Source organism: Micromonospora sp. NPDC049799, from assembly GCF_040656655.1.
GTDB lineage: Bacteria > Actinomycetota > Actinomycetes > Mycobacteriales > Micromonosporaceae > Micromonospora.
Genome location: NZ_JBFAMU010000002.1, coordinates 1 through 57,137, shown reverse-complemented (window position 1 = coordinate 57,137; position 57,137 = coordinate 1). Strand labels below are relative to the sequence as shown.

The 57,137-nt window shown below is 70.1% G+C and carries 50 protein-coding genes and 2 pseudogenes (1 of these 52 running past the window's edge); 22 read left to right on the top strand and 30 right to left on the bottom strand.

Annotated elements, in window-relative coordinates; translation table 11 throughout:
- The 3 genes from AB0I76_RS00630 to AB0I76_RS00620 form a co-directional block, all read left to right on the top strand.
- Nucleotides 1-191, top strand: partial view of a D-alanine--D-alanine ligase family protein gene (locus tag AB0I76_RS00630; protein WP_357027763.1) — the 3' end only. It extends 856 nt beyond the left edge of the window; 191 of the gene's 1,047 nt are visible here — the last part of the coding sequence; the start codon falls outside the window, past its left edge; it ends in the stop codon at nt 189-191.
- Nucleotides 191-1,366: a UDP-N-acetylglucosamine--N-acetylmuramyl-(pentapeptide) pyrophosphoryl-undecaprenol N-acetylglucosamine transferase gene (locus tag AB0I76_RS00625; RefSeq protein ID WP_357027760.1), complete on the top strand. Its 1,176-nt coding sequence runs from the start codon at nt 191-193 to the stop codon at nt 1,364-1,366. Before AB0I76_RS00630 ends, AB0I76_RS00625 begins: the two co-directional genes overlap by 1 nt.
- A gap of 263 nt (nt 1,367-1,629) precedes the next feature.
- On the top strand, nt 1,630-2,340 hold the full coding sequence (locus tag AB0I76_RS00620) for an OBAP family protein (protein WP_357027757.1): 711 nt from the start codon (nt 1,630-1,632) through the stop codon (nt 2,338-2,340).
- 167 nt (nt 2,341-2,507) lie between these two features.
- On the opposite strand, the gene AB0I76_RS00615 is transcribed toward AB0I76_RS00620, so the two are convergent.
- Both AB0I76_RS00615 and AB0I76_RS00610 read right to left on the bottom strand, forming a co-directional pair.
- Nucleotides 2,508-2,843: a class I SAM-dependent methyltransferase gene (locus tag AB0I76_RS00615; RefSeq protein ID WP_357027754.1), complete on the bottom strand. Its 336-nt coding sequence runs from the start codon at nt 2,841-2,843 to the stop codon at nt 2,508-2,510.
- 421 nt (nt 2,844-3,264) lie between these two features.
- Entirely contained in the window at nt 3,265-3,534 is a 270-nt protein-coding gene (locus tag AB0I76_RS00610; RefSeq protein WP_101409340.1) for a metal-sensitive transcriptional regulator, read from the bottom strand.
- A gap of 154 nt (nt 3,535-3,688) precedes the next feature.
- On the opposite strand from AB0I76_RS00610, the gene AB0I76_RS00605 reads away from it, so the two are divergent.
- Nucleotides 3,689-4,891, top strand: coding sequence for an FAD/NAD(P)-binding oxidoreductase (locus AB0I76_RS00605; protein WP_357027749.1), 1,203 nt, complete (start codon nt 3,689-3,691; stop codon nt 4,889-4,891).
- Between the two features lie 70 nt (nt 4,892-4,961).
- Nucleotides 4,962-5,354 (top strand): DUF302 domain-containing protein, encoded by a 393-nt coding sequence (locus AB0I76_RS00600; protein ID WP_357027746.1) that lies wholly within the window; start codon nt 4,962-4,964, stop codon nt 5,352-5,354.
- A gap of 46 nt (nt 5,355-5,400) precedes the next feature.
- Here the strand turns inward: AB0I76_RS00600 and trxA are convergent, their stop codons facing one another.
- Nucleotides 5,401-5,769: a thioredoxin gene (gene trxA, locus AB0I76_RS00595; RefSeq protein ID WP_357027743.1), complete on the bottom strand. Its 369-nt coding sequence runs from the start codon at nt 5,767-5,769 to the stop codon at nt 5,401-5,403.
- Between the two features lie 177 nt (nt 5,770-5,946).
- Between trxA and AB0I76_RS00590 the strand changes: the two genes are divergently transcribed.
- From AB0I76_RS00590 to AB0I76_RS00570, 5 genes and pseudogenes are all read left to right on the top strand, one after another.
- On the top strand, nt 5,947-6,261 hold the full coding sequence (locus AB0I76_RS00590; protein ID WP_357027740.1) for a rhodanese-like domain-containing protein: 315 nt from the start codon (nt 5,947-5,949) through the stop codon (nt 6,259-6,261).
- 47 nt (nt 6,262-6,308) lie between these two features.
- Complete coding sequence (locus AB0I76_RS00585) at nt 6,309-6,629, top strand: rhodanese-like domain-containing protein (RefSeq protein ID WP_357027737.1); 321 nt, start codon at nt 6,309-6,311, stop codon at nt 6,627-6,629.
- A gap of 120 nt (nt 6,630-6,749) precedes the next feature.
- On the top strand, nt 6,750-8,129 hold the full coding sequence (locus AB0I76_RS00580; protein WP_357027734.1) for a rhodanese-like domain-containing protein: 1,380 nt from the start codon (nt 6,750-6,752) through the stop codon (nt 8,127-8,129).
- 95 nt (nt 8,130-8,224) lie between these two features.
- Nucleotides 8,225-9,547 carry an MFS transporter gene (locus AB0I76_RS00575; protein ID WP_357027731.1) on the top strand — a complete coding sequence of 441 codons (1,323 nt, stop codon included), beginning with the start codon at nt 8,225-8,227 and terminating at the stop codon, nt 9,545-9,547.
- Nucleotides 9,548-9,559: 12 nt separating this feature from the next.
- Nucleotides 9,560-9,616, top strand: a pseudogene (locus AB0I76_RS00570) (DUF664 domain-containing protein); the annotation flags it as partial.
- Between the two features lie 66 nt (nt 9,617-9,682).
- Here the strand turns inward: AB0I76_RS00570 and AB0I76_RS00565 are convergent.
- The 10 genes from AB0I76_RS00565 to araB form a co-directional block, all read right to left on the bottom strand.
- Nucleotides 9,683-10,672: a LacI family DNA-binding transcriptional regulator gene (locus AB0I76_RS00565; protein WP_357027728.1), complete on the bottom strand. Its 990-nt coding sequence runs from the start codon at nt 10,670-10,672 to the stop codon at nt 9,683-9,685.
- 399 nt (nt 10,673-11,071) lie between these two features.
- Nucleotides 11,072-13,159, bottom strand: a complete 2,088-nt coding sequence (locus AB0I76_RS00560) for a family 43 glycosylhydrolase (RefSeq protein WP_357027725.1) — start codon at nt 13,157-13,159, stop codon at nt 11,072-11,074.
- A 91-nt stretch (nt 13,160-13,250) separates the two neighbouring features.
- Complete coding sequence (locus AB0I76_RS00555; RefSeq protein ID WP_357027722.1) at nt 13,251-14,807, bottom strand: non-reducing end alpha-L-arabinofuranosidase family hydrolase; 1,557 nt, start codon at nt 14,805-14,807, stop codon at nt 13,251-13,253.
- 372 nt (nt 14,808-15,179) lie between these two features.
- Nucleotides 15,180-16,682, bottom strand: coding sequence for an L-arabinose isomerase (gene araA / locus AB0I76_RS00550; RefSeq protein ID WP_357027719.1), 1,503 nt, complete (start codon nt 16,680-16,682; stop codon nt 15,180-15,182).
- Between the two features lie 28 nt (nt 16,683-16,710).
- Nucleotides 16,711-17,703 (bottom strand): galactofuranose ABC transporter, permease protein YjfF, encoded by a 993-nt coding sequence (gene yjfF, locus AB0I76_RS00545; protein WP_357027715.1) that lies wholly within the window; start codon nt 17,701-17,703, stop codon nt 16,711-16,713.
- A complete protein-coding gene (locus AB0I76_RS00540) occupies nt 17,700-18,770 on the bottom strand; it encodes an ABC transporter permease (protein ID WP_357027712.1) in 1,071 nt (356 codons plus the stop codon). Before AB0I76_RS00540 ends, yjfF begins: the two co-directional genes overlap by 4 nt.
- The gene (locus AB0I76_RS00535; RefSeq protein ID WP_357027709.1) at nt 18,767-20,308 is read right to left on the bottom strand and encodes a sugar ABC transporter ATP-binding protein; all 1,542 of its coding nucleotides are present in this window, start codon (nt 20,306-20,308) and stop codon (nt 18,767-18,769) included. The genes AB0I76_RS00540 and AB0I76_RS00535 overlap by 4 nt, the downstream gene beginning before the upstream one ends.
- Nucleotides 20,309-20,395: 87 nt before the next feature.
- Complete coding sequence (locus AB0I76_RS00530) at nt 20,396-21,385, bottom strand: ABC transporter substrate-binding protein (protein ID WP_357027707.1); 990 nt, start codon at nt 21,383-21,385, stop codon at nt 20,396-20,398.
- Between the two features lie 115 nt (nt 21,386-21,500).
- Entirely contained in the window at nt 21,501-22,184 is a 684-nt protein-coding gene (locus AB0I76_RS00525; RefSeq protein WP_357027704.1) for an L-ribulose-5-phosphate 4-epimerase, read from the bottom strand.
- Complete coding sequence (araB, locus tag AB0I76_RS00520; protein ID WP_357027701.1) at nt 22,181-23,866, bottom strand: ribulokinase; 1,686 nt, start codon at nt 23,864-23,866, stop codon at nt 22,181-22,183. The genes AB0I76_RS00525 and araB overlap by 4 nt, the downstream gene beginning before the upstream one ends.
- 318 nt (nt 23,867-24,184) lie before the next feature.
- On the opposite strand from araB, the gene AB0I76_RS00515 reads away from it, so the two are divergent.
- The 3 genes from AB0I76_RS00515 (at nt 24,185) to AB0I76_RS00505 (ending at nt 29,803) form a co-directional block, all read left to right on the top strand.
- Nucleotides 24,185-25,837 (top strand): ricin-type beta-trefoil lectin domain protein, encoded by a 1,653-nt coding sequence (locus AB0I76_RS00515; RefSeq protein ID WP_357027698.1) that lies wholly within the window; start codon nt 24,185-24,187, stop codon nt 25,835-25,837.
- A gap of 288 nt (nt 25,838-26,125) precedes the next feature.
- A complete protein-coding gene (locus AB0I76_RS00510; RefSeq protein ID WP_357027770.1) occupies nt 26,126-27,541 on the top strand; it encodes an endo-1,4-beta-xylanase in 1,416 nt (471 codons plus the stop codon).
- An 822-nt stretch (nt 27,542-28,363) separates the two neighbouring features.
- Complete coding sequence (locus AB0I76_RS00505; protein WP_357027695.1) at nt 28,364-29,803, top strand: hypothetical protein; 1,440 nt, start codon at nt 28,364-28,366, stop codon at nt 29,801-29,803.
- Between the two features lie 41 nt (nt 29,804-29,844).
- Here the strand turns inward: AB0I76_RS00505 and AB0I76_RS00500 are convergent, their stop codons facing one another.
- From AB0I76_RS00500 to AB0I76_RS00465, 8 genes are read right to left on the bottom strand one after another with little or no spacing between them, the layout of a single operon-like run.
- Nucleotides 29,845-31,080, bottom strand: a complete 1,236-nt coding sequence (locus tag AB0I76_RS00500) for an acyl-CoA dehydrogenase family protein (protein ID WP_357027692.1) — start codon at nt 31,078-31,080, stop codon at nt 29,845-29,847.
- On the bottom strand, nt 31,080-32,108 hold the full coding sequence (locus tag AB0I76_RS00495; RefSeq protein ID WP_357027689.1) for a phosphotransferase family protein: 1,029 nt from the start codon (nt 32,106-32,108) through the stop codon (nt 31,080-31,082). The genes AB0I76_RS00500 and AB0I76_RS00495 overlap by 1 nt, the downstream gene beginning before the upstream one ends.
- Nucleotides 32,105-32,557, bottom strand: a complete 453-nt coding sequence (locus tag AB0I76_RS00490) for a MaoC family dehydratase (RefSeq protein WP_357027686.1) — start codon at nt 32,555-32,557, stop codon at nt 32,105-32,107. Before AB0I76_RS00490 ends, AB0I76_RS00495 begins: the two co-directional genes overlap by 4 nt.
- Nucleotides 32,558-32,574: 17 nt before the next feature.
- Nucleotides 32,575-33,330, bottom strand: coding sequence for a 3-oxoacyl-ACP reductase FabG (gene fabG / locus AB0I76_RS00485; protein WP_357027683.1), 756 nt, complete (start codon nt 33,328-33,330; stop codon nt 32,575-32,577).
- Nucleotides 33,327-34,040: an HAD family phosphatase gene (locus AB0I76_RS00480; protein ID WP_357027680.1), complete on the bottom strand. Its 714-nt coding sequence runs from the start codon at nt 34,038-34,040 to the stop codon at nt 33,327-33,329. Before AB0I76_RS00480 ends, fabG begins: the two co-directional genes overlap by 4 nt.
- Nucleotides 34,037-35,020, bottom strand: coding sequence for an NADPH:quinone oxidoreductase family protein (locus AB0I76_RS00475; protein ID WP_357027677.1), 984 nt, complete (start codon nt 35,018-35,020; stop codon nt 34,037-34,039). The genes AB0I76_RS00480 and AB0I76_RS00475 overlap by 4 nt, the downstream gene beginning before the upstream one ends.
- Entirely contained in the window at nt 35,017-35,799 is a 783-nt protein-coding gene (locus tag AB0I76_RS00470; protein WP_357027674.1) for an SDR family oxidoreductase, read from the bottom strand. Before AB0I76_RS00470 ends, AB0I76_RS00475 begins: the two co-directional genes overlap by 4 nt.
- Entirely contained in the window at nt 35,799-36,551 is a 753-nt protein-coding gene (locus AB0I76_RS00465; protein WP_357027671.1) for an SDR family oxidoreductase, read from the bottom strand. The genes AB0I76_RS00470 and AB0I76_RS00465 overlap by 1 nt, the downstream gene beginning before the upstream one ends.
- Before the next feature lie 194 nt (nt 36,552-36,745).
- Between AB0I76_RS00465 and AB0I76_RS00460 the strand changes: the two genes are divergently transcribed.
- Both AB0I76_RS00460 and AB0I76_RS00455 read left to right on the top strand, forming a co-directional pair.
- On the top strand, nt 36,746-37,351 hold the full coding sequence (locus AB0I76_RS00460; protein ID WP_357027668.1) for a TetR/AcrR family transcriptional regulator: 606 nt from the start codon (nt 36,746-36,748) through the stop codon (nt 37,349-37,351).
- Nucleotides 37,275-37,469, top strand: a pseudogene (locus AB0I76_RS00455) (LysR family transcriptional regulator); the annotation flags it as partial. The gene AB0I76_RS00460 and the pseudogene AB0I76_RS00455, both read left to right, overlap by 77 nt.
- A gap of 73 nt (nt 37,470-37,542) precedes the next feature.
- Here AB0I76_RS00455 and AB0I76_RS00450 read toward each other — a convergent pair.
- Nucleotides 37,543-38,106 (bottom strand): PadR family transcriptional regulator, encoded by a 564-nt coding sequence (locus tag AB0I76_RS00450; protein WP_357027666.1) that lies wholly within the window; start codon nt 38,104-38,106, stop codon nt 37,543-37,545.
- Between the two features lie 76 nt (nt 38,107-38,182).
- Here AB0I76_RS00450 and AB0I76_RS00445 point away from each other — a divergent pair, with 76 nt between their 5' ends.
- From AB0I76_RS00445 to lepB, 5 genes are all read left to right on the top strand, one after another.
- On the top strand, nt 38,183-38,599 hold the full coding sequence (locus tag AB0I76_RS00445; protein ID WP_357027663.1) for a nuclear transport factor 2 family protein: 417 nt from the start codon (nt 38,183-38,185) through the stop codon (nt 38,597-38,599).
- Nucleotides 38,600-38,615: 16 nt separating this feature from the next.
- Nucleotides 38,616-39,641 (top strand): LLM class F420-dependent oxidoreductase, encoded by a 1,026-nt coding sequence (locus AB0I76_RS00440; protein ID WP_357027660.1) that lies wholly within the window; start codon nt 38,616-38,618, stop codon nt 39,639-39,641.
- 117 nt (nt 39,642-39,758) lie between these two features.
- Entirely contained in the window at nt 39,759-39,911 is a 153-nt protein-coding gene (locus AB0I76_RS00435; protein ID WP_357027657.1) for a hypothetical protein, read from the top strand.
- Complete coding sequence (locus tag AB0I76_RS00430; protein WP_357027654.1) at nt 39,908-41,374, top strand: carboxyl transferase domain-containing protein; 1,467 nt, start codon at nt 39,908-39,910, stop codon at nt 41,372-41,374. Before AB0I76_RS00435 ends, AB0I76_RS00430 begins: the two co-directional genes overlap by 4 nt.
- An 858-nt stretch (nt 41,375-42,232) precedes the next feature.
- On the top strand, nt 42,233-42,754 hold the full coding sequence (gene lepB / locus AB0I76_RS00425; protein WP_357027652.1) for a signal peptidase I: 522 nt from the start codon (nt 42,233-42,235) through the stop codon (nt 42,752-42,754).
- Nucleotides 42,755-42,831: 77 nt separating this feature from the next.
- On the opposite strand, the gene AB0I76_RS00420 is transcribed toward lepB, so the two are convergent.
- Entirely contained in the window at nt 42,832-43,494 is a 663-nt protein-coding gene (locus AB0I76_RS00420) for an AAA family ATPase (RefSeq protein ID WP_357027650.1), read from the bottom strand.
- A gap of 477 nt (nt 43,495-43,971) precedes the next feature.
- A complete protein-coding gene (locus AB0I76_RS00415; protein ID WP_357027647.1) occupies nt 43,972-45,582 on the bottom strand; it encodes an FAD-binding oxidoreductase in 1,611 nt (536 codons plus the stop codon).
- Between the two features lie 514 nt (nt 45,583-46,096).
- Between AB0I76_RS00415 and AB0I76_RS00410 the strand changes: the two genes are divergently transcribed.
- Nucleotides 46,097-46,999 (top strand): LPXTG cell wall anchor domain-containing protein, encoded by a 903-nt coding sequence (locus AB0I76_RS00410; RefSeq protein ID WP_357027644.1) that lies wholly within the window; start codon nt 46,097-46,099, stop codon nt 46,997-46,999.
- Nucleotides 47,000-47,250: 251 nt separating this feature from the next.
- Here the strand turns inward: AB0I76_RS00410 and AB0I76_RS00405 are convergent, their stop codons facing one another.
- From AB0I76_RS00405 to AB0I76_RS00380, 6 genes are all read right to left on the bottom strand, one after another.
- Nucleotides 47,251-47,727 carry a hypothetical protein gene (locus AB0I76_RS00405; protein ID WP_357027641.1) on the bottom strand — a complete coding sequence of 159 codons (477 nt, stop codon included), beginning with the start codon at nt 47,725-47,727 and terminating at the stop codon, nt 47,251-47,253.
- A 516-nt stretch (nt 47,728-48,243) separates the two neighbouring features.
- The gene (locus AB0I76_RS00400; protein ID WP_357027638.1) at nt 48,244-50,049 is read right to left on the bottom strand and encodes a choline/carnitine O-acyltransferase; all 1,806 of its coding nucleotides are present in this window, start codon (nt 50,047-50,049) and stop codon (nt 48,244-48,246) included.
- Nucleotides 50,050-50,071: 22 nt separating this feature from the next.
- Entirely contained in the window at nt 50,072-50,923 is an 852-nt protein-coding gene (locus AB0I76_RS00395) for a hypothetical protein (RefSeq protein WP_357027635.1), read from the bottom strand.
- A gap of 21 nt (nt 50,924-50,944) precedes the next feature.
- A complete protein-coding gene (locus AB0I76_RS00390; RefSeq protein WP_357027632.1) occupies nt 50,945-51,787 on the bottom strand; it encodes an arpA protein in 843 nt (280 codons plus the stop codon).
- A 622-nt stretch (nt 51,788-52,409) separates the two neighbouring features.
- Entirely contained in the window at nt 52,410-53,900 is a 1,491-nt protein-coding gene (locus AB0I76_RS00385) for a CoA-acylating methylmalonate-semialdehyde dehydrogenase (RefSeq protein ID WP_357027629.1), read from the bottom strand.
- Nucleotides 53,897-55,186: an aspartate aminotransferase family protein gene (locus AB0I76_RS00380; RefSeq protein WP_357027626.1), complete on the bottom strand. Its 1,290-nt coding sequence runs from the start codon at nt 55,184-55,186 to the stop codon at nt 53,897-53,899. Before AB0I76_RS00380 ends, AB0I76_RS00385 begins: the two co-directional genes overlap by 4 nt.
- A gap of 125 nt (nt 55,187-55,311) precedes the next feature.
- Here AB0I76_RS00380 and AB0I76_RS00375 point away from each other — a divergent pair, with 125 nt between their 5' ends.
- Nucleotides 55,312-56,916, top strand: a complete 1,605-nt coding sequence (locus AB0I76_RS00375; protein WP_357027623.1) for a PucR family transcriptional regulator — start codon at nt 55,312-55,314, stop codon at nt 56,914-56,916.
- Nucleotides 56,917-57,137 lie beyond the last annotated feature (221 nt).

Below are 57,137 nucleotides of genomic sequence, written 5' to 3'. Positions count from 1 at the left end.
CGGCGTGGACCGGAGACGGCCGGGAGCCGGTGATCAACGAGGTCAACACCTTCCCCGGATTCACCGCCGCATCGCAGTACCCGCAGATCTGGCAGCGGGCCGGAATCGACTTCCCGGCGCTGCTCGACATCCTCATCCAGGGCGCACTGCACCGAGACGTCGCCGTCTCCGCCTGCCCGAGGTCCTGCTGATGGCCATCTACACCGCCGGACATCTCCGCAGCATCCGCGTGATCGTCACCGGCGGAGGAACGGGCGGACACACCTACCCCGCGCTCACCACGATCCGTACGCTCCGCGCCCGACTGGCGGCGGCCGGCACCGCGCCGGACATCCTCTGGGTGGGCGTCGCCCACGGACTGGAGGCCGGAGTCGCCCGGCAGGAGGGCATCCCCTTCACGGCGATCACCACCGGCAAACTCCGCCGCTCGCCGAACCTGCACGAGTGGGGCCGCAACCTCGCCGACGCCTTCCGGGTGCCGCTCGGCATCGTCCAGGCCGTCATGGTCCTCGTGCGCGCCCGGCCCGACGTGGTCTTCTCCACCGGCGGGTACGTCTGCGTCCCGATCGGGATCGCCGCCTGGGTGACCGGCACCCCGCTGGTCATGCACGAGCAGACCCTCATGGTCGGGCTGGCGAACCGGGTCCTCGCCCGCCTGGCCGACCGGGTCCTGCTGAGCCACGAATCCTCCGTCGCCCATCTGCCCGCCCGGGCGAAACTCCGCGCGGTGGTCACCGGCAACCCGATCCGGCCCGAGATCCTCGCCGGTGACCGCGACCGGGCGCTCGCCGCGTACCACCTGGATCCGCGCCTGCCGCTGGTGTACGTCACCGGCGGCGCCCAGGGCGCCGTCCAGGTCAACGACCTGATCGCCGACATCCTCCCCGGCCTCCTGCCGAGATGTCAGGTTCTGCACCAGTGCGGCGACCACTCCTTCCACCGGATGCGGCAGGTCTCGGCCGCCCTCCCGGAACACCTGCGCAGCAGGTACCGGGTCGTCGACTACGTCCACGGCGAGCTGCCCGACGTCCTGAGCGCCGCGGACATCGTCGTCGCGCGCAGCGGCGCCGGTACCGTCGCCGAACTCACCGCCCTGGGCAAGGCGTGCGTCTTCATCCCACTCATCCCCACGGGGGGTGACGAACAGCGGCGGACCGCCCGGCACCTCGCCGACGCCGGCGCCTCCCGAATGCTCGCCGGCTCGGACGCGTCCGCCGACCGCCTCTACCAGGAGATCATGGCGCTGCTCGGCCGCCCGGAGCGACGCCGGGAGCTGGCCGACGCCGCCCGTCGACACGGCCGCCCCCACGCGTCCACGGCCGTGGCCGGCGCGATCATCGACGCCGCCGGCCGGTACCGATCGTGACCCCTGCGTCTGACGGGAGCGTCGCTCTCGGGGTCTCGCTCGGTGAGGGCACCCGCGGGGCTGGCGCTGCTCGCGGGCCATCTGGAGGGCTACATGTTCCCGGTCAGCGTTGCAGGGGAAGCCCAGGCAACAGCGATACCAGAATGCTGCCCTGTCCGTCCGACCGGCCATCCGGAGGAGAAATCGTCCGTGCGGCCCTGCCGGTGCCGAGAATGAGACCGGTGGCGAACAGTGACGGGACGACGACGAGTGAGGGAGCAACCATGGATCGACGACCCAGCCCGGTACAGCCCTCCAGTGAGTCGACGAGCCTCTGGCACCAGGGCCTGTCGCTCGGATCCAAGGCCTTGCAGGACACCGCGCCGCTGAAGGGATTCGACGCCTACGTCGTCGGGTTCCACCCAGCCAAGGACGAGCCGTCCATGCAGATGGAGGCGCACCATTACTGCCGCCAGGTCAACGACGACTTCCTGCAGTGCGTGCTGTTCGACGGCAACACCGCTGAGGCGAACCTCATCGGCGTCGAGTACATCGTCTCCGAACGCCTCTACGACACCCTGCCCGAGGCGGAACGCCGCTACTGGCACCCGCACAACTACGAGGTGCTCGGCGGCTCACTCATAGCGCCAGGGCTACCGGAGCCGGCCGAGCGGGCGCTGATGGCGATGCTGATGAACAGCTACGGCAAGACCTGGCACACCTGGCACACCGGCCGCCTCGACACCGGCCCCGGTGACGCTCTGCCGCTGGGCGACCCGATGCTGATGTGGTCCTTCAACCGCGACGGTCAGTGCGACCCCGCCCTCGAAGAGCACCGCAACCAGGCGATGGGCGTAGACCGGGCCGACAAGCGGGAGTCCCGGTCCGGCCTGCTCGACCGCGCCCACCCGCAGGACGGAGTCGCCCTACTCGACGACGCCTTCCCGCACAGCACGCCGGTTCCTGGGGCGGTGGACCGGCGCACCGGGCGATAGCCGCGGACACCGACGGACATGTTCGCCGTTCCGCGGTCGTGCACGCCGGAATGGTCAGGAACGTTCGGCGACCACGACCGTGTCCAGGGCGTCCACAGCTCGGCCCTCCACCGTCACGGGCCGGCGAGCATTCTCAGCTCGGCGGATCCGCAGCCCCGGCAACTCTTTCACCACCGCCTCGGGGTGAGCAGGATATCGGGGTCCTGCGGGCCACCCGTGCCGCCGGAGAGGTTCCCGAGGTCGTGGCCGACCACGAGGACCCGCCCGTCGGCACGTACCGCGGGGCGGGCGGTGGCCAGCACGGCGGCGATCTCGGCGGCAGGCAGGTGCAGGTACGCGATCAGCACCAGGTTGAAGCCGTCGGCGGGCGGCTTGTACTCGGTGCCGTCGGCCACCTGCCAGTCGACGCTGACGTCTCGCTGGCGGGCCAGCTCCCGGCCCCGCTCGATGGCCACCGCGGAGAAGTCGACTGCGCTGACCTCCCAGCCTGCTGTGCCAGCCACACCGCGTTGCGTCCCTCACCGGCGGCGAGGTCGATCGCCCTGCCGGGGGACAGACCGGCGACCTCTTCCACCTTGCCGAAGTCGGCGGCGGACGGGGTCGAGGCCGTCAGCTGCCTGCCAGGTGGGCGGGACTCCCGGCCGGGGGTGGCGAGTTGGTCGGACAGGTGGCGAGTTGGTCGGACAGGTGGCGAGTTGGTCGGACAGGTGGCGTCTTGGAGGGCCAGGCCGGCGGAGGCGACCGCCACGGCCGGCGGTCCGGCCAGGAGCAGTCCGATAGCGCTGGCGGCGACGAGGCGATGGAGGATTCGGGGTCGGGCCGGCGGGGCGAGCATCAGGAGACAGACTTCCGCGCCCACTCGGACGCGAGATGACTACCCGCCTACGCCGTGGTCACGGCTGCCTGCGGGTAGTCATCTGCTGTTCAGGCCAGAGCGAGGAAGAGCTTCTCCAGCTCCTCTTCGGTCATCTCCGGTGCCTCGCCCCTGTCCCGAGCGGCGTTGCAGTGCCGCATCCCCGAGGCAATGATCTTGTAGCCCGCGCGGTCGATCGCCTTCGACACCGCAGCCAACTGGGTCAGCGCCTCACGGCAGTCCTGCCCGCTCTCCATCATTTCGATGACCGCGTTGAGCTGCCCTCGTGCCCGCTTGAGCCGGGTCAGCGCCTCGCTGGTCATGTCAGGCCGAAGCTTCACCGCACTACCTCCCGCGCCTAAAGATACCCCAGGGGGTACAGCCTCACCTGCCGATACCCCCACGGGTATCCTCAACCGCATGGGTCGCCCGGGCATTCCCGGCCCATCCGGAGGACGCACCCCGGCGACCGCCCTTCTCACCCCAGGAGGTTCCATGGCTTCGGTACGGCACCACCAGGTGGTCATCGTCGGCGGTGGTACGGCGGGGATCAGCGTCGCGGCGCGGCTGCGCCGGGGGAACGTTCACGACATCGCTCTGATCGAGCCCGCCGAGCAGCACTACTACCAGCCGCTCTGGACGCTCGTGGGCGGCGGACTGGCCACCGCGGCGGAAACGGCAAGGCCGGAACGAAAGCTCATCCCGAAGGGGGTGACCTGGATCCGGGACCGGGCAACCGGGGTCGACCCGGACAATCGCACCGTCTCGCTCGCCGGCGGCGAGACCGTGGCATACGACCAGCTCGTCATGGCACCAGGGCTCCAGCTCGACTTCGACGCGGTACCCGGCCTGGCCGAGTCGGTGGGCCAACGCGGGGTGTCCAGCAACTACCGACCCGACCTGGCCCCGCTCACCTGGGACTTCATCCGGGCCGTACGCGGCGGCACGGCGATCTTCACCATGCCGGCCGGACCGATCAAGTGCGGCGGCGCCCCACAGAAGATCGCCTACCTGGCGGCCGACTGGTGGCGGCGGCAGGGCCTGCTGGACGGCATCCGGACAATCCTGGTGCTGCCCACGCCGGCGATCTTCAGCCAGCCGGACTGGGCGAAGGTCCTCACCGGCATCGCCGCGAACTACGGCATCGAGGTGCGCTGCGACTCCCAGCTCGTCGAGGTGGGCGGCGAGAGCCGGCGGGCAGTGATCCTGGACAACGCCTCGGGCACCAAGGAGACGATCGACTACGAGCTGCTGCACGCGGTGCCGCCGCAGAGCGCGCCGGACTGGCTCAAGGGCGGCCCACTGGCCGATCCGGCCAGCCCGTTCGGCTACCTGGCGGTCGACCAGTACACCCTGCAGAGCACCGGCTGGCCCGACGTGTTCGCGCTCGGGGACGTGGCCAACCTGCCCACCTCCAAGACCGGGGCGGCCATCCGCAAGCAGGCGCCGGTCGTGGTGACCAACCTGCTCGCGGCCCGCCGGGGCGAGCCGTTGCCGGCGCGCTACGACGGCTACACGTCCTGCCCACTGGTGACGGCACACAACCGCATGCTGCTGGCCGAGTTCGACTACGAGCTCAAGCCGAAGCCGAGCTTCCCGTTGATCGACACGATGAAGCCGCGCTACGACATGTGGCTGCTCAAGCGGTACGGCCTGCCGGCGATGTACTGGCACGGGATGCTCCGGGGACTGGCCTGAGCGGGCATCTCCAAACAGCCGGAGCCGACCCGTCGGGGTCGGCATCATGTCAACTGAGGGGAGCAAACGCATGAGCTACGCGATGACCGTCCGCCTGTCCACCGGGTTCGGCCCGACCGTCGAGCGCGTCCGGGCGGCACTGAAGGACCAGGGCTTCGGGGTGCTGACCGAGATCGACATGCGGTCGACGCTCCGCGAGAAGCTGGGTGCCGACGTCGAGGACTACGTCATCCTCGGTGCCTGCAACCCGCCCCTGGCGCACCGCGCCATGCAGGCGGACCCGGCCATCGGCCTGCTCCTGCCGTGCAACGTGGTGGTCCGCGCCGAGGGGGCGGACAGCACGGTGGTGCAGGCCATGGACCCACAGGTGATGGTGCAGCTCAGCGACGCGCCCGAGCTGCGAGGGGTGGCCGACGAGGCCGCCGCTCGGCTGCGGGCCGCGCTTGACGTCCTGTCGGCCTGACGCGCGGCAGGGGTGCGGGATGTGCCCGCACCCCTGCGCCGTCGCGTCAGCGGCCGGCCGTACTTTCGGCCACCTTCGCCCGCACCTCGTCCATGTCCAGGTCGCGAACGGCCTGGATAACCTGCTCCAACGCGGCGGCCGGCAGCGCGCCGGGCTGGGCGAAGACCAGGATGCCGTCGCGGAAGGCCATCAGCGTCGGGATGGACCGGATCTGGGCGGCCGCAGCGAGGTTCTGCTCCGCCTCGGTGTCGACCTTGCCGAACACGATGTCGGCGTGCTTCTCGCTGGCCTTCTCGAAGACCGGCGCGAAGCTGCGGCAGGGGCCGCACCAACTGGCCCAGAAGTCGACCAGGACAATGCCGTCCCGGGTGACGGTCTCCTCGAAGCTGGCTGCAGTCAGCGCCACGCTCGCCATGTTCCACCTCCGTGCGTCGACGGCGTTCTACGGTGACAACAACATACCCTAGGGGGTATATCTTCCCAGCGACCCCCGCTCACACCCACCGAACCGGGTGGACGGAATGCGAGGCGACCTGACCGGGTTACGCTCGTCGTTGATACCCCCGGGGGTATAGACGTCCGAGGAGAAAAAATGCGAGAGGTGAACCTGACGGACTTCGCCGCCGCGCACGCCGATGGCGCCACGGTGGTCGATGTCCGGGAGCCGTTCGAGTACGTCGAGGGCCACGTGGCCGGCGCACGCCTGGTGCCGCTGGCCCAACTGCCCACCGCGGTGAGGGATCTTCCCCGTAGCCGACCCGTCTACGTCATCTGCGCCAGCGGCAACCGCAGCCTCACCGCCGCGCAGTTCCTGGCCCGCGCCGGCATCGACGCCCGCTCGGTCAGCGGCGGCATCGGCGGATGGGTCCGCAGCGGTCGGCCCGTCGTGGCGGGGCCGGACGCATGAAACTCGGCGGGATCCTGAAAAAGGTCTTCGGAAAGTCCTACACGTCCGTGGGACCCGAGCAGGCGGCTGACCTGATGGCCAGCGGTGGGGTGCTGCTGGACGTCCGGGAGCCGGCCGAGTGGCGGGCTGGGCACGCACCACGGGCCCGGCACATCCCGCTCGGCCAGTTGGCGGAGCGACTCAGGGACATCCCGGCCGACCGGCCGGTCGTCACCGTGTGCCGCTCCGGAGCACGTTCCCGGCAGGCGGCCGCGCTGCTCGCCCGGGACCACGGCCAGGTCCACAACCTGGCCGGCGGCATGCGGGCCTGGGTCGACGCCGGGTTGCCGCTGCAGGCGAAGGGCGGCCGGCCGGGCCGGCTGATCTGACCACCCGGCCCGCAGGCCGAGGGTCCCGGAAGGGCGGGACCTTGGGCCCGGAGCATACCCCCGGGGGTATGCGCTATCGTGTTTACATCGCCGGTCATCACTACGAAGGAGTTCAGCGCCATGTTGTTCACCCAGTACTACCTGGACTGCCTGTCCCAGGCCTCGTACCTCATCGGTGACGAGACCACCGGTCGGGCGGTGCTCGTCGACCCGCGCCGGGACATCGACGAGTACCTGACCGACGCGCGGGCGCACGGCCTGACGATCGAAGGGGTGATCAACACCCACTTCCACGCCGACTTCCTCGCCGGCCACCTGGAGGTGGCCGCGGCGACCGGGGCGTGGATCGGCTACGGCCACCGGGCCGAGACCGAGTACCCGAGCCGCAAGCTGCGCGACGGGGAGCGGATCAGCCTTGGCGACGTGACCCTGGAGATCATGGAGACCCCGGGCCACACGCCGGAGTCCGTCAGCGTCCTGGTCTACGAGCGCGCCGACGACGCGGTGCCGTACGGGGTGATGACCGGCGACGCGCTGTTCATCGGTGACGTCGGCCGCCCCGACCTGCTCGCCTCCCTCGGTGTGACCGCCGGCGAGCTGGGCAGCATGCTCTACGACAGCGTGCAGCGCAAGCTCATGGGCCTGCCGGACGAGGTGCGGGTCTTCCCGGCCCACGGCGCGGGCTCGGCCTGCGGCAAGAACCTGTCCACCGAGCGGCAGTCCACCATCGGCGAGCAGCGCCGCACCAACTACGCCTGCGCCCCGATGAGCGAGGAGCAGTTCGTCGCCCTGGTCACCGGCGGCCAGCCGTCGGCGCCCGGCTACTTCGCCTTCGACGCCGTGCTCAACCGCAAGGCGCGGGAGCTGTTCGACCACAGCAAGGCCTCCCGTCCGCTGGGCGCCGCCGAGTTCGCCCAGGCCCGGGCCGAGGGCGCGGTGGTGATCGACGCCCGCGACCCACAGGAGTTCGCCGCGGGTCACGTGCGGGGTGCGATCAACATCCCGGCCGACGGCCGGTTCGCCGAGACCGCCGGCAGCGTGGTCGCCCCGGACCGTAAGGTGCTCGTGGTCGCCCCACAGGACCGGGAAGAGGAGATCGTCGTACGCCTCGCCCGGATTGGCTTCGACCAGGTGATCGGGTACCTGCGGGAGCCCGAGGGGGCCTTCCTGGAGATGGTCGCCGACATGACCCGGGCCAGCCGGGTGACCGCCACGGAACTGCGCGGGGCGCTGGACGGGCCCGAGGCGCCTGTGGTGCTGGACGTGCGCAACGCCGGTGAGCGGGAGCAGGGCGCCGTCGACGGCTCGCTGCACATCCCGCTGGCCGAGCTGACCCGACGGGTCGACGAGGTGCCGACCGACCGGCCGGTCGTGGTGCACTGCGCCGGCGGCTACCGCTCCTCCGTGGCGGCCAGCCTGCTCCGCAACGCTGGTCGGGCGGACGTCTCCGACCTGCTTGGCGGGTACGGCGCGTGGCAGACGCTGCACGCAGCGGTCTGATTCCACCATTACGAGGCGGGCAGGTGACCGAGGGCGCCTCGGTCACCTGCCCGTCTGTGGGGCGAAGGTGAGGGATGAAAGAGAAGGGTGTGGACATGACCGCGAGCCCCGTCGGGCCCAGGCTCGGCCTACGGGCGAACGCCGCCCAGTTCCTCCTCCTCGTCGTGGTCAACGCGTTGGTGGGTGGCGTGCTCGGCACCGAGCGCACCGTCCTGCCGCTGCTGGGGCAGCAGGAGTTCCACCTGACCGCCTACACCGCCGCCCTCACCTACATCCTCGCCTTCGGCGCCACCAAGGCGGTCACCAACTTCTTCGCCGGCACCCTCTCCGACCGGTACGGCCGCAAGCCGGTGCTGCTGGCCGGCTGGCTGGTGGCGATCCCCGTCCCGCTGATCCTCATCTGGGCGCCGAGCTGGGGCTGGGTGGTGGCGGCCAACGTCCTGCTTGGCCTGAACCAGGGGCTGGCCTGGTCCACCACGGTGATCATGAAGATCGACCTGGTCGGCCCGCGTCGGCGCGGTCTCGCAATGGGGCTGAACGAGGCGGCCGGATATCTCGCAGTGGCCGCGACGGCGCTGGCGACCGGAGCGTTGGCCGATCATTACGGCCTGCGGCCCGCGCCGTTCCTGCTGGGCGCGGCCTACGTGGCGGTGGGCCTCGGCCTGGCGTCGCTCCTGGTGCGGGAGACGCGCGGGCACGCCCACCACGAAGCGGCCACCCACCAGGTTGCCGAGGGCGCTCACCGGGGCGATCTCACCACCCGCCAGGTCTTCGGCATGGTCAGCTGGCGCGAACCGGCACTCAGCTCGGCCAGCCAGGCCGGCCTGGTGAACAACCTGAACGACGGCCTCGCCTGGGGCCTGTTTCCCGTGCTGTTCGCCGCCGCCGGCCTCTCCCTACCAAGGATCGGGGTGCTGGCGGCCCTCTATCCCGCGATCTGGGGCCTGGGCCAGATCATCACCGGTCCTCTCTCGGACCGGTTCGGACGCAAACCATTCATCGTGGTCGGGATGCTGACCCAGGCCGGCGCCCTCGGGCTGATCGCCGGCGCGCGCAGCTTCGGCTGGTGGGCGACTGCCGCGATCCTGCTCGGTGCTGGCACCGCCATGGTCTATCCCACCCTGCTCGCGGCGATCGGCGACGTCGCGCATCCGGTGTGGCGGGCCCGCGCGGTCGGCATCTACCGACTCTGGCGCGACGGTGGCTTCGCGGTCGGCGCACTACTGGCCGGCTTCCTGGCGGACGTCGTCGGTATCCGGGGCGCCACCTGGGTGGTGGCGGCCCTCACCGCCGCGTCCGGCCTGATCGTCGCCGGGCGGATGTACGAGACGCATCGGGGCACCCGCCGCCCTGCGGTTGACCGAGAAGATCTTCATCTCCCCCGGTCCACCGGTCGGGCAGGGCTGACATCAGGCTGAGAGCTCCCCCTTCACATGCTGCGCGAGCTCGCTCAGCATTGCGGGCACGCGGACATCCTGCGTGAGCAGTTACTGAGCCAGTACCAGCTCACGCAGCGGACCGCGCACCGGAGGAAGGTCCAGCATCCCGCCGCCTCAGCCGTGCGATGGAGCCCCGACGCTGCGGCGGGCGACCAGGGTCGGCGCGATGGTCCGCCGCAGCGCGCCGCCGGTGGCCGACTCGATCTGCGTCAGCAGCATCTCCAGGCTCGCCTGGGCGACGGCGGCGAAGTCCGGCCGGATCGTGGTCAGCGGCGGGATGAAGTAGGCGGCCTCCGGCACATCGTCGAAGCCCACCACGCTGATGTCGTCCGGCACCCGGCGGCCGTGCTCGTGCAGGGCACGCAGCACACCGAGGGCCAGGTGGTCGTTGGCGGTGAAGACCGCGGTGACCTCCGGCATCCGGGCCAGCATCTGCCCGCACCGGTAGCCGGCTGCGGCGGACCAGTCCGCCGGCACCAGCGGCGGCACCTCCGCTCCCGCCGCCTGCAACGCCTCCCGCCACCCCTCGATCCGGCCGGCACTGTCGAACCAGTCCGGTGGCCCGGACACGTGCCACACCGTCCGGTGCCCGGCCTCGAGCAGGTGCGCGGTGGCGGCCCGGGCGCCGGCCACCTGGTCCACGGTCACCAGCGGCACCGGCCGGCGCGGATCGCCGTCGACCGTGACCAGCGGAACGTCCTTGGGTAGCCGCTCGAGGGCCTCGCCGGCCGACTCGACCGGCGCGATCACCACGATGCCGGCGACCCGGTGCGCCAGGTGCCGCTCCACCGCCGCCGAGATCGAGCGGTGGTCCAGGTCGCGCACACTGCCGACGCTGACAGCGAAACCCGCCTCGGCAGCGGCCTGTTCGAGGGCGGCCAGCAGGGACGCCGGGCCGTAGAGGGTGGTGTTCTGCGCGACGACGCCGATCACCTGGGAACGGCCGGTCACCAGCGCGCGGGCCGCCCGATTGGGCCGGTAGCCGAGTTCGGTGATCGCCGCCTGCACCCGGAGCCGGGTCTGCTCCCGCACGTTCGGATGCCCGTTCAGCACCCGGGACACCGTCTGGTGGGACACGCCAGCGAGGCGAGCCACGTCCGTCATCGCAGGACTGCGCACGGCCACCTCACTCTCCTGCCTGCCTGCGGCGACCGCGTCCGGTCGATGTCGACTGAACCGGCGGTGGTACTAATCCCTCACGCAGGCCACGACGTGTTTCGAGTGGCCCACGGATCGCCGACAGTCTACGCCAGTTGTCGTGGCGGCCACGGCGTGGCCATAGTCACCGATCGAGTCTTCCATCGAGATACCGACAAAATTGGCGGGCGTCCTTCTTCCCTTCGCACCCGGAGTTGCGAAAGGCCCCTTGTCCAGCGGTGCTGGAGGAGACAACAGAACCTCGACGGGTACGCGTGCCCGGGGTGGGGACGCGGTTCTCGCGACCCCACCCCGGGCCATTTCCCAGCCCATCAGGGGACCGAGGGCAATCAATCATGATCGACGTCAGGGCGTTGTCAGGGAGAACCGGCGCACCGTCACCGCACCGCCTACGGACCGGGTGGCGTAATTGAAAATGCCGAACCGATATCCCATGAAGAACTGCCAGGCGTTGTTGAGGGTCAGCGCGTTGCCCAGCGGAACGAAGGTGACCCCGTCGGTGCTGTACGAGAACCGCGCCTGCCGGCCCGAGCCGGGTCGGATATCGGCGTTGGCCCGCAACCAGATTCGCCCGCCGGACACCGGGGCGCTGGCGATCTCGGTTCCGGTGCCGGTGGTGTTCCAGTTGTCGGTGCCCATGGTCAGGCCATTGGTCATGACCACGCGTGTGGCGCCGTTGTCCCGTCTGACGCCGATCCACGCGGACGTGTCGCGCAGCATCGCGAGCCCGGCCCGGTCGCCGTCGCGCATCTCGGAGTAGTCCAACTCGATGGTTCCGGTCGAGGTCGGACCCTGGATCCGGTGGGTCAGCGTGTTGCGGGCCCGGTAGAGGTCGGTGGTCACCGACGCAGCCTGCAGGCGCAGGCCGTTGTTCACCGACCACCGGCTGTCGTCCGGGTTGTGGTTCCATTCGTACTGGACGCCCAGGGTGGTGCCGCCGAAGGTGTCGGTGCCGGTGAGCGGCTTGACCGGGCGCAACGGCAGCGGGTTGGGGTAGTTGACGCCCCATGAGCCGTTGACGGTCTGCACCTGCGGCCAGCCGTCGGCGGTCCAGGTGATCGGCGCCAGCGTGGGCATCCGGCCGCCCGGGTACGCGTCGGTGAAGGCCATGTAGTACCAGGCGCCGTTCTGGGTCTGCACCAGTCCACCCTGGTGCGGCACGCCGCCGCCGGCGATCGGACCGGGCATGTCGAGCAGCACCTGCCGCTGCTCGTACGGGCCGAACGGACCGTTGGTGGACCTGAGCACGTACTGACCGTTGGCCGGCCGGGTGAGCCAGATGTAGTAGGCGCCGTTGCGCTTGTAGAACCGGGCCCCCTCCAGCGTGCCGATGCTCGACGGCGTCTGGTAAACCTGCTGGGCCCGTACCTGCGTACGCCCGTCGGCGGACAGCTGGGCGACGCTGATGGTTCCATTGCCGTACGCGACGTACATGGTGTCGTTGTCATCGATCAGCATCCCCGCGTCGTAGTAGCAGTTGGGGATGGTGGCGTGCCGGCTCCAGGTGCCGTCGACGGCCGAGGCGGTGTAGATGTGCGTCTGGGCGAAGTCGATGCAGCCGGCCCAGTAGAAGGTCCGGTTGCTCGGCCGGTAGTTCAGCGTCGACGCCCAGATGCCGTCGACGTACGCGTGGCTGCCGTTGGCCATGTCGTACTTCGACCCGAAGTCCAGCCGGGGCACCGAGTGCCCGGCGACCTCCCAGTTCACCAGGTCCCAGGAGCGCAGAACCGGCGCGCCGGGCGAGTAGTGCATGGTGGAGGCGGACATGTAGTAGACGTCGCCGACGCGGATGATGTCGACGTCCGCGAAATCCTGCCAGACCACCGGGTTGGTGAAGGTGCCCCCTGGCGTGCCGGGGTTGCCGGTGTCGCCGACGCGGACGAGTTGCCACTGCTGGTTGTTCCCGCCCCAGTCGTCGTACTGCACCACATTCGCGCCGTCAGCGGTCGAGGCGCCCTGCACCTCCACCACCCTGTTCGAGTTCCGGTTGATCAACCGCACATAGCCACCGGCCGAGTCCGCCAACCGGAACTGCTGGTTCACCCCGTTGTGATCCGCCCACTGCACAATGCCCGCACCGTTGGCCGTGGAGAAGTTGTACACATCCAGCACCTTGCCGGAATGCCGCGACTTCAGCCGGTAGTAGCCACCACCGGAATCCACGAACTGCCACTGCTGCCAGTTCCCGTCGTTACGCGACCACTGCGTGATCCGCGCCCCGTCGTTCGTGGCCAGGTTGTACACATCCAACGCCTTACCACTGTTGCGATTCACCAACACGTACCACGCGTTGGTATCCACCGTCGCCGCCGACGCAGGCGACGGCGCGACACCCACCAGAGCACCACCCACCACCACCGCCACAACCGCAGCAACCAACCGCGACAACCACCCACGCGGTACGGCACGCAAGAGCCCACCGATGGCAACCATGATCCTCCTCGGTCAGATTGTCGGCCGCCGGCCAGGCGGCAGGTCTGTCGAATGGGGCCGGCGCCCCCGCGCGAGCGGGGGCGCCGGCTTGTCAGCAGGTGGAGTTGGTCTGCGTCAGCAGACCCATCCGCCAGGGCAGCGCGATGTAGTCGCCGCCAGCGTTCGGGTCCTGTCCCTGATAAAGGAATTGCAGCCGGCAGGGGTTGATCGGCACGGTCTGATCGTTGCCGGACCGGATCAGCTCACCGTGGCTGAAGTCCTGCGTCCACGTGGTTCCGGAGAACGTCACGTTGTTGCGGTGGGCGAACGGGTTGGACTCGGTGGCCAGGTGCGGCGTCCACGAGCCGTTGAGGCTCGAGGACGTGAACGACCGGTACCAGCGGCGGCCGTTGGAGCCGATCGCCTCCTGGAGCAGCAGGTACTGGTTGCTGCCCGCCACCTTGTAGACCGCGGTGCCCTCGAACAGGTTGAACGCGTTCGAGTCCCGCAGGGCGATCTGCGTGTTGCCGAACCCGTTCGGGAAGTTGGCAAGCGTCGTCTGCGACCGGTAGATGTTGCCGTTGTCGTCGCTGGAGAAGAGGTAGCAGTTGGCGGTGTCGCAGATCATCCAGAAGTCGAGCCATGCCCCGTTGCCCTTGTTCTGGGTGACGATCGCCGGCTCGCTGCCCATGAAGTTGCGCGGAGTCGTCCAGGACCGCGGGTTGCTCGGGTCGGTGCTGGTCGAGTAAGTCGGCAACCCGGTCTGGTAGACCATGTACCACAGGTTGTGCGGCGCGAAGTAGAAGATGTGCGGCGCCGCCCGGTAGCCACGCCCGATCGGGGTCGCGGTGTCAAGGTAGGTGTGCGTCGCGGCGTTCGCCTGCGGCCAGTCCGCGAAGGAGAAGTGCACCAGGTTCCAGCCCTGCGACGGGCTGGCCGTGGTGGCGTACACCTGCCACGCGTTGTTGTGGCGCACCACTGTGTAGTCCTTGATCGCCCTGATGTCCGGGTGGGCCGCGTCCGGCTTGGGACCGGCGAGGACGCCGCTAGAGCTCCACCGGATCGACGACGGCAGGGTGCCGGGGTCGCCGGGGTTGCCGGTGTCGCCGACGCGGACGAGTTGCCACTGCTGGTTGTTCCCGCCCCAGTCGTCGTACTGCACCACATTCGCGCCGTCAGCGGTCGAGGCGCCCTGCACCTCCACCACCCTGTTCGAGTTCCGGTTGATCAACCGCACATAGCCACCGGCCGAGTCCGCCAACCGGAACTGCTGGTTCACCCCGTTGTGATCCGCCCACTGCACAATGCCCGCACCGTTGGCCGTGGAGAAGTTGTACACATCCAGCACCTTGCCGGAATGCCGCGACTTCAGCCGGTAGTAGCCACCACCGGAATCCACGAACTGCCACTGCTGCCAGTTCCCGTCGTTACGCGACCACTGCGTGATCCGCGCCCCGTCGTTCGTGGCCAGGTTGTACACATCCAACGCCTTACCACTGTTGCGATTCACCAACACGTACCACGCGTTGGTATCCACCGTCGCCGCCGACGCAGGCGACGGCGCGACACCCACCAGAGCACCACCCACCACCACCGCCACAACCGCAGCAACCAACCGCGACAACCACCCACGCGGTACGGCACGCAAGAGCCCACCGATGGCAACCATGATCCTCCTCCGATGACAGGTACTGGAACGGGTCCACTGAGCCGCCATCCCGAGGCGCCCGGATCACCCGGACCTGTGACGTCGCCGTGATGTGATCGCTAACACGCGCTTCTCTGCCCAATGAGTGCGCAACTGTCAGCCTGTCGACGATCGTCAACCCGGTAGCCATAGATGTCGGCCATCTATCCATCGACTGTGAGCGATAACACGACCGGAGTCAAGCCGTGGCACTCGGAGCCCGACGAGGCGTCCCCCGCCCGTCGGCGCCTCGCCCACGGCACCGCACCGCGGCAGGGTACGGACGCGGACGGGTGGCACTCCCCGCGGTGAGGCGGACGGGAGCGCCACCGGTTCCGGCTGGTCCGGCCGTGGTCAGAACCCCCGCGCGAGCCGGTAGTACGCCTGGTTCCACCGAAGTTCGTCGGCGAAACGGCTCGGGTCCGTGTCGGCGTCGATGACCACCAGTTCGGTACGGCTCATCTCGGCCAGGTCACGCAGTTCCTCCACGCCGACCGCCTGCGACAGCACCGTGTGGTGGGGAGCGCCGGCGGTGATCCACGCCTCCGCCGAGCCGGGCAGATGCGGACGGGGCCGCCAGACCGCCCGCGCCACCGGCAGCCGGCGCAGCGGGTGCGGCGGCGGCACGACATCGACGACGTTGGCCACAAGTCGGAACCGCTCCCCCATGTCCGCCATGCCGAGCACCACGGCCGGGCCCGGCGCGGCGTCGAACACCAACCGGACCGGGTCCTCCCGGCCCCCGATGCTCAGCGGGTGGACCTCCACGTTCGGCACACCCGCGGCGATGCTCGGGCACACCTCGAGCATGTGCGCGCCGAGGACGAGTTCCTGACCAGGGGTGAGGTCGTAGGTGTAGTCCTCCATGAAGGAGGTCCCACCGTCGACGCCGACCGCCATCGCCTTCAGCGTCCGCACCAGGACGGAGGTCTTCCAGTCACCCTCGCCGCCGAATCCGTACCCGTCGGCCATCAGGCGCTGCACGGCGATCCCGGGGAGCTGACGCAGGCCGCCCAGGTCCTCGAAGTTGGTGGTGAAGGCCCGGAAGCCGCCATCGTCCAGGAACGTGCGCAGACCGATCTCCAGGCGCGCGGCGTACCGCAGGGAATCGTGCCGCGCGCCGCCGGGACGCAGGTGCGGGTCGACCCGGTAGGTGTCGTCGTACTCCTTGACCAGGTCGTCCACCTGCGCCTCGGCAACCGCGTCGACCACCGCGACGAGGTCGTTGACGCCGTAGGTGTTGACCGACACGCCGAAGCGCAGTTCCGCCTCGACCTTGTCGCCGTCGGTCACGGCAACGTCGCGCATGTTGTCGCCGAAACGGGCGAGCCGCAGCGATCGCACCGCTGACCAGCCGAGGGCGGCGCGGACCCAGGCGCCGACCCGGCGGACGACCCGGGGGTCGGTGACGTGGCCGGCGACGGTCTTGCGAGCCACGCCGAGCCGGGTCTGGATGTACCCGAACTCGCGGTCGCCGTGGGCTGCCTGGTTCAGGTTCATGAAGTCCATGTCGATCTCGTCCCACGGCAGCAGGACGTTGGCCTGCGTGTGCAGGTGCAGCAGCGGTGTCCGCAGCGCGTCCAGCCCCGCGATCCACATCTTCGCCGGGGAGAAGGTGTGCATCCAGGCGATCACCCCGACCGCTCCCTGCACGGCCGCATCCCGGCACGCCGCGAGGATGTCGGTGCTGGAGGTCAGGACCGGCTTCCAGACCACCCGGACGGGGATGTCCGGCGACTCGTCGAGCCGCGCGGCGATCTGCCGGGACTGGTCGGCGACCTGCCGGAGGGTTTCCTCGCCGTACAGGCCCTGGCTGCCGGTGAGGAACCAGACCTCGGGCTGGGGGTGCGTTGACATGGTGTGTTGCCTTCCGCGGTAGGGGCCGTCACTTGAAGCGGATGCCGATGAGGCGCTGGAGAAGGATGAAGGTGAAGAGCAGCCCACCAATCACGATCTTGGTCCACCAGGAGTTGAGGCTGCCGTCGAAGGTGATCAGGGTCTGGATGACACCCAGCACCAGCACGCCCAGGACGGTGCCGAAGACGTAGCCTGACCCACCGGTGAGGACGGTGCCGCCGATGACGACGGCCGCGATCACGTCCAGTTCCATGCCGACGGCGATCAGCGGCGCACCGGAGAGCGTGTAGAACGACAGCAGGATGCCGCCGATGGCCGAGCACAGCCCGCTGACCGTGTAGACGGCGATTCGCGTCCGGCCGACCGGCAGGCCCATCAGCAGCGCGGACTGGGAGTTGCCGCCGATCGCGTACACGTTGCGGCCGAAGCGGGTGTAGGCCAGCACGTACGCGGCGACCAGGACCACGACGAACACGATCAGCACGCTGATCGACACGAAGTTCCCGCCTGGGTTTCCGACGCGCTCCTGGGACATGGTCGTCCAGAACCCGTCGGTGATGGGGATGGACGCGTCGCTGATGAACGTGCACATACCGCGGGCGAAGAACATGCCCGCGAGAGTGACGATGAACGGCTGGATGTCGAAGAAGTGAATCGCGCAGCCCATGAGGAGCCCGAGCGTCGGGCCGATCAGCAGGGCGATGACGAGCACCAGGGCCGCGGGCAGACCGTCCTGGAGCAGGGAGGCCGACACCATCGCGGTCATCGCGACCACCGAGCCGACCGACAGGTCGATGCCGCCGGTGAGGATCACGAAGGTCATGCCGACCGCGACGACGAGCAGGAACCCGTTGTCGATGAAGACGTTGAAGACGACCTGGATGTCGGAGAACGCCCGGTACTGGGACACCCCGATGCCGTACATGACCAGCAGCAGGGCGAGGGTGGCCAGGACCGGCACGTGGCGGCGGGGAACGGTGGGCCGCCAGGCGCGGCCGGTGGTCAACGAGGTGCTGCTCATGCCGGCACCTGCTCCTTCTCCCGCTGCGGCGACGCCGGCTCGGGCATCGGCCGGTTGCGGCGCCGGCTGAGCGTGGCGCGGAACGCCGGCGACTGGACGAGGCAGACAGCGATGACGACGACCGCCTTGAACAGGAGGGACGTCTGCGGCGAGATGTTCATGGCGTACACCGTGGTGGTGAGGGTCTGGATGATGAGTGCGCCGAGGATCGTCCCGCTGAGGGAGAACCGGCCGCCGGCGAGGGACGTGCCGCCGATGACCACCGCGAGGATCGCGTCGAGTTCCACCCAGAGACCGGCGGCGTTCCCGTCGGCGCTGGACACGTTGGCGGTCATCATGAAGCCGGCGACCGCGGCGCAGGCGGCGCTGACCACGTACACGAGGAAGATGACCCGTCCCGAGCGGATGCCGGCCAGTCGGCTGGCCCCGGCGTTGCCGCCGACCGACTCGACGATCAGGCCGAGGGCGGTGCGGCGGGTGAAGGCGGCGACGAGAAGGGCCGCCGCCAGAGCGATGAAGATCGCCAGTGGCAGGGTCAGGAAGTGCCCGAGCCCGATCGCCCGGTACGGGCCGGAGTTGATCGTGATGATCTGACCCTCGGTGATGAGCTGGGCGAGACCCCGACCGGCCACCATCAGGATCAACGTGGCGATGATGGGTTGGATGCCGATGACAGCGACCAGCACGCCGTTCCACACGCCGAGCACGAGCGCCGCCCCGAGGGCCAGGGCGAGTGCCGTGAAGACGGTGGAGATGCTGTTCTGGTCGGGCGCCTTGCTGATGTAGAGACAGGCGACGGCACCGCTGATGGCACAGAGCGAGCCGACGGACAGGTCGATGCCGCCGGTGGCGATGACCAGGGTCATGCCGAGGGCGACCAGGATCAACGGCGCACTCAGCCGCAGGATGTCGATCGGGGTGCCGTAGAGGTGCCCATCCTTGACCTCGATGGAGAGGAAGCCCGGCCGGTAGATCGTGTTGGCGACGATCATGAGTACGAGAACGAGTGCGGGCCAGAACAGCCGGTGGCCGGTCATCGGGCGGAGGCGGTCGGCGACGGTGCTCATCGGTTCACCTCCCCCCGCTGGGTTCCGCCGGCGATGGTCTGCATGACGCGGTCGGCGTCGAGGTTTTCGTCGTTGTCGAGCTGGGCGACCATCGTCCGGTCGCGCATGACGGCGACCCGGTGGCTCAGCCGCAGCACCTCCTCCAGCTCGGCGGAGATGAACAGCACGGCCATGCCCCCGTCGGAGAGCTCGACCACGAGCTTCTGGATCTCCGCCTTGGCACCGATGTCGATGCCGCGGGTGGGTTCGTCGAGGATCAGCAGCCGTGGCTCGGTGATGAGCCAACGGGCCAACAGCACCTTCTGCTGGTTGCCACCGGAGAGGTTGCGCACCGGCAGGTCGGGATCGGCCGGTCGGATGCTCAGCGCCTTGACGTACTTCTCGACCAGCTCGTCCTGGCGGCGACGCGGGATGGGCCGCGCCCAGCCACGCGCCGCCTGCATCGCGAGGATCATGTTCTCCCGGACCGACAGCTCGGGCACGATGCCCTCTGCCCGGCGGTTCTCCGAGCAGAACCCGATGCCGCGGTCGATGGCCTGGACGGGGGCCCGCAGGGCTGCCCGGCTTCCGTCGACAGCCACCTGGCCGTTGTCGGCGCGGTCGGCGCCGAACAGCAGCCGCGCCACCTCGGTACGCCCGGACCCGAGCAGGCCGGCCAGCCCCACCACCTCGCCGGCGTGGACGCGCAGGCTGAACGGGGCGACGGCGCCCTTGCGACCGAGCTCCGACGCCGCCACCAGGGGGGTCCCTGCGGACTGCGCGGTGACCGGCCGCTTGGGTTGCTCGTCCAGCCGCTCCAGCACGTCGAGTTCCTTGCCGATCATCTTCTCGACGAGGCTGAGCTGTGGCAGCTCCTCGGTCCGGTACTCCCCCACGAGCGTGCCGTTGCGGAGCACGGTGATCCGGTCGGCGATCTCGTACACCTGGTCGAGGAAGTGGGTGACGAACAGGGTGGCGATCCCCTCGTCGCGCAGCTGCCGCATGATCCGGAACAGGTGCGCGACCTCGCGGGCGTCCAGACTGGACGTGGGCTCGTCAAGGATGAGCACCCGCGCCCGCACGTCGATCGCCCGGGCGATGGCGACCGTCTGCTGCACGGCCAGTGAATACGACCCCAGCGGCGCGGAGACGTCGATGTCGAGGTCCAGGCGGGCCAGGAGGGCCTGCGCCCGCCGACGGACCTCGCCCCAGCGGACGGCGCCGAGACGGCGCGGCTCCCGGCCGATGAAGATGTTCTCCGCCACCGACAGGTTGGTGCAGAGATTGACCTCCTGGTAGACGGTGCTCACACCGGCTGCGGCGGCCTGCATCGGCCCGCTGAAGGCGACCTGTTCACCGGCAAGGGTGATCACGCCCTCGTCGATGCCGTAGACGCCGGTCAGCGCCTTGATCAGCGTCGACTTGCCGGCGCCGTTCTCACCCATCAGGGCGTGGACCTCGCCCGGGAAGAGCCGGAAGTCGACGTTGTGGAGGGCGCGCACCCCCGGGAAGGACTTGCTGATTCCGGTCATGCTCAGGACCGGACGGCTACCCGTCATCCCATCAGACCTCTTCTGGATGGTGTCGGCACGGAAACGAGCGACGAGTCGGGGCCGCCGTCCGGTGGACGGCGACCCCGGCGGCGGTCAGTACTTGCGGTTGGGCAGCGCCTCCTTGGCCTGCGCCTGGGTGAAGGTGGTCTCCTCGGTCTCGATCCGGGGCGGCACCTCCTCGCCGGCGTGGACCTTCTTCGCCAGGTCCATCAGCTGCGGGCCGAGCAGCGGGCTGCACTCCGCGATGAAGTTGAACTTGCCGTCCGCGAGGGCCTGCATGCCGTCCTTCACCGCGTCGACAGTGATGATGATGATGTCCTTACCGGGCACCTTGCCGGCGGCGTTGATCGCCTCCAGGGCGCCGAGCCCCATGTCGTCGTTGTGCGCGAAGAGCACGTCGATGTCCGGGTTGGCCTTGAGGAACTGCTCCATCACCTGCTTGCCGCCAGCCCGGGTGAAGTCACCGGACTGGGAGGCGACGATCTTCAGGTTCGGGTTGGCGGCGATCGCGTCGGCGAAGCCCTTCTTGCGGTCGTTGGCCGGCGCGGAGCCGGTCGTGCCCTGTAGCTCGACGATGTTCACCGGTCCGGTGGCGGACTTGGTCTGCTCGACCAGCCACTCCCCCGACAGGCGGCCCTCCTTGACGAAGTCCGAGCCGAGGAAGGTCTTGTACAGCGACTTGTCGGCGGAATCCACGGCACGGTCGGTGAGGATCACCGGGATGCCCGCGTCCTTGGCCTCCTTGAGGACGGTGTCCCAGCCGGACTCCACCACCGGCGAGAAGGCGATCACGTCGACCTTCTGCTGGATGAAGTTCCGGATCGCCTTGATCTGGTTCTCCTGCTTCTGCTGGGCGTCGTCGAACTTCAGCTCGATCCCCGCCTCGGTGGCGGCCTCCTTGATCGAGCTGGTGTTCGCCGTCCGCCAGCCGCTCTCCGCGCCGACCTGGGAGAAGCCCAGGACGATCTTGTCGTCGCCGCCGCCACCGCCGGTGTCGCTGTTGCCGCAGGCCGCCATGCTGCCCGCGAGCAGCATGGCGGCGACGATCGCGACGACGGTGCGTGTCGTTCTCCTGGTTCTCATGGTTTCTCCTCGGGTTGGTATCCGGACCGCGCCTGCCGGCGGCGTACGGGCCGGGGTGTGGTGGGGATGGTGCGAGAAGGGACGGTGTCGGTGAGGAAGCTCGTCGTGGCCGGGATCATCCGGTCGGCGGGCGTTGGCCGTAGACGTTCTGGTACCGGTCGTGCAGCGAGTCGACGTCGGCCGACGCGATCGGCAGCGGTTGCCCGAGCGCGCGGGCCAGGTGTGCGGTGCGGGCGACGTCCTCGCACATCACCGCCGCCTTGACCGCCGCGCGGGCGTCCGTGCCGATCGTGAACACCCCGTGGTTACGCATCAGCACCGCGGGCGAGCGGTGCCCGGACAGGGCGCTGACGATCCCCTTGCCGATGGCGTCCCCGCCGATCAGCGCGAACGGCCCGACCGGGATCTCCCCGCCGAACTCGTCGGCCTGGGCGGTCAGCCAGCACGGGATCGCCTCGCCCCGGGCCGCCCAGGCGGTGGCGTAACCGCTGTGCGTGTGGACGACACCGCCGACCTCGGGCATCGCCCGGTAGACGTAGGCGTGGGCGGCGGTGTCGCTGGACGGGGACCCGGCCCCGTCGACGACATTCCCGGTCAGGTCGCAGACCACCATGCTGTCCGCTGTGAGGTCGTCGTAGTCGACGCCGCTGGGTTTGATGACCATCAGGTCCTGGCCGGGGACCCGGGCCGAGACGTTCCCGGCGGTCCACGCCACCAGGTCGTACCGGGTGAGTTCGCGGTGCAGGCGGGCAACGGTCTCGCGCAGCGCGGCCACCTGCTGAATCACGTCGGTGTTCATCCGACCGCCTCCAGAACCGTGTCGGCCTGCGCCGCGGCCGCGTCGAGGGCCGCGTTCCGGATCGTCCGCAGGCGGAGCATGACGTTGTTGCCGCCGCGGCCGAAGTGGTCGTGCAGGGCGCGGTACTCGGCGTAGAGGGCGTCGTACGCACGCACGTTGTCCGGATCCGGCCGGTAGGCGCCAACGTGCACCCGGCCCATCGCGGCCGACGCCTCATGGATCGACGGATACGCCTCGGCGGCGACCGCCGCGTGGATCGCCGACCCGAGCGCCGGCCCCTGGGCGGAGCCGATGATGCTCAACGGGCGGTTGGTGACGTCGGCGTAGATCTGCATCAACAGCGGGTTCGAGGTGAGACCGCCGGCCACGACCAGGTCGGTGACCGGCACCCCGGCGTCGACGAACGCCTCGATGATCATCCGGGTGCCGAACGCGGTGGACTCCAGCAGTGCCCGGTAGACGTCCTGCGGCCGGGTGGCCAGCGTCATCCCGACGATCAGACCGCTCAGGTCGTGGTTGACCAGCAGCGAGCGGTTGCCGTTCCACCAGTCCAGCGCCACCAGGCCGTGCGCGCCGACCGGCTGGGCGGCGGCCAGCTCGGTCAACCGTTCGTGCGAGTCCACCTCGGCCGGGGCTGCGTGTGCGACGAACCAGCCGAAGATGTCGCCGACCCCGCTCTGCCCGGCCTCGTAGCCCCAGGCGCCGGGGCTGATGCCGCCGTCGACGACACCGCACATGCCGGACACCTCGGCGGGATGGGTGCCGTTGAGAACGTGGCAGGTGGAGGTGCCCATGATGGCCACCAGCCGGCCGGGCTCCAGGGCCTGGGCGGAGGCGGCCGTGACGTGCGCGTCGACGTTGCCGACCGCGACGGCGATGCCCTCCGGCAGGCCGGTCCAGGCGGCGGCCCGGGCGCTGAGGCTGCCGGCGCGGTCGCCCAGGGGCAGCAGCGGACCGTCCAGTTTGGTCACGAAGTCGGCGAAGCCCGGGTTGAGCGCGCTCAGGTATTCCCGCGACGGGTACCGGCCGTTCTGACGGATGCCCTTGTAGCCGGCGGTGCAGACGTTGCGGGTCTCGGTGCCGCACAGTTGCCACACGATCCAGTCGGCCGCCTCGATGAAGCGCTCGGCGCGCCGGTAGGTCTCCGGATCCTCCTCCAGGATCTGCAGGCCCTTGGCGAACTGCCACTCGGCGGAGATCTTGCCGCCGTAGCGGCCGATCCACGGCTCGCGCCGCTGGTGCGCCAGGGCGTTGATCCGGTCGGCGTGCGGCTGCGCGGCGTGGTGCTTCCACAGTTTCACCCAGGCGTGCGGCCGGTGGCGCAGCTCCGGGACCTCGCACAGCGGGGTGCCGTCGGCAAGGGCGGGCAGAACCGTGCAGGCGGTGAAGTCGGTGCCGATGCCGACGACCCGGGACGGATCGACGCGGGCGGCGGCCAACGCGGCGGGGACGGCGTGGCGCAGCACGTCCCGGTAGTCCTCCGGATCCTGCAGCGCCCAGTCCGGTGGCAGCGCCGGCCCGCCGCCGGGTAGCGCGGACTCGATGACACCGTGGCGGTACTCGTGCACCGCGGTCCCGACCTCCGCGCCGTCGCTGACCCGGACCACCAGGGCCCGCCCGGAGAGGGTGCCGTAGTCGACTCCGACCACGTACCGCTCACCGACACCGTCCACATTGCCCATGACCACCTCCGAACAACGATCGAGCCTAGTGTTAACGCTCACATCGAGCGTCGTCAAGACACTCGTCGGCAACAGCTCTGTAACGGGGCGGGCGCCGTCGGATCCTCGTCCCGCAAGCTCGCTGGCCGACGCGCTACCCGGCACCCGGCCCACCCAGACGTTTGCCAAGATATTTACATCGGTTGATGTAAGCGATAACATGCCTGCCACCGCGTCATTACCGGCAGCCGCCACGACCGGCGCCGACCCGCGACGTATCCCAGCGCCGGCAGTCGAGCGCCGGCACCGCTCACCCTCTCTGGATCAAGGAGGTACCCCGTGCGTAGACCGAAGAGATGGTTGACTGCTGTCCTGGGCGTCCTGGCAGTGACGCTCACGACGGCGGTCGCCGACGGCGTCGTCGCGCCCCGTCCAGCGCAGGCCCTCGACAACGGCGTCGCCCGCACCCCGCCGATGGGCTGGAACACCTGGAACACGTTCGGCTGCACCATCGACGAGACGCTCATCCGGCAGATGGCCGACGCGATCGTCAACCACGGCCTGCGTGACCTCGGGTACAAGTACGTCGTCGTCGACGACTGCTGGTTCAACCCGAACCGGGACACGCAGGGCAACCTCCAGGCGCACCCGCAGCGCTTCCCGAGTGGGATGAAGGCGCTCGGTGACTACCTGCACTCGCGAGGGCTGCTGTTCGGCATCTACCAGGGTCCCCTGGACCAGACCTGCGCCCAGTACTTCGACGCCTTCCCCGGCTCCACCGGCAGCCTCGGCCACGAGTACCAGGACGCCCGGCAGTTCGCCGCCTGGGGTGTGGACTACCTGAAGTACGACTGGTGTTCCCCCACCGGCACCATCAACGACCAGGTGGCGAGGTTCGGCATCATGCGCGACGCGCTGGCGGCCACCGGCCGGCCGATCGTGTACAGCATCAACCCGAACAGCATCCACGAGAAGACCGGGCCGCAGCGCGACTGGGGCGACGTGGCGAACCTCTGGCGGACCACCGAGGACATCACCAACGCCTGGGACACCGGCCAGACCAACGGCTACCCCATGGGCATCCAGAACATCGTCAACGTCAATGTGCCGCTGGCCGGGTACGCCGCCCCGGGCGGGTTCAACGACCCGGACATGCTGGAGGTGGGCAATGGCGGCATGACCGACACCGAGATGCGCAGTCACTTCGCCCTGTGGGCGATGATGGCCGCGCCGCTCATGATGGGCAACGACCTGCGCTCAGCCAGCGCGGCGACGCTCAGCATCCTGAGAAACCAGCATCTGATCGCGATCAACCAGGACACTCTGGGCCGGCAGGCGGTTCAGGTGTCCAACGACGGCACCCGGCGGGTACTGGCCAAGCGACTGGCCAACGGCGACGTCGCGGTCGCCCTGTTCAACCAGGGCAACTCCACGACGACGATCTCCACCACAGCGGCGGCGATCGGCAAGAGCGGAACCTCGTTCGCCCTGCGCGACGCGTGGACCAACGGCACCTCCACCACGACCGGGACCATTTCCGCGAGCGTTCCGGCGCACGGCACGGTGGTGTACCGGGTCAGCGGGGGCGGCACCACCGAGCCGCCGCCCCCGAGCACGTTCCGGCTGCGCAGCGAGTCCGCCGGGCGGTGCCTCGACGTCGACAACTCCACCACCGCCAACGGCACCGGCACGTTGATCTGGGACTGCCACGGCAATGCCAACCAGCAGATCACCCAGAGCGGCCAGACGCTGCGGATCCTCGGCAAGTGCCTGGACGTACCGCCGAACGCCGTCAACGGCACCCGGGTGCAGATCTGGGACTGCAACGGCGGCACCAACCAGCAGTGGACGTTCAACGGCAACGGCACGGTGAGCACCGTCCGCACCCCGTCGCTGTGCCTGGACGTCAACAACGGCGGCACCACCAACGGCACAACGGTCATCCTCTGGTCCTGCCACGGCAATGCCAACCAACGGTGGAGCCGGGTGTGACCGGCGGCCGGCGATCGTAGGACGGCTGCATGCCGTGATTGCGTCGACGCCCTCGGCATCGATGGGTCTTGATGATGACGGCGCACTCTGGCAATGTTACGAACATCTATGTTAGCGCTCCCATGAGCTGCGGCTCATCACACCGCTGGTCGGCCGGAAACCAGGTGGCGCTGACAACGGATCCGTCCCGCATCAATCGAGCGTGCAACACCGAAGGGAGTCACCGTGACACCACCGCTCAGACCGCACGGGCATCGCCGGTCCAGACCGAGACGTGCGCTCCTCGCGCTGCTCTCCGTCGCAACCCTGCTCGCCGCCCTGGTCGCCCCGGCCAATCCCGCCACCGCTGGTACGACACTCGGGACGTCGGCCGCGGAGAGGGGCCGCTACTTCGGCGCCGCAGTCGCTGCGCACCGCCTCTCCGACAGCCAGTACGTCACGATCCTCAACCGCGAGTTCAACTCGGTCGTCGCCGAGAACGAGATGAAGTGGGACGCCACCGAGCCCCAACAGGGCGTCTTCACCTTCGGCAACGGCGACCGGATCGTCAATCACGCACAGCCCCGCGGCATGTCGGTGCGCGGACACACCCTGCTCTGGCACGCGCAACAGCCCGGCTGGGCGCAGAACCTCTCCGGCTCAGCCCTGCGCAACGCCGCGATCAACCACGTCACCCGGGTGGCCAGCTACTACCGCGGGAGAATCCACTCGTGGGACGTGGTGAACGAGGCGTTCGCCGACGGCAGCAGCGGCGCCCGCCGCGACTCCAACCTCCAGCGCACCGGCAACGACTGGATCGAGGCGGCGTTCCGTGCCGCCCGGGCGGCCGACCCGAACGCCAGGCTCTGCTACAACGACTACAACACCGACGGCATCAACCCGAAGTCCACCGCCATCCACAACATGGTCCGCGACTTCAAGGCCCGCGGCGTACCCATCGACTGCGTCGGCTTCCAGTCCCACCTCGGCACCAGCCTGCCCGGCGACTACCAGGCCAACCTGCAACGTTTCGCCGACCTCGGCGTCGATGTCCAGATCACCGAACTCGACGTCGCCCAAGGAACCAACCAGGCCAACATCTACGCCGGGGTCACCCGCGCCTGCCTGGCCGTCACCCGCTGCACCGGCATCACCGTCTGGGGGGTCCGGGACAGCGACTCCTGGCGGGACGACAACCCGCTCCTGTTCGACCGGAACGGAAACAAGAAGCCGGCGTACACGGCCACCTTGGACGCCCTCAACGCCGGCGGGCCGAGCAACCCGGGGCCGATCGACACCAGCGCCTGGTACGTGCTGGTGAACCGTAACAGCGGCAAGGCGCTGGACCTGTACAACCTGGCCACCGCTGACGGCGCGCGGATCACGCAGTGGACGCGGCACAACGGCGCGAACCAGCAGTGGCAGTTCGTGGACTCGGGAGGTGGCTACTACCGGGTCAAGTCCCGACACTCCGGCAAGGTCCTCGACGTGTACAACTGGTCGACCGCCGACGGCGGTGCGATCGTCCAGTGGTCCGACCACAACGGCACCAATCAGCAGTTCCGACTGGCCGACTCGGACGGCGGTCACGTCCGCCTGATCAGCCGGCACAGCGGCAAGGTGGTGGAGGTGCAGGGCGCCTCCACCGCTGACGGCGGCAACATCGTGCAGTACGCCGACTGGAACGGCGCCAATCAACAGTGGCAACTCGTCCGGGTCGGGTGACACCCCTCAGCGAACGGACCAGCAAGCGCACCGGTCCGGCGGAGCCTCCGCCGGACCGGAGGCGCTGCGTCGACGCGCCGAACGACACCAGCAGCGCGTCTCAACCGCTGCTTGAGCTGGCTGTGATCAGCCTCGATCGGGTTGTTCGCGTACTGCTCGACGTGGTGTCATGCCTGCGGGATCAAGTCGTCGAGCACGGCCCCTGCTCCGGATCAGCCGCTTCGGCGGTTACCCCACTGGCGCGGGCTCTGGACCGAGCCCCGGCCGCCGAGGCTCTGACCCTTCCCATACGGTTGCGGCGACGCGACCTTGCCCTTCGCGCGTCGGGCAGCCCGATTCGAGTAGACGGCAGGGTCGCCGGTCTCGGTCTCGGTGGGCGTGTCCGCATCGTCGGCGTGAGCGCCTTGAACGGATTCGGGCTCCGGCATCGGTATCTCCCTGGATTCGTCGGGTGCCCTGCGGACCGTCGCCAGCCGGCGGACGCGGACTGCTCGACGCCGGTGTGGGCGCCTTGACGGTATCGCAACGGCGAGCCCGTCCGATGGACGGTCCGTGGCCCAAGCGCCGGCGAGCGTGTAGCGGTCGGCGCACCGGACCCCTCGCCCGAACACCACCAGCACCAGCACCAGCACCAGGGCAGTCGACGGTGTCATGCGCTCCCCTGGCTGCAGTCCACGTCCTCGCCGGTACGACGTCGGACGGCACGCCCGCGCCGGCCCGAGACCCGCTCCGGCCGCCCGGCCGCCGCCCGGCCAGGTTCATGGCTTCCGGGGCGGGACAAACGGTGGTGCGCGGGACCGGGTCCGCTGACAGGATGCCCGGATGGACCTCGACTCCGGCGCCGGGCTGCTGCACCGACTCACGTCGTACGTGCCGAACCGCGAGTGGGACGTACCCGTCGACCACCCGGCCGTGCGCGGCGACCTCGTCCCGAACGACCCCGCGGCGCTGCCGCCGCCGATGAAGGGCTACCCGGACGCGCTTCCCGTCCTCGCCCTGCCGCGGGAGCTGCCCGACCCCGGCATCGCCGCGACGGCCGTCCTCGCGGGTGTCCCCGCTCCGACGCGGCTGCTCGACGCGGCGCAGCTCGGCCGGGTGCTCTTCCTCGGCGCCGGCGTCGTCCGCACCGCGGAACGCAACGGTCGCCGGGTCCTCTACCGCGCCTCGGGTTCGGCGGGGGCCCGCTTCCCGCTGGAGGTCTACGCGAGCACGCGCGGCGTCGCGGGGGTCCCGGACGGCGTGCACTGGTACGACGCGACACGGCATGGGCTCGTCCAGGTCGCACCCGCCGCCGCCGGCACGGTCACCACGCTCGTCGTGACCGGCGTGCCGTGGCGGACCGGGTGGCGCTACGCCGAACGCGGGTGGCGACATCTCTACTGGGACGCGGGAACGCTGCTGTCCCAGCTGTCGGCGGCGGCCGACAGCGCCGGCCTCTCGCCGCAGCTGCGGTCCCTGTTCCCGGACGCCGCGGTGCGGGACCTCGTCGGCGCGGACGGGGTGCACGAGTACCCGCTGGCCCTGCTCTCCCTGGGCGACGGCGAGCCGGCGATCGGGCCCACCGCACTGGCGGCCCCGGGTGAGCTGCCGCCGGTCGAGCTGCCACTGTGCACTGCGGCGCAGCGCGCGGGCGAGCGGGACGAACTCGGCACGCCCTGGCCGCGGACGGCCGCGCTCCCGGACTTCCCGCCGTCCGACCCCCTCGATCAGGTGGTGCGCCGGCGCGGTTCACAGCGACGCATGGACCGGACCCGCACCCTGCCGCGCCACCTGCTGGAGTGGCCTCTCGCCGCGGCGCTGCGCGGGGTGCGGGTGCCGCACTGGGTCGCCGTCCACGGTGTCGACGGTGTGGCGCCCGGCCTCTACCGCTGGCCTGATTTGTCGACGCCGGTCCGCGCCGGCAACCTGCGCGACGAGCTGCTCCGGATCTGCCTGGACCAGTCGCTCGCCGGCGACGCCGCGTACGTCGTCATCGCGGCCACCCGACTGTCGTCACTGGACGACCGCGGCTACCGTGACGCCCAACTCGCGGCAGGGCTGGTCGAGGGCCGGCTGCACCTGGCCGCATACGCCCTCGGCGCGGGCGCCTCCGGCATGACCTTCCTCGACTCGGAGGTCCCGGGTCTGCTGGACGAGCCGGACGACCTGGCGACGCTGCTCTTCACGTGCGTGGGTATCCCGGAGTACACCTCGCGCAGCGGCGGCGACCCGGGTGCGCCGGTCGAGGTCCGGCCCGTCGTGCCCCGCCTCGGATCGCGCTGACCCGGGCCGGGGCGACGCCGTTCCTGACGGACAGTGCTCGGTCAGCCGTGGCCGTGCTGCCTCCCGGCAACCTGGCGACGCAGTTCGTGCCGCGCCAGGGCGTTCTTGTGCACCTCGTCCGGTCCATCGGCGAACCGCAGGGTGCGGATGCGGGCGTAGGCGGCCGCCAGCGGGAAGTCCTGGGAGAGGCCGGCGGCGCCGTGCACCTGGATCGCCTTGTCGAGGATCCACTGGACGGTCGTGGGGGTGGCGATCTTGATCGCCTGGATCTCGGTGTGCGCGCCCTTGTTGCCGACGGTGTCCATCAGCCAGGCCGTCTTGAGCACCAGCAGGCGCAGCTGCTCGATCCGCACCCGGGACTCGGCGATCCAGTCTCGGATCACGCCCTGCTCGGCCAGCGGCCTGCCGAACGCGATCCGCCGCTCGGCGCGACCGCACATCAGCTCGACGGCCTGCTCGGCGACGCCGATGGAGCGCATGCAGTGGTGGATGCGGCCGGGACCGAGACGGGCCTGGGCGATCGCGAAGCCGTCGCCTTCGCCGCCGATCAGGTTCTCCACCGGCACGCGTACGTCGTGGAACTCCAGCTCGGCGTGCCCGCCGTGGTCGTGGTCGTCGTACCCGAACACCTCCATGCCCCGCTTGATCACCAGACCCGGGGTGTCCCGTGGGACCAGCACCATGGACTGCTGACGGTGCCGCTCGGCGTCCGGGTCGGTCTTGCCCATGACGATGAGGATCCGGGCGTTCGGGTTCATCGCGCCGGTGATCCACCACTTGCGTCCGTTGATCACGTACTGGTCGCCGGACCGCTCGATCCGGGTCGCGATGTTCGTGGCGTCCGAGGACGCCACGTCCGGCTCGGTCATGGCGAACGACGACCGGATCTCGCCGTCCAGCAGCGGCTCCAGCCACTGCTTGCGCTGGTGCTCGGTGCCGAACATCGCCAGCACCTCCATGTTGCCGGTATCCGGGGCGGCGCAGTTCAGGGCGGCGGGCGCCAGGTGGCTACGTCCGGTGATCTCCGCCAGCGGGGCGTACTGGAGGTTGGTCAGGCCGGCTCCGTGCGTACCCGGCAGGAAGAGGTTCCACAACCCGCGCTTCCGCGCCGCGGCGCGCAGCTCCGCCAGCACCGGCACCGCGTCCCAGGCCCAGCGGTTGCCGAGCTGCCCGAGCTGCTCGTGGAAGGCGTGCTCCGCCGGGTAGACGTGGCTGTCCATGAAGTCCAGGAGGTTGTCCCGCAGCCCCTCGGTCCTCGGGTCCAGGGCGAAGTCCATCAATGCTCCTTGAGGTAGGTCAGGCCCGCGTCGAGCAGCAGCTCGGTGACCTCGCCGAGGCCCTCGAAGCCGGAGCCGACGGTCTGGCCGCGCACATGGCGGTAGTGGATGCCCTCGATGATCGCGGCCAGCTTGAAGGCCGCCAGCCCGAGGTGGAAACCGAGGGGCGGGAGGGGGCGGGTGCTGATCGCCGCGTACCGGTCGAGGATCTCGTCCTCGGTCAGGAAGCCGGGCGCGGACGAGGCGTCGGCGACCGCCAGCCCGACGAGCCGCCCCAGGCGCTGGTAGAGCACCAGTAGCGCCAGGTCGGTCAGTGGGTCGCCGAGGGTGGCCATTTCCCAGTCGATGACGGCCGCGAGGCGGTCGCGGTCGTCGGTGAGGACGTTGTCGAGGCGGTAGTCGCCGTGCACGATGCCCGGCGTCGACTCGCTCGGCACGCCGGCCGCCAGCCGGGCGTGCAGCTCGTCGGCGGCCGGCAGGTCCCGGCAGTACGACGCGTCGAGCTGCTTCTTCCAGCGGCTCACCTGCCGAGCCAGGAAGCCGTCGGGCCGGCCGAAGTCGGCCAGCCCCACGGCCACCGGGTCGACCGCGTGCAGGGCGGCCAGGGTGTCGACCAGCCGGGTCGAGATCACCCGGGTACGTTCCGCACCGAGCCGCTCAAGCTCGGCCGCGTGCCGGTACGCCGTGCCGTCGACCCGCTCCATCACGTAGAACGGGGCGCCCAGCACGTCGGCGTCGGAACAGGACGCGTACGTCTTCGGCACCGGCACGTCGGTCGTCAAGAGCGCCGACATGACGCGGTACTCCCGGCTCATGTCGTGTGCGGTGGCCAGCACGTGGCCCAGCGGCGGCCGCCGGACGATCCAGGTCCGCCGCCCATCACCGACCTCGTAGGTGAGGTTGGACTTGCCGCCGGCGACCAGCCGGGCGGTCAGCTCCCCGGCCGCCTCGGGAATCGAGGCGGCGAACCAGTCGGAGAGCCGGGCCAGGTCGAGGCCCGGCGGGTCGGGTCGCTCGGCGGCGGTCACGGCACCAGGATGCTGACGGTCTCGACCACGCACGCCGGCTTCTCGGCGCCGGCCAGCTCGACGGTCACCTTCGCCGTCAGCTGGTAGCCACCGCCGCCGCGCACCAGCGACAGCAGCTCCACCCCGGCCCGCACCTGGGAGTCGACGGGGACCGGGGAGGGAAAGCGCAGCTTGTTGGCGCCGTAGTTCACGCCCATGTTGAGCCCCTCCACCTTGTACACCTGCCAGACCAGCATCGGCACCAGCGACAAGGTCAGGTATCCGTGCGCGATGGTCCTGCCGAACGGGCCGTGCGCCGCTTTCGCGGGGTCGACGTGGATCCACTGGCGGTCACCCGTCGCCTCGGCAAAGGCGTCGATCTGCTGCTGGGTGACGGTGTGCCAGTCGGAGTAGCCGAGGTGGGTGCCGACCGCCTGCTCCAACTCCTCGATGCCGTGGAAGACCTTCATCATCTCTCCTTTCCCGGTCAGGCCTTCGGCCCGCCGGCGACGTACAGCACCTGGCCGGACACGAAACCGGCTCCCTCGCTGGCGAAGAACGACACGGCGTGCGCGATGTCCTCCGGCGTGCCGGTGCGGGCGACCGGGATCTGCGCCGCGGCGGCGTTCTTGAAATCCTCGAACGACATGCCGACCCGGGCCGCGGTGGCGGCGGTCATCTCGGTCTCGATGAAGCCGGGGGCGATCGCGTTCGCCGTGACGCCGAACTTCCCCAGTTCCAGGGCGAGCGTCTTGGTGAAGCCCTGCAGGCCGGCCTTGGCGGCCGCGTAGTTGGCCTGACCGCGGTTGCCCAGCGCCGAGGTGCTGGACAGGTTGACGATCCGCCCCCAACCGGCCTTGGTCATGTAGCCCTGCACGGCGCGGGTGACGAGGAACGAGCCACGCAGGTGCACGTTCAGGACCGCGTCCCAGTCGTCGGCGGTCATCTTGAACAGCAGGTTGTCGCGGGTGATGCCGGCGTTGTTGACCAGCACGGTGGGCTCGCCCAGCTCCCCGGCGATCCGGTCCACGGCGGCCTGCACCGCCTGCTCGTCGGCGACGTCGGCGCCGACGGCCAGGGCACGACCGCCACCGGACTCGATCTCTCCGACGACCGGCTTGCACGCGGCTTCGTCCAGGTCGACGACGGCGACGGCGAAGCCGTCCCGGGCAAGGCGCTTGGCGACGGCGGCGCCGATGCCACGCGCCGCTCCGGTGACGACTGCGGTGCGGGTGACGGTCATGGGGTCAACTCCTCGGTGCGGGCGGGATGGGGCGGGTCGGCTCCGGGCCGCGGCCGTGGGAGGCCGGTGCGAGAGGCGGGAAGCAACTCCGCGATCGCGGTCCGCGTGGTGTCGGCGTCGGTGTGCAGCAGCGCCCGCATGCCTACCGCGCGGGCGCCGAGCACGTTCGGTTCGGCGTCGTCGACGAAGAGCACCCGGTCGGCCGGCAGTCCGAGCCGATCCAGGGTGAGGGCGTAGATCGGGGCGAGCGGCTTGCGCAGGCCCACCTCGCCGGAGATGACGACGGGATCGAAGAGCCCGTCGATCAGCTCGCGCGGGTACGTGTTGCCCCAACTGTTGGAGAGCAGCCCGACGCGCACGCCGACGTCGCGCAACTGGCGGGCCAGGGCGAACATCGCCGGGTCGGGGCGCATCCCGGCGAACAGCCGGGCCAGGACGCCGACCGGGTCGATCGCACGCCCGTCGAGCGTGGTGAGCTCGGCGGCGAGCAGCGCGTCGAACTCGTCGACGGTCAGCGCCCCGGTCTCCAGGCGGTGGACGGGGGTGCCGTCCGGGGCGTCGCGGGACAGCCAGGCCTTGAGCGTGCGCGAGAACGACGCCGGGTCGATGCCGTCGGCGTGCAGCCACGCGGCGATCGAGTCCCGGACCGGTCCGGTGAGCACGCCGCCGTAGTCGAAGACCACGGCGTCCACCCGGTTCGCGGCGCTCACGCGACGTACACCACCCGGCCGACGGTGAGGCCGTCGGCGAGCTCCTGCACCCCGTCGGCCACCTCGCCGAGCGCGAGGCGTTGGCTGACCAGGGGTCGTACGGCGCCCTGGGCGGCCAAGGCGGTGAGGGCACGATGGCATTCGGCGACGGCCGCCGGGTCGTAGCGGTGGTACAGGCCCCAGTGCAGGCCGACGATCGAGTAGTTCTTGACCAGGGCGTGGTTGAGCGTGGCGGACTGGATCTGACCACCGGCGAAGCCGACCACGAGGATCCGACCCTCGAAGGCGATGCACTTGGTCGAACGCTGGTAGGTCTCGCCGCCGACCGGGTCGTAGACGACGTCGGCACCCTGGCCGCCGGTCTCGGCCCTGACCACCTCGACGAAGTCCTCTTCGCGGCGGTCGACGACCACGTCGGCGCCCAGTGCGCGGGCCACCGCCTCCTTCTCCGGGCCACCCACGACGCCGATCACGCGGGCGCCGGCCGCCTTGCCCAGCTGGACGGCGGCGCTGCCGACGCCGCCGGCCGCGGCGTGCACCAGCAGCGTCTCGCCCGCGCGCAGTCCGGCCCGGCGGTGCAGGCCGAACCAGCCGGTCTGGTAGCCGATGTAGAGCGAGGCCGCCTCGGCGTCGTCGAGCGCCGCGGGCGCGGGGAACGTAGTCGCCGCGTTCAGCAGCGCGAACTCACCGAACCCGCCGAACGGCAGCACCGCGCCGCCGAGCACACGGTCACCGATGGCGAACCCGTCGACGCTGTCGCCGAGCGCCACGACCTCGCCACACAGCTCGACACCCGGGGTGAAGGGGAGCTCCGGCTTGACCTGGTACTCGCCGCGGCACATCAGGACGTCGGGGAAGTTGGCCGGACAGGCCAGCACCTTCACCACGAGCTGCCCGGGACCTGGCTCCGGGTCCGCCACGTCGTTGAGCCGCAGGACGTCGCGGGGCTCACCGAGCTCGGCGACCCGCCATGCCTTCATCGAAGTGCCCCCTGGTCCTCGAGTCGTCGCTGGAGCTTGTTCATGGCGTTCAGCCACCGGTCGGTGTCGAGGGCGCGGTGGGTGTAGTAGTCGGCCACCTGCGGATGCGGGAGGACCAGGAACCGGTCGTCGTGCAGGGCCTGCCACGTCGCTTCGGCGACGTCCTCCGGCGTGAGCGCCGCATCGTGGCTGAGCAACTCCTGCAGCGGCGCGGCGTCGTCGAGCATCCGGGTCTGCACGCCCTGGGGGCAGATCGCCTGCACCACGACCCCACGGTGCCGGTAGGTCGCCGACAGCCACTCGGCGAACGCGAGGCAGGCGTGCTTGCTGACCGAGTACACCGCGCTCCCGAGCATCGTGAGCAGCCCGGCCGCCGACGCGGTCACGACGAAGCGACCGGAGCCGCGCTCCACCCATCCGGGCATCAGCAGTCGCGCGGCCCGCACGTGCGCCATGACGTTCACCTCGTGGGTGGCGGCCCAGTCCTCCTCGGCGGCCCACAGCCCGTGGCCACGGTCGATGCCGGCGTTCCCGAACCAGATGTCGATGGCGCCCAGGTGACCTCGGGCCGCCTCGACCAGCGCGGCGACCCCCTGCCCGCCGGCGGCGTCACCGGGAGCGGCGAAGCCACCGATCTCCTGGGCCACCCGGATGGCCGCCTCGGCGTCGAGGTCGTTGACCACGACCCGCGCTCCCCCAGCGGCGAGTCGGGTGGCCAGAGCACGGCCGATGCCGTGGCCGGCGCCGGTGACGACGACGCCCTTGTCCCGTACCGACATCAGACACCTCCGGTCAGGGTGACGCCGCCGTCGACGACCAGCAGCTGACCGGTCATCCAGGCGGCGTCCTGGGAGAGCAGGAACGCGACGACGCCGCCGATGTCGTCGGGGACGCCGAGCCGCTTGAGCGGGTACGCCGCAGCCACCTGCTCCTCCCGACCCTCGTAGAGGGCGGTGGCGAACCTCGTCTTCACTACGGCCGGGGCAACGGCGTTCACCCGGATGCCCGGGCCGAGCTCCACGGCGAGCTGCTGGGTGATGTGGGTGAGCATCGCCTTGCTGGCGCCGTAGAAGCCGATGCCGGGCGCGGGCCGGACGCCGGCCACCGAGGAGACGTTGACCACGGCACCGCCGTGCTCCCTCATCCAGCGCCGATGGACCTGCTGCACCCAGGACAGGGCGGCCAGGCAGTTCACCTCGAAGACCTTGCGGGCCGCGGCCAGGTCCATCTCGACCATCGGGCCGTACGCCGGGTTGATGCCGGTGTTGTTGACCAGAAAGTCGGCGCTGCCAAAGGTGTCGACCGCGCGCGCGACCACGTCGGCCTGGTGGTCGGCGTCGTCGGCGTGGCCGGCGACGCCGAGCGTGTGTTCGGGGCCCAGCTGGGCGACCGCCCGGTCGAGCGCCTCCCGCTTGCGGCCGGTGATGACGACCTTGGCTCCGTCGGCGACCAGCCGCTCGGCAACGGCGAAACCGATGCCCCGGCTGGCGCCGGTGACGATCGCCGTCCGTCCGGTGAACCTCTCTGCCATCGGCGGTGGCGGGACGCTCGCTGCTTCGGGCACGGTCTCCCCTCCAAACTTACTAAGCGCTTGCTTAGTAGTACAGTTGATGAAGTGTGCGACACACCGCGGCCGCCGTCAACAGGTCGGACCTCGCCGGCAGGTGTCCGCCTCGTCCAGCGGCACCGTGGTGCCACTGCCCGGGCGAGACTCAGGAAGGAAGGATGGACGCGTTGACCGACACGGCCGAGCACTCCCGCGCCGACGTCACCCGCGCCCGGCTGCTCAAGGCGGCCGTCAGCGCGTTCGCCGAGCGAGGCTTCCACGGCACGACGACACGCGACATCGCCGCGGCGGCCGGGCTGAGCCCGGCCGCGCTCTACGTGCACCACAAATCCAAGGAGGAGCTGCTCTACCTGATCTCACGATCAGGACACGACCACGTGCTGCGGCAGGTGCAGGCCGCGATCGCGTCGTCCGACGACCCGACCACGGCGCTACGGCGGGTGGTCCACGACTTCGTCGTCACCCACGCCCGCGACCACACCAGCACGCGCGTCGTGAACTACGAGCTGTCCGCACTCAGCCCCGAGCACCTCGCCGAGATCCGCGAACTCCGCCACCGCATCGAGCAGGCGATCCGCCAGCTCGTCGAGGCGGGCGTCACCGAAGGGGTCTTCGACACCCCCGACCCGCGGATGGCGGCCGCGGCCCTGCTGTCGCTGGGCATCGACCTCGGCCGGTGGTACCGCGATGACGGCGGCTGGAGCCCCGAGCACATCGCCGCCCAGTACGCCGAGATGGCGCTGCGCATCGTCGGCGTTCCCTGATAGACACGTCGGCGCTCGCCGATGTTCCCGCCGAGCCGAGCACGGTGGCTTCAGCCGCGCGGCCGCGGCGCTCGACCTCGCCCAGCCGACGCTGTCGCAGTCGGTGCGCGCACTCGAACGCGAACTGCGTCGCGCTGCCATGATCACCTTGTCCGTAGCGCCCTACCCTGCGCCGAGCGCTGACAGCGGGGTCAGCCCGGCAGCGGCGCACGGGCACGCAGCAGCGCCGCGGCCTGCTCGCACCACGTGCGGTTCTCCTGCTCGAACCGGCGGCCGCGCAGACACGTCAGGTACGGCCCGATCCGGTCGCCTTCGCGCAGGAACGTCTCCTCGTCCAGCTCGCCACGCAACCGCCGGAGCATCCGGTCGAAAATCTCCACCTTCGCCGCGGCCGCGACCGCCCGCTCCTCGAGCTGGGCGATGACCGGGGCCGGGTCCAGCCGGTCGACGGCTTGAACCATGACGAGCAGGTCCTCCCGGATGGACGTCGGCTTCGACGGCGTCGCGGTGAACGCGGCCAGCTCCGCGAGGCCGGCATCGGTGACCGTGAACAGCCGCTTGTTGGGCCGGTCGTGCTGGATGACCTGCCGGCCGGCGATCAGCCCCTCGCGCTCCAGCTTGGCCAGTTCGGCGTAGAGCTGCTGGGGCACCGCGTACCAGAAGTTCGCCAGCGACACGTCGAAGACCTTGGCCAGCTGATACCCGCTGTACTCGCCGTCGAGCAGTGCCGCCAGCACCGCGTGGCGCAGCGCCATCGCCACACCTCCCGCTTCCCTCGTCGCATAGTCAGTGATATGACTACTCCTATCGTTGACTATAGGGGAGGCAGCCGTGACGACCATCGAGCGGTTTCGTGCCGCCGTGGAGGACCGGGACCTGGCCGCGTTCGACGGGCTGTTCAGCCCGAACGTGCGCTTCTACAGCCCGGTGAAGTTCACGCCGTTTCAGGGGGCGCAGGCCGTTCACGGGCTCCTCGGCGTCCTCCTGCGCACCTTCGAGGACTTTCGGTACGTCGGGCAGCTGGCCGGCGAGGCCGAGATCGGCACGGCAGGCCGGCCGGTCGAGTCGCACATCCTCATCTTCCGCGCGACCGTGCGCGGCAAGCAGATCCACGGCCTCGACCTGCTCCAGCTCGGCGACGACGGTCTGATCGAGGAGCTGACGGTCATGGTCCGCCCCCTGTCCGCCGTCACCACGTTGAGCGAGGCGGTCGTCGCCGGCCTTGCCGCCGACGGCATCGCCTCATGATCCTGGAGGACGCGAGATGAAACTCGGATACACCACCGGCTACTGGTCCTCTGGCCCACCCGTCGGCGTCACCGAGGCCATCGCGGAGGCCGACCGGCTTGGCTTCGACTCGGTCTGGGCCGCCGAGGCGTACGGGTCGGACTGCCTGACCCCGCTCGCCTGGTGGGGCGCCAGCACCTCCCGGGTGCGGCTGGGCACCAACATCATGCAGATCTCGGCCCGTACGCCGACCGCGGCCGCGATGGCGGCACTCACCCTCGACCACCTGTCCGGCGGTCGGTTCATCCTCGGGCTCGGGGCCTCCGGCCCGCAGGTCGTGGAGGGATGGTACGGCCAGCCGTACCCGCGGCCGCTGGCCCGCACCCGGGAGTACATCGAAATCGTCCGCGCCGTCCTGGCCCGCACCGGTCCGGTTGAGTACGACGGCGCGTTCTACCAGCTGCCGCAGCGCGGCGGCACCGGCCTGGGCAAGCCGTTGAAGTCCACCGTCCACCCGCTGCGCACCGACATCCCGATCTTCCTCGCCGCCGAAGGGCCGAAGAACGTGGCGCTGGCCGCCGAGATCGCCGACGGCTGGCTGCCGTTGTTCTTCTCCCCCAAGGCGGACGGCTTCTACCGCGCCGCGCTGGCCGAGGGCTTCGCCCGACCGGGCGCCCGCCGGGGCCCGGACGAGTTCGAGATCGCCGCGACCGTGCCGATCGTCGTCGACGACGACGTGGAGCGGGCGGCCGATCGGATCCGGCCGTTCGTCGCGCTGTACGTCGGCGGCATGGGTGCCAAGTCGGCCAACTTCCACCGGGACGTCATCGCCCGCCTCGGCTACGAGCGGGAGTGCGACGTCATCACCGAGGCGTATCTGGCGGGCAACAAGCAGGAGGCGATCGCCGCCGTGCCCACCGCGCTGGTGGAGGACATCGCGCTGATCGGGCCGACCGCAAAGATCAAGGACGAGCTGCAGCGGTGGCGCGAGAGCGTGATCACCACCCTGCTGGTCTCGGGCGGCCCACAGCAGCTGCGCCAGATCGCCGAGCTGGTCGACTGACGACACGCGTCGACCGTGGAAGGCAACTCTCCTGCGCGGAACCCCTCGCCGAGGACCAATCTTCCGAGGTCGTCTTCTCTCTCCATTGCCCGGGCCCACGACGACTATGGTGTGATCATGGCTGGCGACCAGGTTGACGAGGCCGCCTCGGAAGCACTCCGCCTGACGCTGCAGAGTCAGCGCACCGGTGAGGAGTCATTCTTCGACCGCGGCCCGGGCTATGCACGGCTCCCCGGCGACCGCTCGTACGCGGAGGTCGACCGGGTGTGAGGAGATCGGCACGGGACCTGATCGAACTGGTCATCGACCACGGCACGTGGGTGTCGTGGGATGAGACGCTTGCCGATCCGGCCCCGCTCGACGCCGAGTATGCGGCTGCCCTGGCCGCCGCGCGCCGGACTACAGGCGTCGACGAGGCGGTCATCACCGGCGCGGGCCGGCTCGGCGGGCGGCGGGTCGCCGTCATCGCCGGCGAATTCGCATTTCTCGGCGGCTCGATCGGCGTCGCGGCGGCCGAGCGGCTCACCCGGGCCGTCGAGCGGGCGACCGCCGAGCGGATTCCGTTGCTTGCCGCGCCCGCGAGCGGCGGCACCCGTATGCAGGAAGGCTCGATCGCGTTCGTGCAGATGGTGAAGATCAGCCAGGCGATCACCGCGCACAAGGTCGCGGGGCTGCCATACCTCGTATACCTGCGGCACCCGACAACCGGCGGCGTGTACGCGTCGTGGGGGTCCCTCGGGCACCTGACAGTCGCCGAGCCGGGCGCGCTGATCGGCTTCCTCGGGCCGAAGGTGCACGAGGCGCTGACCGGCTCGCCGTTCCCGGCCGGCGTGCAGGTCGCCGAGAACCTCCACAAACACGGTCTGATCGACGCGGTCGTTGCGCCGGAGCAGGTGGCGCCGCTGGCCGAGCGGGCGCTGGCCACTCTCAGCGCGCCGCGCCGCCTCCCCCGTACCCCGATTCCGATGGAAGACCCGCCCGGCGAATGCACCGCCTGGGACGCCGTCCGGCGATCCCGCCGGGCAGACCGTCCCGGAATCCGCCGCCTGCTGAGACACGCCGGCCGGGATGTCGTGCCGTTGCACGGTACGCAGAGCGGGGAAACCGGAGCCGGTGTGATCGTGGCGCTGGCCCGTTTCGGGGAAGCCCCCGCCGTGGTTGTCGGACACGACCGGCGCGACAGCCCGCCTGACCCCGCCGGCCTGCGGGCCGTCCGGCGGGGGTTCAAGCTCGCCGCAGAGTTGGGCCTGCCCGTCGTCACCGTTGTCGACACGCCGGGCGCCGCCCTGTCGCCACAGGCCGAGGAGGGCGGCCTGGCCGGGGAGATCGCCCATTGCCTTGCCGATCTCGTCACCCTGCCGGTGCCGACCCTGTGCGTGTTGTTGGGTCAGGGCAGCGGCGGCGCCGCCTTGGCCCTGCTGCCGGCCGACCGTGTCATCGCCGCAGCGCACGGCTGGCTCTCGCCGCTGCCGCCGGAGGGCGCGTCGACGATCCTCCATCGCACCGTCGAGCGGGCGCCGCAGGTCTCCGCCGCGCAGGGCATCCGCGCGCAGGACCTGTGGGCAAGGGGCATTGTGGACCGGATCGTGGCCGAGCGACCAGACGCCGCCGACGAGCCCGCGGCGTTCCTCGACCGGCTGGGGGCGGTACTGGCGCACGAGCTGGCCACCCTGCTCGACGTCGACCCGGCGGACCGCCTCCAGGCCCGCCGGGTCCGTTACCGTCAACTCTGACCGCAGACTCTCGCCGAATGGAACCCGTTCCTTCAGCTGCCCGTCCGCGGTCACCCGTCGGCCCTGGGGCCGACACTCGCTCGTCCGGCCGGGACAGGTCGACACGGTTTCCTGCCCGCAAACCGATGGCGACCGGGTCCTGGTTCAACCTAGGCCGTACGAGCAGGTCTGCCGCCCCGGCGTCGGTCACCGGACCTGTGCGCGGCGAGGAGAGCCTTCATCGGCCGGGGCCGGTACGCGCAAGCCAGGTGGTGAGCATCCGGCTGGTGTCGTCGCCGAGTGCCCCGCCGCTGTTGCGGCCAACGCGACGAGCTCGCCGTGCTGCGCATGCCGGTCCATCCGCCGGCCGAGGGTGTTGCGCAGGATCGGCCCGCTGATGCGCTTATCAACGGCCCGGTCGATGGCTCGGGCCACAGCCGGTGGCAGCGGGACGAGCGCGAGCTTGCCAAAGAACCGACAGGCGCCGCGACACCGTCGAGGGCTGGCACCGGCGGACGTCCTGCAGCCAGCGCATGTACCGCTCGACGTCGATGCGCGCCATGGCGAGCGGATCAAGAGCTTGGTCGGTGCACCAACGAAGGAAGACTCGCAGGTCGGACTCAGCATGGACGCGAGTCTGCCCACGGTAGCGGCCCAAGAAGGCGGACACCGCGGCACGCAGAACGAGCTGATCAGTCGATACAACGCTGGAAGCGGAAGCAGGAGAGGTTGTCATACATCACCGTGCGTCACCAGCGGTAATGAACGCCAGTCCACCCGGAGCGGCATGACAGCCCATGTGACCTTGGGGCAGCAGTGCCGGGTAGCGCCGCGCCCGGCGGACCGCACGGCACCGCCTCTTCTGGCAGGATCCGTCGGATGCGCAGACTGATGGTGCTCCTTCTCGTGATGGCTGTTGCCGGCTGCGGCGACGGTGACGCGACCGAGACGGGGGCCACCGAACAGTTCAACCAGGGCGGCGTCAGTATGGAGCCGACGGTCAGGGCCGGCGAGGTTGTCACCGCACGGACAGTAACCGGCACGTATGAGGCACGGCGCGGCGATGTCGTCCTGATCCGTTCCCCCGGCGGTCTGTGGGGTGACCGTAAGGCGCCGCTACTCAAACGCGTCGTCGCGGTCGGCGGCGAAACCATCGCCTGCTGCGATACCTCGGGCAAGGTGACGGTCGACGGTAAGCCGCTGGCCGAGCCGTATGTGGCTGAGGACGCGTCGCTCGACGAGCCGCCGAATCCGAACTACTGCGGGCCGCGCCGGTTCGCCGCGGTTACCGTGCCGGCCGACTCCGTCTTCGTGATGGGCGATAACCGCGCCCGGTCGAACGACTCCCGATGTGCCGGGCCGGTGCCGGTGTCGTCGGTCTTCGCCGTAATGGCCGACTGACCAGGGCGCACCTGGCACTCGCCATGGAGTGCCGAGGTGGCCGACGCTAAGTGCTCGGACGGCGGCAGTTGAGTACGTCATCTGCGGATGATCCGCGGAGCGCTGACATCGCGGTTGTCGATGAGGATATCGGCTCGCTGTTGCGGGGAGCAGGCTCTGAAGTAGATGCGCTGGGCCTCCACGTAGCGCCGCATGCTCGGGTGCTCTGGATCGGGGTTCGTGCCGTCACGAGCGGCCATACGCCTGGCCGTTTCATCGAAGGGGACATCCAGGAACACCGACAAGTCCCAGGCCATGACGATCTCGTCCCGATGCAGAAAGAGCCCGTCGACGACGAGCACCGTCCCAGGAAGGGCAGTAAGGGGTTCCGGGTCGAGGATGATGTCGGTCGCGAGGTCATGCGCGGCTGGCCGGTATCGCCGGGAGCCGGCCGGGCCGAACGGATCCAGGACGTCGCTCTGGAATCGCGGGTAGTTGTATGAGTCCTGCCAGAAGCCTTCCGGCGACTCGCGTCCCTGTCGGTACCGGAGCGCTCGGACGTTGTGGAAGTCGTCGAGTGATATCCGCACGACACGGCGGCCGAGAGCGCGCACGGCCGCGGCGAGTTCGTCGGCGAAGGTGCTCTTGCCGGAGCCGTCCGGGCCGTCGACAGCAACGCGGAGACATCGAGGGCCGTCGGGTGCGGGAATGCGCTGTGCGACCTTCCCAATGACGTCACGCCGCTCCGCAGAGGCAATCATCCGGCAAGTCTCCCAACCGGCACGCCGAACAGCCGGCCGGGGCAATGACACATACTCTTCTCGGCTACCGGATACGCCTTGCGGTCGATGCAAGGCTCGCTCGGAGCGGAACGGCACGACGCCCAGTTGCCCGCCCCTGTGGGTATCTTTGACCTCGCCGGCCAACTCGGGGACGCGCCAGTGCCGATCTCATCTCACGGCTGGATGTTCGTCGTGCCCGATCTGATCTGGCGAATAACAAAGCCCCGGCACGAGGGCGGGGCCGCCGATGCAGTAGCCACACATGACGTCGGCCTCATACGATCCGCTCCCCCAGCCAGCTTCCCAGGCCGCTGAGCACTTCGGACGCGGTGACCACTTCGCCAGCCTGCACCCAATCTGCTCCCACTTGCAGGGCACGGTACGGCTCCCGGCGGATGCGGCCACCGCGCCAGCACGGATTTACCGGAGAGTCAGGTGTCGCGGGGGCGCCTCACGTCAGCCGGCGGGATCGAGGAGGACACCGGGGTTGAGGATCCAGGAGGGGTCGAGCGCGCTCTTGGCGGCGCGCATGGCGAGCGCGACCGGGTCGGGACGCTGCCGGTCGTACCACGGTCGGTGGTCGCGGCCGACGGCGTGGTGGTGGGTGATGGTGCCGCCGGCGGCGAGCAACGCGTCGGAGACGGCGTGCTTGATTTGGTCCCACTGGGCGAGCGTGGCGCCCCAGCGGCCGCTGGCGTACATGCCGAAGTAGGGGGCGGGGCCGTCCGGGTAGACGTGGGTGAATCGGCAGGTGACCACACCGGTCGCGCCGACTGTGCGGAGCGCGTCGCCGGCCGCGTCGAGCACGGCGGCGCGCAGGGCGGGGAATCGGTCCCAGGTGCAGGCGGTCTCGAACGTCTCCACGATCATCGACCGGGCGGCGAGGGCGTCGCGCTGGTACGGCATCCGCAGGAACGCCGACCGCCAGGCGTCGGCGGCGGTCCGCTCTCGTGGGCCGGACGAGTTGTCGCCGTGAGCCGCCTCCGGCAGGGTTCCCCCGTGGTCGCGGCACAGCTCGACGGCGCGGTCCAGCCAGGGTGTGACCGGATGGTCGGCGGACTCGAATCCCAGGACCAGCACGCCGCCGGTGGTGGCGACACCGGCGTTGAGGAGCGCCTCGGCGGGGTCGAGCAGCCGGCAGTTGCTCGGGTACAGCGCGGACTGGGCGATGGCCCGGGTGGCGTCGACCGCATCGTCGTAGTCGGTGAAGTGCACCGAGGCGCCCGCCCGCCAGCGTGGCCGGTCCTGCAGTCGCATCCACGCCTCGGTGATGACGCCGAGCACGCCCTCCGAGCCGAGGAACAGCCGGTCCGGTGACGGCCCGGCACCGGAGCCGGGCAGTCGGCGGGACTGGCTTGTGCCCACGGGGGTGATCACCCGCAACGACTCGACCAGGTCGTCGATGTGGGTCAGGACGGTGGCGTAGTGACCGCCGGCACGGGTGGCCAACCAGCCGCCCAGGGTGGAGAACTCGAACGACTGCGGGAAGTGCCGCAGCGTGAGGTCGTGCCGCCGGAGCTGGTCCTCCAGCGCCGGGCCGAACACGCCGGCCTGAATGCGGGCCGCCCGGCTCGTCGGGTCCACCTCCAGTACCCGGTCGAGGCGCCCGAGGTCGAGACTGACCGCCGCAGGATAGGCGTCGTCCAGCCGCGGCTCGACGCCGCCGACCACCGAGGAGCCGCCGCCGTAGGGAATCACCGCGATGTCCCGCCCCGCGCACCAGTCCAGCACGTCGACGACGTCCTGCTCGATCGCCGGCCGGACCACCAGGTCCGGCGGATCATCAAGCTCCCCGTGTAGGTTGCGGACGACGTCCCGAAACGCCTTGCCGTGGGTGTGCGCGGCCCGGTCGGCCGGGTCCGTCGAGCACAGCCGGGAAAGTGACGTCGGCGGATCGATCCGGGAGCGGCGCAGGCCGAGTTCGGCCACCGGTGGCGCGACATGCTCGGTCAGGTCGGCGTCGGGCAGCAGGATACGCACCCGGTCGGCCAACGCCGTGGCCTCCGCACCGGTCACCGCGTCCTCGACGTGCCCCCAGCCCCACCACGAACGGTTCTTCCCGGCCATACGGCCTCCCCGCCGTCCACCAACGCCAGATCGACTCGCCGGTAACGTACTCGACACCCGGCACCCCGTCGATGCCGTCGTCGTAGGCGTGGACTCCCTGCGCCGCGAACCGGTATGGGACGCCTTCGCCGGCCACAACGGACACCGGCACGACGGCTGCGTTCGGCACCCACACGTGCGAACCGCACCTCGGTGGTCGCCCCGCTCCAGGCCGAGGACGTCTGGGGCTTCGCCGCTGCAGGACGCCCTGGTCAGAAGGTTGCCGGTGGGTCCTCTCTCCGCTATCGAGACCAGTACCAGCCGGGCATGGGCCGAACAGCCGATCCGCTCTGTCGTCCGGCGCGCATGCTGTGGGCCGCGCGACCGACCGTCCCGGCCTGAACAGGTGACCGTCACAGATTGACGACTGATATTAGTGTTCCTCGGGTTGTGCCTGGTCCGGACGGTCGTTGGTCCTGTCGGACTGCCCAGTTCCCGCCAGCGAGCGGGAACCGACACTCGACCAAGGAGTTCTATGCGCACGCCCAGGATTGTCGGCGCCGCGGTCGGCGCGTTCGTTCTCTCGTCCCTGGCTCTGGCCGGTCCCGCCCAGGCCGCGCCCGGCGATCCGGTGTGGACGGCCAATGGCGACTCGGCCATCACCGGCCAGCACGCCGTCACGCTGATCGGCGGCAACACCTCCGTGGAGGCCGCGAACCTCGGCGTCGAGGTCGAGGCCGGCACCGAGATCAGCTTCTCCTACGAGCTGTCCGAGGGCGCGGTGTGCAACGGGGGTGCCCCGCGCGTCTTCGTCGTCGTCGACGACGTCAACACCAACTCGTGGGATCAGAACATCGGCGGCGGCACGCAGTGCGGCGCGGACGGCGCGATCACCTTCACCGTCGCGGAAGCCGGCGCCATCGGAGCGGCCGGCGTGGTGTACGACAACGGCACCGCCGGCACAGTGGTCGTGAAGAACCTGAAGATCGACGGCAAGGCCGTCGACTTCCAGGCGGTCGAGCCGGGCGCCGAACCGACGAAGACGCCGACCACCCCGCCGACCAGCCAGCCCGCGGAGCCGCGCGACTGCGAGGCGTACGTCTACACCGGCACTACGCAGGACCTGTGCGCCGACTTCCCCAACCCTCCCGGCACGGTCGACTGCTCTGACGTGAAGTACCGGGTCACGTTGGTGGACGTGAACAACGACCCGTGGGGCCTGGACGGCAACAGGGGCACGCCGGGGATTGGCTGCGAGTCCAACCCCCTCAAGCCGAACACCGCCCCGCCGACCACCAGCCCCGCGCCGAACGCTGGCGGTGGCCTTCCCGTGACCGGTGTCAACACCAGTGCGCTCGGCGCCGTCGGTGTGATCGCGGTGCTGGCTGGCGTGGCACTGGTGGTGGCACGCCGCCGTCGGGTCCGCTTCGACGCCTGACCTTCATCGGAACGCCCCCTCTGCCGTGAGGTGGTGGGGGCGTCCGGGTCGTCGTCGACCTGGATTGCACCGTGGTCCGACCGGATGGTTGGTAGAGCATTCAACGCGCTCGGCTCTCAGCCGACGCGGAGGGACCGGCAACGGGGCTTCCTGAGCCTCAACATGTGCGCAGCGTCAACGGAACGGGCCGCCACAGCGCTGTGGCGGCCCGTTCCGATCGCTCCGCCGGCCTGGCAAGCCGACGGTCGGGGTCAGGATGTCGGAATGGCGTCGGCCGGCGGTGCGACCGGCGGCTCGGGGCACTCCCTGACCTGGTCCTCGCCGTCGTCCGTCATGTAGGTCGGACCGAAGTAGGTCTGCACTCCCTGCTGCGCCCTGGTCAGCCGGACGCCGCTGTAGCCGGCGTGGACGAACTTGCTGTACCGGGGGGTTGGGCCAGGCCCCCGGAAGCCGTCCTTCTGCACCGCCTCGACCAGCTTCTCGCGGGTGAGGTCCGTGCCGGCTGTGAGCAGCGACTGCAGAAAGGTGTACGCCATCGAGTAGCCGTAGATGGCGTTGCCGTCGAGCGGGTTGGCGGCGTTGTACCGCTCGTGGATCTTCCGGAACGCCCGGATCCACGGGTCGTTCGCGTCGCTGGCCATCGGCAGGTAGTTGTCGGCGATCATGCCCTCCAGAATCACCCTCTTGTCGCCGAGCTGCTTCGACAGTGTGGTGTAGTCGGCGCCCACGTTGGACACGATCCACTGGGCCGTGAACCCCTTAGCGGCGGCCTGCCCCCATGGCGAGAGCGGTGAAGCCGGGAATGGTCGCGGAGATGACCACCTGGCAGCCGGCTGCCTTCAGGGCGCGGCCGCGACATGGGGACGCTGCAGTTCAACGGCGTGACCGCCGAACGGGGGGCTTGGCCACCGTGACGATCGCCTACGTCAACGGTGAGGCCCCACGAGTGGGGAAGATCAGCGTGAACGCCAGCCGCCGATCACCCTGACCTTTCCGGGTACGGGCGGCTGGAGCAGCGTCGGCACGATGATCGTGACGATGTCTCTCCGGCCCGGGCCCAACACGCTGAAGATGTTCAACCCGGACCCGGCGGCACCCGATTTCGACAAGATCACAGTCAGCGTCCCTTTGGTCCGCTTAGCTCGTTTCGAGCGCCCTACCCGCGGTAGCTAATGGCGGGTCCGCCGGCAGGACGACCACCAGGTCGCGGAAGTCGCGCGGCGGCGGCGGACCCGCGACCCGGGCTACCGCTCGTCGAGTAGGTCGCGCAGCTCGCGCAACGCTTCGCGGAGCCGATCGGCAAACGTGTACATCATGTCGGCGACCGGGCGTGGGGTGCTGAGATACAGGTTGAACCGGTCCGGCAGGAGCACGTACGCGATCCCGATGCAGCGACTGCTGGTGGCCCCGAACCCGAAGTAGCGGATGCTGGTCGACGGAGCCGAGCTGGTGCTCAGGTAGTCGTCGCGCATCTTGAGCCACCCCGGCGTCTCGTACAGTCGGGACGACTCGGGCACGCCGAGCGCCGCCCCGCGCCGCTTCTGGATCAGCTGCAGCTCCCACAGGTGCTGCTCGGGTGCCGCACCGGCCTGGCACTGCTTCGCCCGTTCGACATGCTTGTCGGCCGCGGCCCGGAACGCCGCCCGCCGCTCATCGCACGACGCGGCGGCGTCGTCCATCGTGGATACGAATCGCAGCACCTCGGGCGTGACGACGCGCATCGCTTCGGTCCGCCCCCGGAGGTACTGGCGGGTGGCGATGGACTCGTACGTGGCGCCGATGAAGCCCTTGGCCCGCTTGTGCGCGAGCTGGTATGCCACCTGCACGAACGCGTCCGGCGACACCCGCAGCCGCTTGACCTCGTCCACCCCGAACTCGTCGAAGGACAGGGTCACGGTGGCGGTGTCCGCACCGTATTGAGCGAACGACCGTGCCGCGGCGGCGATGTCGGTCCGCAGCGCGTCGTCGAGCACGAACGTGACCGGCTCGATCGCCGGCACCCCCTGCGCCACCGCACCCGACTGCGCGGCGTGCTCCTCGGGCGAGGCGGCGAGCATCGTGTCGACGAAGCTGAGGATGGTGGTGCCGTCCAGTCCGCAGTGCTCGACGTTGATGCCGGCCGTGCCGTCGGCGAACACGATGAGCGACACCGCCTTGTCGAACCACCGGTTGCCGCTGTCGCCGTGCAGCAACTGGTCGCAGGCCGCCAGGTCGTCGGCCGGCGTCAGATCCTCCAGGCACACGCAGAACAGCGCCGTCTCGATGGTGTCCAGCGCCGCGGCGTTACCGGGATCCAGTGCCGCCAGCCGGTCCCTGGCCGCCGCCCACTCGGCGCGGGCCATCGTGGTGAGATGACCGGCCGCGGTGGGCGTCGCGGCCCGCGCGGCACCGACCTTCTGCACCTCACGCAGGCCGGCCGCCAGATCGTCGAGGGAGTACGGGCGCCCGTCCGGACCGACCGCGTCCATCCGGAACGCGTTGCCGCGCTGGAACACCACGATGTGCCGCGCCGTCGACGGGCCCGGCATCTCGTCGCTGTACGGCGCTCGGACCGTGTCCTGCACCGGCCCCGGGATGCGGGTGGTCGAGAACAGGAACTTGTTCTGCTCCATCGACAACGGCTGCCCGCGCGTCACGATCGGCGGGATGCGCTCGTCGTCGAGCTGGGTCTTGTAGTTCACAGCGGCTGCGATGAGCCTCGCCGCGCGCTCCACCTGCGGCTCGGCGGACCCGCGCAACGGCGTGTCGCGGAACAGAAAAATGAAGTTGGCGTTCAACGCGATCCGGTCCCGGCGACCGAGATAGCGCGCCGGCCAGAACGTGTCCAGCCAGCTGTGCGTGGCCGGATCCGCGTTGTACCGCACCAGATCGGCGTGCAGCTTCGGCCCCGGACCGTCGGCCCGCCCGAACTCCTGCACTGCGGCCTCGGTGTCGGCGAACTCCTCCTCCGTCAGCAGCGGCGCAGACCACTCGAGGAACCGGGCGCAGGTGTCCTCCAGCGCGGGCAACGGCACCCGCGGCAGCGTGTCCTCATTTTCGAACGTGCTCACTCGGTCTCCTGGAATTCGCTGCTCATCGGGCGGCCTTCTGGGTCAGTGACTGGTCAACGTCAAAGGTCAAGGGGTCTGGAGTGCCGATGGGCCGGGAAACGTAGAGCTGAGCGTACAACCAGCCGTTGGTCTCCAGACCCTCCGAATCAACGCCGGCGGCGGACATCGTCTCCAGCACCTGCCGTTGTTCCCGGTCGGAGGCGAAACGGCGCTGCCGGAACGTCCCGTCCACCAGCACCGTCTCGTAACCGAGGGCCGCGAGGCTGTCGGCGATCGGTTCGAACGGGAACATCCGCAGTGCGAAATGCGCCATCCACGGCAGCCCGTCCCGGCGGGAGTCGACTACGCGCACGAGCGTCCGGCCGGTGACGTAGCCGAGGCATCCGGTGGAGATCACGATATCGGCACCGGCGAACAGGGCCCGCTGCCGCGCCGTGGGATCGCGCGCCTCCAGGTCGGCCTGCACGGCGTCGTCGAGGAACCCGGCCGCCGATGCGTACCCGAGCGCCGGCCGGGACACGTCCAGCCCCACGAACCGAGCCGGGGACCGGTGCGCCCGGACCAGCTCACGATCGCGCTCCAGCAGCGCCTGCCGGGTGCCCTCGGCGCCGGCGTAGCGGTCGTACAGGTCGTTCATGGTGGCGTCGCAGCGCAGCAGCGCCGCGTTGACGCCGTAGGAGCAGCCGATGTCGATGACGGTCGGTACGGCCACCTGCCGCGATTGGCGGTACTGCCCGATGATTTGCTGGAAATAGGGCTTGGCGAGTTGGGGAATGCAATAGTCGAGCTCGCGCAGGGTAGTGAAATAGGCGCGGGGATCGGGTTGCGTGTAGATGCCGTCGAGGGAAACTTTTCCGGTCCGATCGAAACGCACGGGGGCGGCTCCTCGCGATTACTAATCCAGCAACTGGTCGACTCGCACGGCATTGCGCTCGGCGTGGCGGTGCGCGGGCAGGACCCGGCCGAACAGCTGCCGCGTACGGGCGACGCTGCCCATCACGCCGGGGCGTTCGGAGTAGGCGAAGATCGCTGAGTGCCGGGCGGTGGCGCCGCGCACCGCACTCACCCGGTGCAGCGCGTACCGGCCCTTGAACAGCTGGAGGTCACCGGGGCGCAGGGTCAGGGCCCGCACCGGCGAGCGGTCGGCGCCGGTGAGCACCGAACGGACGGCGCCGAAGTTCTCCGCGCCCGCCGAACGGATGTTCGGGCAGTACTCGAAGACGCCGCCCTCCTCCGGCTCCTGGGTCAGCATGCTGACGGTGAACTCGTTGGTGTCGAAGTGCCACGGGTGCTCCATGCCGGGCTGCACGACGTTGAGCACCAGGCCGGACAGCGGGTCGGCGAGCTCGTGCAGCTCCGGGAGTTCGAAGCAGGCGGCGACGAAGCGCACGAACGACGGGTCGGTGTAGAGCCGGTGGATGACACTGTCGGTGGGGATCCGGTCGCGCGGGACGAACGCGTTGCCGCGCTGCATGACGATGCGGCCCGGGTGCTCGGCCGCCAGGTTGTCGTCGAACGCGATGTTGTAGACGTTGGTCTCCTCAACGTCGTAGTACGCCAGCGGGGCGACCCCGGCGCCTTCCCGCCGCAGCGCCTCCCAGCTGCTCGGCAGAATGAACCCCGGCAGCACGCTGCACCCGAGTTCGCTCAGTTCGGTGCGCGTTCGGGAAACGATGCGTTCCCATGCGTCGCTTCCCAGGTCGGCCAGTGGATAGCGCGCGGTGTCCACGATATGCATTTGGACAAACCCCTTCTTCAAGGGTGGCGGCATGAAGAAATGCGGAATCCTAACAAGATTCACCGGCGTCTAGCCCCATGTTGGTTACATTGTTCACAGCACCGCGGCCGGAGCGCGGTCCGCTGGACCAGCCCAACTACTGGTAGTCCGCCCGAGTTGCCGCCCCGGGACTGGGCGACGGTCATGGCGCGTCCGGTCGTACGGGCGAGGCGCTACGGGCGGCGTCCGAACAGGCCCGGAACCTCGTGCTGAGCACCCGTCTCCCCGGCCCGGGTCAGCTCACGGCGCAGGAACGAGGCGGGGACCGGTGAGCGGCACGCGCCGGCCGCGGATCTCCAGCTCACAGCCGCCGGCGGCCAGCACGTTTCTCGCCCAGTCGGTTACCCCGTAGGTCAGGGCGGCGACGTAACCGTCGGACGTCCGGAAGATGTTGATCGGCGTGCGGTACTCGCGACCGGATCGGCGGCCGCGATGGATGATGACGCCGAAGCCGGGCAGCCGAGATGGCCATGGTGTTACCCAAGCGGTTGGCGCGGTTCAACTCATGTTCCCTGAAGGGCGATCGAAGCGTCGGCCGACACGTCGATCGCTGCATTGGTCTTGCTACCGGCCGACCGGTTGCTCAGCTGTTCTGTGGGAAGCCGAGGTTCACGCCGCCGTGGGACGGATCGAGCCACCTGCTGGTGACCACCTTGGTCCTGGTGAAGAAGTGCACACCGTGCGGCCCGTACGCGTGCGAGTCACCGAACAGTGAGTCCTTCCATCCCCCGAACGAGTAGTACGAGACCGGGACCGGGATCGCCACGTTGACGCCGACCATGCCGACCTCGATTTCATTCTGGTACCGCCGCGCGGCGCCGCCGTCGTTGGTGAAGATGGCGGTGCCGTTCCCGTACGGGTTGGCGTTCACCACGTCGACCGCCGCGTCGTAGCCGGGCACCCGGACCACCGAGAGCACCGGACCGAAGATCTCGTCGGTGTAGATGGACATGTCCACGTCGACGTGGTCGAAGAGGGTCGGCCCCAGCCAGAAGCCGGCGTCGTCACCGTCGATCGAATGACCGCGTCCGTCGACCACCAGCTTCGCGCCCGCGGACCGGCCGGCGTCCAGATATGACCGCACCCTGTCGCGGTGCGCCCCGGTGACCAACGGTCCCATCTCGCAGCCCGGGCGGCGACCGTCGCCGACATGCAGTTCGGCGATCCGCTCGCTGATCTTGCCAACCAGCTCGTCACCGACCGGATCCACCGCCACGACGACGGAGATCGCCATGCAGCGCTCACCGGCCGAGCCGAAACCGGCCGAGACGGCGGCGTCCGCGGCGAGGTCGAGGTCGGCGTCGGGCAGCACGACCATGTGGTTCTTCGCGCCGCCGAGCGCCTGCACCCGCTTGCCGTTACGCGTTCCGGTCTCGTAGACGTACCGGGCGATCGGCGTCGACCCAACGAACGAGACCGCCTTGACCTCCGGATGCTCGAGGATCCGATCGACCGCCTCCTTGTCGCCGTGCACGACGTTGAACACGCCATCCGGTAGCCCGGCCTCGGCGAAGAGCTCCGCCAGGAAGTTCGCCGCGGAGGGGTCCTTCTCGCTTGGCTTCAGCACCACGGTGTTGCCGCAGGCGATGGCGTTGGGCACGAACCACAGCGGCACCATCGCCGGGAAGTTGAACGGGGAGATCACCCCGACCACGCCGAGCGGCTGCTGGATCGAGTACACGTCCACCTTGGTCGAGGCGTTCTCGCTGAACCCGCCCTTGAGCAACTGCGGGATGCCGCAGGCGAACTCCACGGCCTCCAGCGCACGCTGTATCTCGCCCGCCGCGTCGGAGAGCACCTTGCCGTGCTCGGCGGTGACAATCTCGGCGAGGTCGGACTTCCGGGCGTTGAGCAGTTCGCGGAACGAGAACATCACGTTCGCGCGTTGGGCGAGGGAGGCGTTGCGCCACCGGGCGAAGGCCTCGCGGGCGGCGTCGACCGCCTCGTCGACGTCCGCGGCGCTGGCGAAGTCGACCCGTCCGCGGACCTGACCGGTTGCCGGGTCGTACACCTCACCCGCGCGCTGTGCGACACCGGTCCAGGCCTTGCCGCCGATCCAGTGCGTGATCCTCATGCCGACACCGCCTCAATTGCCTCGGTGAGGATGCCCAGCGCCTCGTCGGCCTCGTCCTCGGTGAGCGTCATCGGCGGCGCGAGCCGGATCACGTTGCCGTACAGGCCGCCCTTGCCGACCAGCAGTCCGCGACTGCGCGCTTCCTCCAACAGGGCGGTTGCGGCCGCGGGGTCGGGTTCGCCGGCCGGGCCGACGAGCTCGAGGGCGAGCATCAGACCCTTGCCGCGTACGTCGCCGATCACCGGATGCGTCGCGGCGACCGAGCGAAGGCCATGGATCAGGCGGTTTCCCAGCTTTGCGGCGTTCGCCTGCAGGTCGTGGTCGAGGAGGTAGTTGAGGGTGGCAAGGGCCCCCGCGGTGGAGATCGGGTTGCCACCGAAGGTGGAGATCGAGTTGGCCTGCAGGCAGTCCATGAGTTCCGCGCGCGCGACGACCCCGCCGATCGCCAGACCGTTGCCGAGTCCCTTGGCGAAGGTCATCACGTCCGGCACGACGTCGTGTGCCTGGATGCCCCAGAAGTGCTCACCGGTGCGGCCCCAACCGGTCTGGACCTCGTCGGAGACGAGCAGGATGCCGTACTCGTCGAGCACCTTCTTGAACTCGCGGAACAGGCCGTCGGGCGGGGAGGCGAAGCCGCCCACGCCCTGGATCGGCTCGACGATCATGCACGCCACGTCGCCAGCGGTCGCGGTCTCGATCACCTCGCGCAGGTCGGCGACGCACGCCTTGACGTAATCGGCGTCCGACAGGTCCTTGAAGGGGCTGCGGTACCGGTAGCCACCGTGCACCCAGCTCACCTTGATCGGGCTGAGCTCACTGGCCGACCAGCCGCGGATGCCGGTGATCGCGACCGTGGCGAACGCGCGCCCGTGGTACGAGTTGCGCAGCGCGAGCACCTGCCCGCTGCGCCGGTACTGCGTGGCGAGCATCAACGCGGTCTCGTTGGCCTCGGTACCCGAGTTGGTGAAGAACACCTTCGCGTCCGGGATCCCGGAGAGGTCCGCGGTCTTCTCGGCGAGCTCGACCTGCGACTCGATCAGGTACAGCGTGGAGGAGTGCAGCACGCCGGTGTCGATCTGCGCGCGGACCGCGTCGCTGATCTCGGCCACGTCGTAGCCGACCGAGTTGGTGAGAATGCCGCCGAAGAAGTCGAGGTACGCGCGGCCCTCGCGATCGGTCACCCGGCGACCGTGCGCGCTGGCGATCTCGATCGGCTCCTCGTAGTAGAGGGCCAGCCACTTCGGCAGCACGGACCGGTGTCGATGCAGCAACTCCCGATGCGCCATCCCGTCCTCCGTATCTCGTGACTGAGCCGAGTGTCCCGAGACTTCGGTGTTCGCCGCCACCGACAACCTGTACGGGTCGCCATCGCTGGCACTACGTTGTGTGCATCCCCCGCACGGGAGGCCGCATGTACCCCACGGTCGCCGAAGCCATAGCACTGCCCGTGATCCGGCGCGCCAGGCCCCGCGTCGTCGCCGGATCCGCCGGCTTGCCGGGGCCTGTCCGCTGGGTCCATGCGGCGGAGGTCGCCGACATCGCTCATCTGCTGCGCGGCGGCGAACTCGTGCTGACCACCGGCATCGCGCTGCCGGACGAGGAAACGGCGCTGACGACGTACGTGGACGACCTGGCCGCGGTCGGCGCGGCGGGGCTCGTGGTGGAGCTGGTCCGGCGCTGGAGCGACCACCTGCCGGAGGCGCTGGTGGCGGCTGCGGAACGACACCGGCTGCCATTGATCACGCTGGCGCGGGAGACCCAGTTCGTGTCCGTCACGGAGGCGGTCGTGGCGTTGATCGTGGACGCGCAGCTCGCCGAGCTGCGGGCGGCTGAGCAGGTGCACGAGACGTTCACCGCGCTCACGGTGGCCGGGGCGGAGCCGGCCGAGGTGTTGCGCGAGGTCGCGAGGATCTCCGGGCTGCCGGTCGTCCTGGAGACGCTGGGGCACGACGTGCTCGCGTACGACGCGGCCGGGCAGGACCCGATCGAGCTGCTGACCGACTGGGGGCAGCGATCCCGGTCCGTGGCGGTCTCCCAACGGACCGCCTACGACGAGGAAGCCGGCTGGCTGATCACCGCCGTCGGCGCCCAGGGCGCCGACTGGGGACGACTGGTGCTGCTCTCGCCGGCCTCTCCCCCGCACCGGCACGTGGTGGTCGCGGAGCGAGCCGCGTCGGCACTGGCGGTGCACCGGCTCGTGGCGCGGGATCGGGAGAGCCTGGAGCGGCAGACGCACCGGATGTTGCTCGCGCAACTGCTCGGCCAGGCCCTGCCGCCTCCTGATCTGACCACCCGGGCGGCCGCGTTGGGCGTTGCGCTGGAGCGGCGGAAAATGGTCGGCGTGGCGATCCGGCCGGGCAGCATCACGCCGCGCGCCCCCGCACTGGCCACGCAGGAGGTGTTGCGGGACCTCGCGGAGGCCACCGCACTGGCCGCGCGGCGGGTGAGCGTGCCGGCGTTGGTGGGCGTCGTGGACGACACCAGCGTGCGCGCGTTGTTGTCGTTGCCGGCGCAGGCGGATGTCGACGCGATCCTGCGGCGGTTGGCCAGAGAAGTCCACCGCTCGACGGCCAGTGCGGTGGTGGTGGCCGTAGGGACGACGGTGTCGCACGTGTCGGACGTGCGGCGCAGTCTGGGGGAGGCTGCGCACGTCGCCGGTGCCGCCCTGCGCTCCCCCGGCACTCAGCTCTACCACCGCTTGGATGACGTGCGACTGCGCGGCCTGCTACACCTGCTGCGCGAGGACGAGCGGGTCCGGGCGTTCGCCGACCGGGAGCTCGGGCCCCTTTTGGTCCGCGATGACAGTCAGGGCAGCCGGCTGGTGGAGCTGCTTCGCTGCTTCTGCGAGCAGGGCGGGAACAAGTCGGCGGCGGCCACCGTGGCGCACCTGTCACGGACGGCCTACTACCAGCAGCTGTCGCGGATCGCGCAGGTGCTCGGGGTGTCGCTGGAGGACCCGGAGTCGATGTTGTCGTTGTACGTGGCGCTGCTGGTGCACGAACTCGACGAGGCGTGACGGGTCAAGGGTCCGGCAGGAGACCCGAATCCAGCCACCGCGGCGATTGACGGCTCCGTGCGGGCATGCCCGTGGACAGAGTGTGCCCCGATCATGGCAAGCGTGGACACTTTGCCGCTGCCCGTGGCGGGTCCGGGACACCCACCATTCCGAGATAAAGATCGTGCTGATCCGCCCCCACCCGCAGCACGCGCCGGTTGGCCGGCCGCTGTTGCGGCAGC

Excerpts from the sequence above, each read along its gene's own strand:
- AB0I76_RS00530 (WP_357027707.1), bottom strand. The coding sequence starts at position 21,385 with ATGAGAACCAGGAGAACGACACGCACCGTCGTCGCGATCGTCGCCGCC.
- AB0I76_RS00535 (WP_357027709.1), bottom strand. The coding sequence starts at position 20,308 with ATGACGGGTAGCCGTCCGGTCCTGAGCATGACCGGAATCAGCAAGTCC.
- AB0I76_RS00375 (WP_357027623.1), top strand. The coding sequence starts at position 55,312 with ATGTACCCCACGGTCGCCGAAGCCATAGCACTGCCCGTGATCCGGCGC.
- AB0I76_RS00625 (WP_357027760.1), top strand. The coding sequence starts at position 191 with ATGGCCATCTACACCGCCGGACATCTCCGCAGCATCCGCGTGATCGTC.
- AB0I76_RS00560 (WP_357027725.1), bottom strand. The coding sequence starts at position 13,159 with ATGGTTGCCATCGGTGGGCTCTTGCGTGCCGTACCGCGTGGGTGGTTG.
- AB0I76_RS00410 (WP_357027644.1), top strand. The coding sequence starts at position 46,097 with ATGCGCACGCCCAGGATTGTCGGCGCCGCGGTCGGCGCGTTCGTTCTC.
- AB0I76_RS00505 (WP_357027695.1), top strand. The coding sequence starts at position 28,364 with ATGGACCTCGACTCCGGCGCCGGGCTGCTGCACCGACTCACGTCGTAC.
- AB0I76_RS00380 (WP_357027626.1), bottom strand. The coding sequence starts at position 55,186 with ATGGCGCATCGGGAGTTGCTGCATCGACACCGGTCCGTGCTGCCGAAG.
- AB0I76_RS00490 (WP_357027686.1), bottom strand. The coding sequence starts at position 32,557 with ATGAAGGTCTTCCACGGCATCGAGGAGTTGGAGCAGGCGGTCGGCACC.
- AB0I76_RS00385 (WP_357027629.1), bottom strand. The coding sequence starts at position 53,900 with ATGAGGATCACGCACTGGATCGGCGGCAAGGCCTGGACCGGTGTCGCA.
- AB0I76_RS00465 (WP_357027671.1), bottom strand. The coding sequence starts at position 36,551 with ATGGCAGAGAGGTTCACCGGACGGACGGCGATCGTCACCGGCGCCAGC.
- AB0I76_RS00600 (WP_357027746.1), top strand. The coding sequence starts at position 4,962 with ATGAGCTACGCGATGACCGTCCGCCTGTCCACCGGGTTCGGCCCGACC.
- AB0I76_RS00620 (WP_357027757.1), top strand. The coding sequence starts at position 1,630 with ATGGATCGACGACCCAGCCCGGTACAGCCCTCCAGTGAGTCGACGAGC.
- AB0I76_RS00475 (WP_357027677.1), bottom strand. The coding sequence starts at position 35,020 with ATGAAGGCATGGCGGGTCGCCGAGCTCGGTGAGCCCCGCGACGTCCTG.
- AB0I76_RS00580 (WP_357027734.1), top strand. The coding sequence starts at position 6,750 with ATGTTGTTCACCCAGTACTACCTGGACTGCCTGTCCCAGGCCTCGTAC.
- yjfF (WP_357027715.1), bottom strand. The coding sequence starts at position 17,703 with ATGAGCAGCACCTCGTTGACCACCGGCCGCGCCTGGCGGCCCACCGTT.
- AB0I76_RS00435 (WP_357027657.1), top strand. The coding sequence starts at position 39,759 with ATGGCTGGCGACCAGGTTGACGAGGCCGCCTCGGAAGCACTCCGCCTG.
- AB0I76_RS00500 (WP_357027692.1), bottom strand. The coding sequence starts at position 31,080 with ATGGACTTCGCCCTGGACCCGAGGACCGAGGGGCTGCGGGACAACCTC.
- araA (WP_357027719.1), bottom strand. The coding sequence starts at position 16,682 with ATGTCAACGCACCCCCAGCCCGAGGTCTGGTTCCTCACCGGCAGCCAG.
- AB0I76_RS00575 (WP_357027731.1), top strand. The coding sequence starts at position 8,225 with ATGACCGCGAGCCCCGTCGGGCCCAGGCTCGGCCTACGGGCGAACGCC.
- AB0I76_RS00415 (WP_357027647.1), bottom strand. The coding sequence starts at position 45,582 with ATGGCCGGGAAGAACCGTTCGTGGTGGGGCTGGGGGCACGTCGAGGAC.
- araB (WP_357027701.1), bottom strand. The coding sequence starts at position 23,866 with ATGGGCAATGTGGACGGTGTCGGTGAGCGGTACGTGGTCGGAGTCGAC.
- AB0I76_RS00555 (WP_357027722.1), bottom strand. The coding sequence starts at position 14,807 with ATGGTTGCCATCGGTGGGCTCTTGCGTGCCGTACCGCGTGGGTGGTTG.
- AB0I76_RS00525 (WP_357027704.1), bottom strand. The coding sequence starts at position 22,184 with ATGAACACCGACGTGATTCAGCAGGTGGCCGCGCTGCGCGAGACCGTT.
- AB0I76_RS00590 (WP_357027740.1), top strand. The coding sequence starts at position 5,947 with ATGCGAGAGGTGAACCTGACGGACTTCGCCGCCGCGCACGCCGATGGC.
- AB0I76_RS00440 (WP_357027660.1), top strand. The coding sequence starts at position 38,616 with ATGAAACTCGGATACACCACCGGCTACTGGTCCTCTGGCCCACCCGTC.
- AB0I76_RS00420 (WP_357027650.1), bottom strand. The coding sequence starts at position 43,494 with ATGATTGCCTCTGCGGAGCGGCGTGACGTCATTGGGAAGGTCGCACAG.
- AB0I76_RS00565 (WP_357027728.1), bottom strand. The coding sequence starts at position 10,672 with ATGACGGACGTGGCTCGCCTCGCTGGCGTGTCCCACCAGACGGTGTCC.
- AB0I76_RS00540 (WP_357027712.1), bottom strand. The coding sequence starts at position 18,770 with ATGAGCACCGTCGCCGACCGCCTCCGCCCGATGACCGGCCACCGGCTG.
- lepB (WP_357027652.1), top strand. The coding sequence starts at position 42,233 with ATGCGCAGACTGATGGTGCTCCTTCTCGTGATGGCTGTTGCCGGCTGC.
- AB0I76_RS00450 (WP_357027666.1), bottom strand. The coding sequence starts at position 38,106 with ATGGCGCTGCGCCACGCGGTGCTGGCGGCACTGCTCGACGGCGAGTAC.
- trxA (WP_357027743.1), bottom strand. The coding sequence starts at position 5,769 with ATGGCGAGCGTGGCGCTGACTGCAGCCAGCTTCGAGGAGACCGTCACC.
- AB0I76_RS00390 (WP_357027632.1), bottom strand. The coding sequence starts at position 51,787 with ATGCATATCGTGGACACCGCGCGCTATCCACTGGCCGACCTGGGAAGC.
- AB0I76_RS00470 (WP_357027674.1), bottom strand. The coding sequence starts at position 35,799 with ATGTCGGTACGGGACAAGGGCGTCGTCGTCACCGGCGCCGGCCACGGC.
- fabG (WP_357027683.1), bottom strand. The coding sequence starts at position 33,330 with ATGACCGTCACCCGCACCGCAGTCGTCACCGGAGCGGCGCGTGGCATC.
- AB0I76_RS00605 (WP_357027749.1), top strand. The coding sequence starts at position 3,689 with ATGGCTTCGGTACGGCACCACCAGGTGGTCATCGTCGGCGGTGGTACG.
- AB0I76_RS00460 (WP_357027668.1), top strand. The coding sequence starts at position 36,746 with ATGGACGCGTTGACCGACACGGCCGAGCACTCCCGCGCCGACGTCACC.